The sequence below is a fragment of the Sphingobium sp. C100 genome, assembly GCF_000508185.1.
In the GTDB taxonomy this organism is placed as follows: domain Bacteria; phylum Pseudomonadota; class Alphaproteobacteria; order Sphingomonadales; family Sphingomonadaceae; genus Sphingobium.
This window is the reverse complement of record NZ_AYOY01000209.1, coordinates 1-57,671: the sequence shown is the minus strand read 5'-3', so window position 1 is coordinate 57,671 and position 57,671 is coordinate 1. Positions and strand designations below refer to the sequence as shown.

Sequence of the window (57,671 nt, the reverse complement as noted above, 5' to 3'; positions counted from 1 at the left end):
CGCCACCATCGCCAAGCCGACGAAGCTGACGCTGACCTTTTCCGAAACCTTCCTGGCGCCGATGAGCGGCGTGGACCTGGTGATGACCGGGATGCCGGGCATGGCCGATCATGCGCCGATGCCGATCAAGGGCTTCAAGACCAGCGTCGCGCCGGACGGCAAGACGATGATCGTCACCCTGCCCCGCGCCCTGCCCGCCGGCAGCTATGAGCTGAAATGGCATATTGTGGGCGCCGATCAGCATCGGATGGAAGGCGGCTACAGCTTTACGGTCAGGTAAGCCGCCATGGCCGAGGGGCTATTGGCGGGAACGCGCTGCGCGTTGATGATCGACCTTGCCTTGCTCATGGGCCTGCCGCTGTTCTGGTGGGTGATGGGCATGGCCGGGCGTCGGGCGGTGCTGGCGGCGCTGGCAATCGGCGGCGTCGCGCTGTCTGCGCTTTGGCTGCTGGCGAGCGCGGCGGTGATGACGGGCGCGCCGATCACATCCCCCGACTGGGCGAGCGCCCATATCCTGCTGACGATGACGCCGATCGGCCCGGTGCTGGCGGTGCGGGGCGCGGCGCTGCTGGCCGTGCTGATTGTGGTCGCCCTGCCGCACGGCGTCCGCTGGACGATGGCGCCGGCCGGTGCGGTGAGCGCCACATTGGCCTGGACCGGTCATGCCGGGGCGACCGAAGGCCTGGCCGGATCGCTCCACCGCGCCGCCGATGTCGCCCATATCTGGGCGGCGGCAGGATGGATCGGAGCACTGGCAGTGCTGCTGGGCGCAGTGATGCGCCTGCGCGGCGGCGATGACATGCGGCCGGTGGCCCGGATGCTCGCGCGCTTCGCGCTGATGGGGACGCTGCTGGTCGCCACGCTGGTCGTGACCGGCGCGGTCAATGCGGCGATGATCGTCGGCGTGGCGCAATGGCCTGCGCTCACGGGCAGCCTTTATGGCTGGCTGCTGGCGGCGAAGCTGGCGCTGTTTGGCGCGATGCTGGGACTGGCGGCGGCCAATCGCTGGCGGCTGACGCCCGCGCTGGAAACCTGCGTTCAGCCGCAGCGCGCGGTGGCGGCGCTGCGGCTGTCGCTGGCGGTGGAAACGAGCTTTGCTGTCGTCATTATCGGGTTGGTGGCCTGGCTCGGCACACTCGACCCCATGGCCCCGATCATTTGACGTTCAAATCACGCCGGGCGGTAGATGCAGTAGATTTTCTTCACATGGACGCGGCTGTCCCAGCTGCAACTGGCGCCCTGTTCGACCAGGAAGATGTCGCCACACGCGAATGTGGCTTCCGCGCCGACCTCATCGATGAACGTGACGCTGCCATCGAGCAGATACATGAGTTCATAATGGCCATAGCGCATGGCGCGGCGGTAGTAGGGCGTCGAGTCCCAGGTGCCGGCCATGAATTCGCCGTCCGGCGATTTCCAGTCGCCATGGTTGCGGCACTGGGGCGTCGGGCCGACCAGCAGTTCGGCAAGCGGCGCGCCAGAGGGCGCCAACGGCGCGTCGGCATCGATCGGGATGATCGCGCCGTCGCCAGCCGGGCCGCCGGTGCGGCGCATGAAGAGGAGGCGGCTGTCGGCGTCCGCGGTCCAGGCGAAGGCCGCCCCGCCGCGCAACAGGATGCTGCCCCCTTCGCCGAGGGTGAGATCAAGGTCGCCACCTGCAATGCGGACCGCGCCCGAAACGACGATGACGAATTCGTCGGCGGGCATCCCATTGACCAGCCCGGCGCCCCGCGGCAACGCGATCAGGCCGGCGCTGATCGGGCCGTCCGCCAGCGGCAGTTGCGCACGGGCGGCGAGGAAGGGGTCGCCCTCCCCTTGCGCCACGGTCGCGTCGGCGGCCCAGGCGCGCAGGTCGATGAAGCTGCGGGTCAAACTTGCGTTGGTCATGCCGGCCTTTCCTGTTGGATCGGCCGCAGCATATCCGCCGCGCGCGGCAGGATGCGCCGTTTGGCGTGGGGACCGCCGTCAGACCTGCCGCAACGCGCGGGCCGGACGGACGGAGAGTAGCGGGATCGATCCGGCAAGGCCGATGCCCAGCGTCAGCAAGGCCCCGCCCCCCAGCGTCGCCAGCACGACGGGCCAGTTGGGCGACCAGGTGAAGTCAAACACCTCGACGATCACGAACCAGGCCGCCGCGCTGCCGAGCGCCAGCGCCACCAGCGCCAGGATCGCAGCGAGCAGGCCATATTCGAGCGCCTGCCCGCCGAGCAGTTGCGTCCGGGTCGCGCCCAGCGTCTTGAGCACCACACTGTCATAGCTGCGCGCCTGGCGCGAGGCGGCTATAGCCCCCACCAGCACGGCGATGCCGGCCAGAATCGCGACCGAGGCGGCGACCAGTATGGCGCGCGACATTTGCGTGAGAATCGCCCCGACCTGATCGATCACATCCCCCACCGCGATCACCGACACGCCGGGGAAGGCGGCGAGCAGCGCGCGGGTGACGGCGGCATCATGGCGCGGGTCCATCGTTATCGTCGCTGCGACGCTGTGTGGCGCGGCTTGAAGTGTTGCGGGCGAGAAGACCAGCACATAGTTGAAGCCCATCGTGTCCCAATTGACCTTGCGCAGCGAGGCGATGCGCGCATCGATCTCGCGCCCCAGGATGGAGACGGTCAACCGGTCGCCAAGGCCAACGCCCAGCGTCTTGGCCGCTTCGGCGTCGAGCGAGACGAGGGGTGGGCCTTTATAGTCTTTCGGCCACCAGCTGCCCGCGACCAGATCGCTCCCTTGCGGCAGGGTGGCGCTGTAGGTGACGCCGCGCTCGCCGCGCAGGAACCAGGCGCCGTCGGGCAATTCCTTGAGGTCGGCGACCCGCTGGCGGCCATAAGCGGTGATCGTGCCGCGCAGCACGGGGACGATATTGAACCCGGCTTCGGGGGCTTCGCGCGCGACGATGCGGCGGAAGCGCGCCTGCTGCGGCGCGGGGATGTCGAGCACGATCTGGGCGGGCGCCTTTTTCGGCACGACATTGCGGATTTCGGCGTCGAGGCTGGTTTCTATCCCTGCCAGGGTGACGAACAGGGTAAGGGCAAGCCCGAGCGCCACGATGAGCGCGGCCGTCTGCGCGCCGGGACGGTGGAGATTGGCAAGCGCAAGGCGCAGCATGGGGTGGCGGGGTCGTGGCAGACGGCGGGCAATCTGGCGCACGGCGAGACCCAAAGCGAGGAGCAGCAGAAGCACGGCGGCGACCGCGCCAAGGACGGCGGCGGAAAAGAGCGGCTCACGCGCGGTGCCGAGCGCCAGCGCCACGAGCAACCCGCCCGCGAGCGCCATCGCGGCGAGGCTGCGCCGGTCGACGCCCGAGCGCGCTTCCACCGCGCCGCGAAAAATCGCCGCGGCCGGCTGCGTCCGCGCTTTGGCGAGCGGCGGGAAGGTGAAGAGGAAGGCGATGAGCAGGCCATAGGCGGCGCTGGTCAGCAGCGGCGCGGGGTGCAGGCGAAAACCGGGGCTGACCGGCAGCACATCGCCCGCGAGCGCGACGACCAGCGGCGGCAGCGCCGCGCCCATGATCAGACCCGCGAAAATGCCGAGGAGCGCAACCGCGCCGACCTGAAGCCGGTAGATGCGGGCAATGTCGGTGGAGGTGGCGCCCAGCACCTTGAGCGTCGCGATGCCGCCGCGCTTGGCCGCGAGATAGGAGGCGACGCCGTTGCTGACGCCAATGCCCGCGATCACCAAGGCGGCAAGGCCGATGAGGGACAGGAACTGCCCCATCCGATCGATGAAACGGTTGGCGCCGGGCGCGGCGCGGCTTTCATCCTTGAAGGTCCAGCCCTCCTTTGCCCGCGCCTTTTCCCAATCGCGCCGCACCGTCGCTGCATCATAGCGGGGATTGAGGCGGATGCGATATTTAGCGGAGTAAAGGCTGCCCGGCTGAATGAGTCCGGTGCCGCGCAGCCCCGCCATCGACACGATCGCCACCGGCCCGAGGGTGAAGCCCTCCCCCAGCCGGTCGGGTTCATCGGCGATGATGTCGCGCACGGTGAAGGTCGCATCACCATAGCGAAGTTGCGCGCCACGTCCGACCTCAAGCCGTTCGGCCAGCGCTTGCCCGATCAGAATATCGCGCGCGTCCATCGGGCGGTAAGGCGCGTGGCGGAGCGTCAGCCGGCCGTAGAGCGGATAGGCGGCATCGACGCCCTTGAGTTCGGTGAGCACGGCGGCAGGCGCGTCCCCCCTCCCCTTCCCCGGTTCCGGGTCGATCCGCTGCGCCATGGCGCGCATACGGATGGTTTCGCTCAGGCGGCCCAGTTGGCGGAAGGATTCCTTGTCGCCAAGGCCCGCTTCGCGCTGGGTCATGCCGATTTCAATGTCGCCGCCCAGGATGACGCGCCCCCGGTCCCGCAGCTCCTGCGTGATCGCGGCGGTCAGGCTGCCGATCGCGGCCAGCGTGGCGACGCCCAGGAACAGGCAGAGGAACAGGAGGCGCAGGCCGCGAAAGCCCAGATGCAGGTCGCGGCGGGCGATGCGCCAGCTTGCCCGCCAGCCAAACGCGCTCATGCGGCGCGGTCCGAAACAATCTGTCCGTCGCGCATTTCAATGATGCGCCCGCAGCGCGTCGCGAGCGCGGGATCATGGGTGATGATGACCAAGGTCGCGCCTGCCGCCTGCTGTCGGTCGAACAGCAGATCCATGATGGCAGCGCCAGTGGCCGCGTCGAGATTGCCGGTGGGTTCGTCGGCGAAGATCAGGGTCGGGCGCGGCGCGACCGCGCGGGCGATGGCGACGCGCTGCTGTTCGCCGCCCGAAAGCTGGGCGGGATAATGGTCGAGCCGATGGCCAAGGCCGACCGCGCGCAACTCCTCGGCCGCCAGGGCGAAGGCGTCGGCATGGCCGGCCAGTTCCAGCGGAACTGCGACATTTTCCTGCGCCGTCATGGTGGGGAGCAGGTGGAAGGATTGCAGCACGATGCCGATCCGGCCCCGGCGGGCGCGGGCAAGATCATCTTCGCCCAACGCGCCGAAATCGACGCCGCCCACATCGACGCTGCCGCCGCTGGCCCTTTCCAGGCCCGAAAGCACGGCCATCAGCGAGCTTTTGCCGGACCCCGAGGCGCCGAGGATGGCGACGCTTTCCCCGCGCAGGACCGAAAGATCCACGCCCTTGAGGATCGCCACCGGCGCGTCGCGCGTGCCAAGCTGAAGGGTGACATTGTGCGCGCGGATCGCGATAGTGGCGGGATCGATGGGCGAATGCATGAAGAAGGAGCGCTCCTTGGCGGGCAGGTGGTTGCAATATGGGGCGCTGGCGCTGTTTGTCCAATTGGCGAGCGGCTGTTCCGACCGGGCGCCGCCCCCGCCGCCGGCCAATGCCGCGCAGGCGGCGGACCGGGACGCCCCTGCCGCGCCGGTCTCCGATGCCAGGCTGGTGGTGGCGTTCGGCGACAGCCTGTATGCCGGCTATAATCTGGACCGGGACAAAGGGCTGGCCCCCGTGCTGGAGCAGGCGCTGAAGGCGCGCGGGGTGAAGGCCCGGGTCGTCAATGCCGGGGTGTCGGGCGACACGACCGCGGCGGGGCTGGCGCGGCTCGCCTTCACGCTCGACGGCTTGCCGCGCAAACCCGACCTGATGCTGGTGGGGCTGGGCGGCAACGACATGCTGCGCGGCCTGCCGCCGCAAGAGACGCGCGCCAATCTGGACGCGATCCTGGCCGAGGCGAAGGCGCGCGGGATCCAGGTGATGCTTACCGGGATGCTGGCGTCGCCCAATATGGGGGCGGACTATGCGGCGGCGTTCGATCCGATCTACCCGGAACTGGCGCGCAAATATGGCGCCGCCCTCTATCCCTTCATGCTGGACGGCGTGCTGGGAAAGCGAGCATTGCTGCTGCCCGACGGCATTCACCCCAATGATGCGGGTGTGACCGTGATCGTCGGGAAGCTGGCGCCGCGCGTGGCCGAGGCGCTCAAGCCGTAGCGACTGAGGCGCGTTTATTCGAGCGGCTCGCCATCCCAGATTTCGGTGTCGATCTGCGCCTGCGCGGCCTTGGGATAGCGCGGACCCGACACGGCCTCGAAGGTGAAGAGCGCATCCACCGCAGCCAGCGTATCGACAGACAGGTCCAGCGTCAGCGTCGCCAGATTTTCGTCCAGATGCGCGGGGCTGGTCGTGCCCGGTATGACGACGATGTTGGGTCGGCGTGACAGCACCCAGGCGAGACTGAGCTGCGCCATGGTGCAGCCGGCCGCTTGCGCAATCGCCCTGAAGCCGGATGCCAATTCCAGATTGCGAGTGAGGTGCGGCGGATGAAAACGGGGCATGGCGTAGCGCACATCGCCCTTGTCCACGCCGTCGGGACCGACGCTGCCCGCCAATACGCCGCGCGCGACGGGAGAGAAGGCGACGAAACCGACACCGAGTGCGACACATGCGTCGAGCACCGCGACTTCGGCATTGCGCGTCCAGGGCGAATATTCGGTCTGCATCGCCGCGATCGGATGGACCGCATAGGCCCGGCGCAAGGTCGCCGCCGACATTTCGGACAGGCCGATCGCGCCGATCTTCCCCGCTTCGACCGCACGGACCAGCGCGCCGACTGATTCCTCGATCGGCACATTGGCGTCGAGCCGGTGCAGATAATAAAGGTCGATATGATCGACGCGCAGCCGCCGCAGCGAATCCTCCAGCGTCGCGGTGATGGCTGCGGGCGAGCCGTCCAACCCGCGCTGGCCATCCCTGTCGCCCAGCACGCATTTGCTGGCGAGCACGAATTCATCACGCCGATCCATCAGGGTACGCCCCAGCAATTCCTCATTGGCGCCAAAGCCATAGAGCGCGGCGGTGTCGAAGAAATCGACACCCTGGTCGAGTGCGTGAAGCAGCAGCCGCTCCGCATCGCGCGGTTCTGGCCGGGGCAGATAGGCGTGGCTGAGGTTCATGCAACCAAGGCCGATGGGCAAGACGGTGAAGGGGCCGATGGAGCGGGGCGACAGCGAGACAGTCATGGAGCGATGATGATCCTCTATCCGGCGGGGGGGGATGGTCCCGCCATAGCGAGGCCTGCCCACGGGTTCCAGCCGCGATGCAACGCTTTTCCTATCAAAGGCTGGCGCAATGCGATTGGCCAGCCAGTGTTGCGATCACCGATAGGCAAGCGCTTCGGGAACAACAAGGATGGCGATCCGCCTGCAAAAAGGGGGAAGCGTCGGGAGATGCCATGAGCAAAGCAGGATTGACGCGAACGGGCCGCGTGGGAAAGGCCGTCCTGCTGTGCCTGGCCGGGCACGTCCTGCCCGCCGCGGCGCAGGAGGCGCCGGCCGACGACCGGCCCGTTGCGACGCCGACGATCAGCCGCAGCTTCGGCGCCACAGGCCTGATGGCGCGGTTCAACAGCAGCGAGCAATATGGCGCGGTGCAGTCGCGCACCGGTCTTTACATGGCGCATAATAATCTGAGCCTGGCGTCAGGCGCGACAACCGGTTTCAAGGATGAGGTGGCCACGATCGTGACGCCGGTGAACCTCATCATGCCGCTGCCGGCTGTGGCGCGCGGGCTGCATGTAAAGCTGGGCTATGCCAATATATTCGCGCGCGGATGGGGTGGGCACCGGACGCAGGTCGATAATGACAGCCAGACCGGCCTGGCCCAGATCCTGTGGCTGATCGGCGACAGCGCCCTGGTGGGTGGCGGCGTGATCTATGAGGTATCCAATGTTTCGCTGCGCCACAATGACGGCACGATCGCGTCGCAGGGAACCGGCGTGCGGTTCGACATGCTCTATCATTTCGCACCCCGCTGGGGCGCATCGCTGCGCCTGTCTCGCCTGGCCGGCGACGCCGCCACCAATATCCCCAATATGCGGGTCGGCGTCATCGCCAGCCGACAGCATTTCAGCCGGACCTATAGCGAGGCTTCGCTGGTCGGCACCTATCGGACCGGGCAATTCCCCTTGGTGCCCGAGGGCTGGATCATGCGCCCGTCGGTCGCCTTCGTCTGGCAGCAGTCGCGCTTCGACCCCGGCGCCACCAATCTGGGCAGCGCCATAGCGGCCCGCAAGGAACGCTATATGCTGGGCGCGGCGACCATGCGGCTGGAACAGGACGGCTTTACGCCATGGCGGGTGCGGCCCTATGGCGAGGCGGGCGTCGAGCAGGAATTGCGCAACAGCATCGCCCGGGTCGATGACGATCCGACCAGCCTCTATCTCAAGACTGGCGCGGCCATGAACCTGGGCGGCAAGGGGCGGCTGGACCTATATGTCGCGCGACGCGACAGCATGAAGGGCAGCTTTCAGTCGACCACAGTCAACCTGCTGCTGAGCATGGCCTTCTGAACAGCGGCGGCCGCTAGCCCTGCCCCCACGCCGTGAAATCGATCGGCCCGGGACAATTTATATTGGGTCAGTGCGGCTTTCCCCGACAATATAGGTTCTTTGCCGACCAGGAGGATGCCATGAAAGAATTCGACGTTCGATCGGCCAAGGAGGCCGGAGACTATCCGCGCAAGGTGCTGGACCTGTTCGATGCCTATGTCCACGGCGCGCTCGATCGCCGCGGCTTCCTGACCCAATGCGCGGTCCATGTCGGCGGGACGGTTTCGGCCACCGCCGTGCTGGCTGCGCTGAGCCCCGACTTCGCGCGCGGTCAGGTTATCGCGCCCGACGACAAGCGTGTCATGATCAGCCATGTCGACATTCCCTCGCCAAAGGGCAACGGCACGGTCCGCGCCTATGTCGCACGGCCGGCGGCGAAAGGCGAAGCCGCCCTGCCGGTCGTTATCGTGGCGCATGAAAATCGCGGCCTCAATCCGCATATCGAGGACATTGCCCGCAAGCTGGCGGTCGATGGCTTCATGGCGGTCGCGCCCGATGCGCTGACGAGCCTGGGCGGCTATCCCGGCGACGAGGACAAGGCGCGGGAAATGTTCGCCACGCTGGACCGCGATAAGGTGCGCGAGGATTTCGTGGCCGCGGCCATCCATGCGCGGACCATGCCGGGCAGCAACGGCAAGTTGGCGACGACGGGTTTCTGCTTCGGGGGCGGGATCGCCAATCTGCTGGCGACCCGGCTGCCCGACCTGCGCGCGGCGGTGCCCTTTTACGGCAGCCCGCCACCCCTGGAGGATGTGCCCGCGATCAAGGCGGAACTGCTGATCCATTATGGCGGCAATGACGCGCGCACCAATGCCGGCTGGCCCGCCTACAAGGCCGCGCTGGATAAAGCGGGCATCAGTTACCAAGCCTATATCTATGAAGGCGCCGAGCATGGTTTCAACAATGACACCACGCCGCGCTACGACAAGGCGGCCGCCGAGCTGGCCTGGGGACGGACGCTGGCGCTGTTGCATCGCACGCTGCTGTAGGCGCGGGTCCGCCGGTCAGCGCAGGAAGCTGATGCTGACCGGCTTGGGCGTATCGGCCGACCGGCCGCTATCCGTCAACCGGCCGGTGCGGCGGTCGATGGCCAAGATGTTGATCCGGTCGGAACGTTCATTGGCGACCAGCAGCCAGCGACCGCCGGGATGGAGGCTGAAACCCCAGGGCACCTCGCCGCCTGCGCCGATGCGCTGGATGATGGACAGCGTTCCCTTGGCCTGATCCACCGCCAGGACGACAAGGCGGTTTTCGGCGCGATTGCCGGCATAGACGAAGCGCCCGTCAGCGCTGACCGCGATTTCCGAGGCGCTGCTTGTACCCTGGTGATCGGGCGCGTCGATCGGCAGGGTCTGGACCAGCGTCAATCGTCCCCGGCGTGCGTCCCAGCGCAAGACCTGCACATCGGCGGTCAGTTCGTTGATGAGGTAGAGGAAGCGGCCATCCGGCGCGAAGGCGATATGGCGCGGCCCGCTGCCCGACGTCGCGACGAAATGGCGTTCCGATCCGGCCGCGTCGGGCCGGATGGCGTGACGGCGCCCGTCAAAGGGATAGATGAAGATCCGGTCGGCGCCAAGGTCCGCAACCAGGATGAAGCGCCCGGTGGGATCGACCAGGACGCTATGGGCGTGAGGCTTGGCCTGGCGGCGATGCGGCCCCGAGCCGGTGGCGGCCACCAGCGATACGCGCGGGCCGATCCGGCCATCGGCCAGGACCGGAAATGTCGCGACCGAGCCGCCGGCATAATTGGCGGCGACCAGCGTCATCGAGCGCGGGTCGAGCGTCAGATAGGTCGTACCGCCGCCGCCGGCATCGACTTGGTTGAGCCGGGTGAGAGACCCTGTCCGGCGATCAGCGCGGAAGGCGATGATGCTGCCGTTGCGGGCGCCGTCATTCCCATCCTCATTGGCGGCATAGATAATGGGCAGGCGCGGGTGCCGGATCGTCCAGGTCGGTCGCGGCACGGAAGCGACGGGACCGTTCATTGCAAGCGTGCCGGATCGCGCGTCGAAGCGTCCGGCCCGGATCTCTGCGCCATGCATCCCGACGTAAACGAGGTCGCCATCCGCAGGCGACGGCGGGACGGACGTAGCCGGGACGGATATGGCCGGCGCGCCGAACGTCAGGGGCAGCGCCATCAGCAAGACAGCCGTGCGCAGCGCCTTAATCCTATATCCTGCCATCCTGGCCATATTTTCTCCTCTTCCGGCTCCCAAGCCGGCTGTCGCACGCACGCGCAGGTGTCAGCTATAAGAAGAGGCGCCCGGTCCATCAAATCTCGCCCGTCCGCCCCTCGACCCGGAGGGGAGCCACTGATAGCGCCGCCGGGCCATGACCGTCCCGCGCCATCCTTTCGCCTATCGCGATTTCCGCTATCTGTGGACGGCGCGCATTTGCGCGATGCTGGGCCATAGCGGCCTGGTCGTGGCATTGGGCTGGGCCATTTATGACGAGGCGCGCCTGTCGATGGGCATCAGGGCGGCTGCACTGCGGCTGGGCCTGATCGGCCTGGTCCAGTTTTTGCCGATCCTGTTGCTCAGCCCGGTGACGGGGCTGGCGGCCGATCGCTTCGACCGGCGAAAGGTGGTGCGGTTCGCGCTGCTGGGCCAATGGCTTTGCCCGGCCGCGCTGACGCTGCTGGCGTGGGGGCCTGGCCAGAGCCTCTACGCCCTCTATCTGGCGGCAGCGCTGTTCTCGGCGGCGCGGGCTTTCTACATGCCCGCCATGAATGCGTTGCCAGCGGCGCTGGTGCCGCGCCAGACGCTGCCGCAGGCGATCGCCATCAGCGCGATCGCCGGGCGCATCGGCGGCATATCAGGCCCGGTGCTGGGCGGCTTCGCCTATGCGCTGGGTGCGGTCTGGGCGTTTGCGCTGTGCGCCGCGCTGTTGGCGGTCGCGATCCTGTTGCAGTTGCGGATCAGGCCGATCGTGCAGCGGCCGATCGCAGGCAACAGCCGGGCGCTGGCGCAGATGCTGGACGGGTTCCGCTATGTCATGGGCAATCGGCTGCTGCTGGGTGCGATCAGCCTCGACATGTTCGCGGTGCTGCTGGGCGGCACCAATGCGCTGCTGCCCATTTTCGCCCGCGACGTGCTGCATGTGGGGCCGGAGGGGCTGGGCGCGCTGCGCGCCGCATCATCGGCCGGCGCGCTCGTCATGGCGAGTTGGCTGTCCTGGCGACCCGTCCATGTCAATGTCGGCACGAAGATGCTGCTGGCGGTCGCCATCTATGGGATCGCGACGATCGGTTTCGGCCTGTCGCGCGCGCTGCCGCTTTCGGTCCTGTGCCTCATCATCCTGGGCGCGGCCGATATGGTGTCGGTCTATATCCGCCAGTCGCTGGTGCAGATCGCCACCCCTGACGACCGGCGCGGGCGCGTGGGCGCCATATCGGGCCTGTTCATCGCCGGGTCCAACGAACTGGGCGAGATGGAATCAGGCGTGGCCGCCGCGCTGCTCGGGCCGGTCGGCGCGGTCCTGCTCGGCGGTGCGGGCGCGATCCTGCTTGCAGGATTATGGGCACGCCTCTTTCCCGAATTGCCAGCGGCACGCCGTTTCGAACAGGTCGATCCAGGCTGACGCCTATGCCGGCTCCAGCTCGGCGATGCGGGGACGCGCGGTCAATTCATTTTCGACATGATCGCGGATCATGTCGATAAAGTCGGCATGGAGGCGCGTGGGCAACCAGTTGGCGCGCGTCGTCACCCCGATCACCGGCACCGGGGAGATCGGCCCATAGGCGATGGCCGCCAGCCCTTGCCCTTCATGATGAAGTTCATAGGAGGTCATCAGCGTCAGCCGGTCGCTGCCGGAGAGCAACGGGCGGATGACCGCCAGCGCGGAGGTTGCGATGGGCGCGTGCGCCGGTCGGCCGCTGGCGAAAAGATGGTCGAAACAGGCCCGGCGGCTGGACCCCGGCGCGCCGATCAGCCAGTCGTGATGGCCCAGATCCTCAAGCGTCACATGGTCCCGGCAGGCCAACGGATGCCCTTTACGCGCGACGATCGAATAAGGCGTGTGGGCCAGGGCCAGCGTGTCGAGATCATCGGCGTCTTCACGCGGCAGCAGGCCGACGACGAAATCGACATCGCCCGCACGCAGGCTCTTCACCATCTCCACCGCGCTTTCGTTGCGGATCACGACCTGCGCATTGGGCGCGCGGGCCATGAAATCCTCCAGCATGGAGGCAAGCAGCACGCTGCCGCCCAGGGGCATGGCGCCCACCACGATCGGCGCCGTCGTCCCACCCTGCGCCGCCGCCAGTTCCTGCACGCCCCAGTCGATTTCCTGGAGACACAATTTCAGCCTGCGACCCAGTTCGATGCCGTCGGGCGTGGGGATAGTGCCAGCCGCAGTCCGGTAGAAGAGGGATTTGCGCACATTGCTTTCCAGGTCGCGCGCGGCCCGCTGGAGCGTGGCGGGAGAAAGGTTCAACGCCTGCGCCGCAAGCGGAAAGGAGCCCTGCTCGACGATCGCGATCAGCGCCCGGACCTGGGACCGGAGCAGGCGAGCGGCAACGCCCTTTGCGCCGGCAGCGCCGCCCTCCACCCCAAACTGGGTGAGCGCGCGTTCGAACTGAGTCAGGAACCGCACCACGCGGCGGTAGAAAAGATCGCCATTGGCGTTGAGATAGCTGCCGCTCGCGCGCCGTTCGACCAGCTTTGCGCCGACCAGCTGCTCCAGCTTGCTGAGCGATTGAGTCACTGCGGGCTGTGATAAGTTACAGTCCTCCGAAGCCCCTCTTACGCTCTCCAGCCGGCCTACGCTTTCAAACAGCCTAAGTTGCCGAAAACTGATCGCCTGCACCTGCTCTTGCGACACCATTTGCTGCCTTTCCTTCCTCTTCCCGGCAAGGTGGATAGCATGACTTTTATACCTATTGAAAGTACGAAGCGGATAATGGGTGCGCCGACCCTGATTGAAAACATGCCGCGCCTCTTTCGTAAACCGTTCGGCCGCGTTGACTATTGCCCTGGCACAGCGCTTCACCATGAACGTCAAAATTCGAGCGGGAGAGCCTCATGTCAAAGGTCCAACTGAAAATCGCCGTGGCGGACCATCCGCACACAGCCGCCATCCGCGACGGGTCGATCCCGATCGAAGGCGTCGAGGCGGAGATCGTCACCGTCAAGCCACAGATCGGCGCATTTCGACGCATGGTCCGCGAACTGGAATTCGATGTGTGCGAGATTGCGCCAACGACCTACATCATCGCGCGCGCCTACGGGAAGAAGTTCAAGGCGCTGCCGATCTTCGTCGTGCGCCGCTTCCACCATTCGGGCCTGCTGGTGCGGCCGGATGCCGATATTTCCAGCCCCAAGGACCTGGAAGGCAAGAAGGCGGGGGTGCGCGCCTATTCGGTGACGACGGGCGTGTGGACGCGCCAGGTGCTGATCGATGAATATGGCGTCGACAACAGCAAGATCAACTGGTTCGTCGATGACGAGGAGCATGTGCAGGAATTGCGGCTGCCTGCCAATGTCAGCCATGTCGCGACCGGCGACAGCCTGGCCGAGATGATGGCGCGCGGCGACATAGTTGCCGGCTTTGATGCGGCGGCGGGGATCGGCCGCACCGGCGCGCCGACCGGTGGCTGGCAGGAGGTCGAGGCCGATTATCCCGACCTCTTCCCCAATGCCGAGGCATTGGAAGCGGACTATTATGCCCGCACCGGCGTCTATCCGATGCACGGCACAATCGTCGTCAAGGACAGTGTGCTGGAGGCGCATCCCTGGGTCGCCCGCTCCATCTACGACGCCTTCACCCAGGCGAAGGACGAATGGGTCGCCAAGCTCAACAGCGGCGAAGCCACGGGTGCTGGCGCCGACAAATATCGCAAGCTTCAGACGATCGTGGGCGCCGACCCGCTGCCCTATGGCATCGAAGCAAACCGTGCGACCATCGAGGCGCTGGAAAAGACCGCGTTCGACCAGGGCCTGACGCCGCGGCGGATGCGCATGGACGAGTTGTTCGTCGATCCCGAGCAGGTGCCGGCACTCACCGCCTGAACAAAGCGTGGCGCGCCGGACCAACTCCTATCCGGCGCGCCCCAAAATCAATGACGAAAGCCGCACGGCCGGACCTAAACCGGACCAGAGAGACGGAGACACTATGATCATCGATTGCCATGGGCATTTCACCACCGTGCCCCAGTCCTTCCGCGACTGGCGTTCGCGGCAGGTGGAATTTGCCCAAGACGCCGTAAACGCGCCCAAGATTTCGGACTGCATCGTCACCGACGACGACATTCGCGAAGGCGTGGGCAATGGCCAGCTCAAGCTGCAGCAAGAGCGAGGCAGCGACCTGACGCTCTTTTCCCCGATCGCGGGCCTGATGAGCCATCATCTGGGCAATGAGCGTACCAGCCTGGAATGGGCGAGCATCAGCAACGATCTGGTCCGCCGGGTATGCGACATCTATCCCGACAATTTCGTGCCGGTAGGGATGCTGCCGCAATCGCCGCTGGCGCCGCCGAGAAATTCAGTGCCCGAATTGCGCCGGATCGTCGAAGAACTGGGCTTTGTCGGCGTGAACCTGAACCCCGATCCGACCGGTGGCTATTGGACCGGCCAGCCGATGACCGACCGTTCATGGTATCCGATCTACGAGGCGCTGTGCGATCTGGACGTGCCGGCGATGATTCATGTCGCCGCCTCCTGCAATCCCAATTTCCACGGCACCGGCGCCCATTATCTAAACGCCGATACGTCTGTGTTCATGCAATTGTTGCAGGGTGACCTGTTCAAGGATTTCCCGACCCTGCGGCTGGTGATCCCGCATGGCGGCGGGGCTGTGCCTTATCATTGGGGGCGCTATCGCGGCATGAGCCTGGAGATCGCCAAGCGGCCGCTCGAAGGGCTACTCGATAATATCTTCTTCGACACCTGCGTCTATCATCATCCCGGCGTCGAGTTGCTGACCAAGGTCGTGCCCACCAGCAATGTCATGTTCGGTTCGGAAATGATCGGCGCGGTGCGGGGGCGCGACCCCGACAGCGGCGCGTATTTCGATGACACCAAACGCTATATCGACGCTTGCGAGGCGCTGAGCGATGCCGACCGCCATGCCATTTTCGAAGGCAATGCCCGCCGCGTCTATCCGCGGCTTGACGCGCATCTCAAAGCCAAGGGCCTCTAGGACATGACGGTCATCGACATTCATCCGCACATCATTTCCGATGATGCGGAGCGTTACCCCCCCGCACCCCTGTTCGGCAAGCGATCGGACTGGTCGCAGGAACGGCCCTGCACGGTCGCCTCGCTGATCACGGCGATGGATGAGGCTGGCGTCGCCAAGGCCGCGGTCGTCCATTCCTCCACCACTTATGGCTTTGACAACAGCTATGTGGTGGAGGGCTGCAACCAGTTTCCGGGCCGGCTGATCGCGGTCGGATCAGTCGATGTCGCCGCACTCGACGCGGTGTCGGTAATCCGGGACTGGGTGGACAGAGGCCTTAATGGCCTGCGCATCTTCACCGGCGGATCGACCAAGGATTTCGACCCGAGCGAGCTGGAAAATCCCGCCGCCTACCCCGCCTGGGAAATGCTGGGCGACCTTGGCGTGCCGATGTGCATCCAGACCGGGCCGGTCGGCCTGCCGCAGGTGACCGATCTGGCGAAGCGTTTTCCAAGGGTCAACATCATCCTCGATCATCTGGGACGGCCGGACGTGCTGGACGGACCGCCCTATGCCGATGCCGACAGCCTGTTCGCGCTTGCCGACCTGCCCAATATCTACCTCAAGCTGACCCCGCGCATCATGGGCGACGTCACCAAGGGGGAGGCGAGCGCCGAGACTTTCTTCCCCAAGGTCGCTTCCGTGTTCGGCGCCGACCGCATGGCCTGGGGCTCCAACTATCCGACCTCACCCGGCACGCTCGCCGAGATATTGGCGACTGCGCGCGCGCGGCTCGCCTGCCTCAGTGACGAAGACCAAAGCTGGATCTTCGCCAAGACCGCGCAGACGCTCTATCCCGCGCTGGCGGATTGAATACCAAAGGAGAGGGTTTCATGGCATCGACACCATTATCGAAGGAAGCGGCGGCCGAGCCGCCAGCCCGCGTGCCAGAACTCTCTCCCGGCGGACGTTGGCTGGTGCTGTTCCTGCTTGCGACCGGCGTGCTGATCGCGTTCGTCGACCGCACCAGCATCTCATCGGCCCTGGCGGACCCGCCCTTTATCGCTCATTTCAATTTGTCCGACCTGGACCGCGGTTGGCTCAATTCCGCTTTTTTCTGGTCCTATGGCCTGGTCCAGATCCCGATCGGCTGGGTCGTGGACCGTTATGGCGTGAAGACGCCCTACACCATCTGCTTCGTCCTTTGGTGCGTGGCGACTGCGGCGATCGGTTTGGTCGATGCCTTTGCCACGCTGCTGCTGATGCGCCTGCTCATCGGCGCGGCCGAAGCGGTCGTGATGCCGGCCAGCTATCGCTGGATCCGCAACAATTTCAGTGAGCGGCAGAATGGCACTGCCGTCGGCGTTTTCGCCATGGGCAACAAGTTCGGGCCCGCCATCGGCGCTCCGGTGGCCGCCTGGCTGATCGTCAATTATGACTGGCGCACCATGTTCATCCTGACCGGCGCGGTTGGCTTCATCTGGCTGATCCCCTGGATACTGACGGTGCGCAACGACTGGCCCAGCGCGGACGAGCGCGCTACCGCCCGGCGCAAGGCGTCATCGGTAAGCTTCGCCAGCATCATGAAAAGCCCGCTGGTCTGGGGCGCGATGATCGTCAATTTCTGCTACGGCTATTTCACCTTCTACTGCATGAGCTGGATGCCGGCCTATCTGGTGGAAGAGCGCGGCCTGTCGCTGAAGCAGTCGGGCCTCTACACTTTCTTCAGCTTCGCGGGCATCGCCATCGTCGCAGTGGTCGCGGGCTGGGCGGCGGACAAGCTGATCGAACGGGGTGGCGATCCGGTCTTCGTGCGCAAGGCGTTCGTCATCGCCGGATTCATCGGCGCCTGCACGGTGCTGTTGGGCGCCTATGCGCCGAGCCTGGACATGGCGCTGTTCTGGAACGTCTTCTCGCTCTCTTTCCTCGGCCTTGCCACCGCCAATAATCTGGCGCTGTGTCGCCTGACGCTGATCCCCAAGCCTGCCATCGGCCTGGTCACGGGTGTCCAGCAGGTCGCGACCAGCCTGGCCGGCGGCGTCGCGGCAAGCCTGTCGGGATGGCTGCTGCATGTGAGCGGGGGCTATGACCTGCCGATGCTGGTGATTTTCGTTTTCCTGATCATCGGCGCCGCTGCAACCTGGATCCTGCTGCGGCCCGAATGGGCACCCAAGGTTTCGGAATAAGCAATCGCCCCGGCCATGCTTTGGATTGGCCCGGCTATCGGGCGGCGCATAGCCTGCACCGCACGAACGAACAGAGGATGATATGGCGAAGATTGTTTTCGGAATGGCCGTGCCGCACAGCGGGATGCTGGGGCAGAAGCCGGAGGACTGGCTGAACAACGGGGATCGGGACCGCAACAATCCCGAACTCTGGTTCCAGAACCGGACCTGGACCTATCCCGAACTGGAAGCGCATCGCGGCGCGGCGTTCGAACCATTTCTGACCATCGAGGAACGCACCGCCCGCGCCGCGCGCTGTCGGACCGCGCTGGATGAAATGGCGCAGGCCTACAAGGCCGCCAATATTGATGTCGCGATCATCCTGGGCAAGGATCAGAAGGAAATCTGGCCCGACCAGTCGCCCTCCATCACAATCTATAGCGGGCAGGAGGTGCATAACGGCCCGCCCCAGCGCGCGGTTTACGCCCCCGACCATCATGTCGTTCATCAGGCCCATCCCGACCTTGCCACCTATCTCATCAAGACATTCCAGAAGCAGGGGTTCGACCTCAATGACCTGATGGCATGGCCCGAAAATGTCTGGATGGAGAAGAATCAGGGCCGCAAGGCCGACTATCCGGTCGTGCCGCACGCCTACAGCTTCATCTATCACCAGATCATGGGCGACGATGTGCCGCCCCATGTGCCGGTGCTCTTCAACCTCTTCTATCCGCCGACCCAGCCGTCGATGGCGCGCTGTGTCGAATTTGGCCGCGTGCTGCGCGACGCCATCGAAGCATGGCCGCAGGATATCCGCGTTGCGGTGATCGCGAGCGGCGGCCTGTCGCACTTCGTCAATGACGAGGAATTCGACCGCGACGTCATGGGGAAGCTTGCCGCCTATGACTATGAGGGCCTCACCGCGATCCCCGACGGCTATTACCAGTCCGGCACGTCGGAGGTGAAGATCTACTCGATCGTCATGATGGCGCTCCAGCAGACCGGTGCGGAAATGACGCTGGTCGATTATGTCCCCTGCTGGCGCACGCCGGCAGGCACCGGCGAAGGCATGGGTTTCATGTACTGGAACGCGCCCGCCTGAGCGGCGCGCTGCCCCCCTTTCATCAAGAACGGAACGCTATTCATGACCGATACGCGCCTCAACGGCGTCATCCGCGCTTTCGAAGCCGGCAAGCCCGCCTTCACCTGCTTTTCCAAGGTCGACAAGCTGACGGCGCAAGAACTGACCGATGCCCCCTATGACGGCATCGTCTTCGAAATGGAGCATAACCCCTATGATGTGGCCGGGCTGGGCGATGCGCTGCAATATATGCTCAATCGCAAGACGATCGCCGAGACAGGATCGGTCGCCCCGTCGGTGACGCCGCTGGCGCGTATCCCCGCAAATGGCGTGGAGATGAACCAGTTCCAGGCCAAGCAGGTGCTGGACCGGGGCGTCTATGGCGTCATCACGCCCCATGTCGCTACGGTGGAGCAGGCGTGGAACGCGGTCGCCTCGTGCCGCTATGCAAAGCCGACCGGCGCGGCGCTCTATGAGCCCAAGGGCGTGCGGGGCGATGGCCCGGCGACGGCAGCGCGCTACTGGGGCCTGTCCCAGCCGGATTATTATGCCAAGGCCGATGTCTGGCCGCTCGCCCCGCATGGCGAATTACTGGTCGGACTGATGATCGAAAGCCCCGAAGCGATCGACAATCTGGACGACATACTGGCCGATGTGCCGGGCATCGGCTTCTGCCTGATCGGCGAGGGCGACCTCAGCCAAGCGCTGGGTTATGCCCGCCAATATGAGCATCCAGAGGTGCTGGATGCGATGCGCAAGATCGTCGAGACATGCCATAAGCACAAGGTCGTCGTCGGTAACCCGCACACCAATGCGAAGAATGTCGAGCGACTGATCGACGAAGGCTATCGTTTCCTGATGTCCGCCCCCACCCGCAGCTATGGCGTGGTCGGCCAGGGCCGCGAACTGGCGGGATATTGAGGGCGATGAACGGCGCGGAAAGCCTCGTCGAGACGCTGGTCGACCAGGGGGTCGATATTTGTTTCGCCAATCCCGGCACGTCGGAAATGCATTTTCTGGCGGCGCTGGAAAATCCCCGAATGAAAAGCGTGCTCTGCCTGTTCGAGGGGATAGCGACAGGCGCAGCCGATGGCTGGTACAGGATGAAGGACAGGCCTGCCTCCACCCTGCTCCACCTGGGGCCGGGTCTAGCCAACGGCCTGTCCAACATCCACAATGCCAAGCGCGCATCGTCGGGGATGGTCAACATCATCGGCGAACATTCGATGGCGCATCTGCGCTACGATCCGCCGCTCCAGTCGGACATCGAGGGACTGGCCCGGCCACTGAGCCATTGGGTGCGCCGCGCCGACAGCGCGTCAACCATCGCCTGGGACGCGGCGCAGGCAGTCGCCACCGCGTCGGAGCATCCCGGCAAGATCGCGACGCTGATCCTGCCGGGCGACACGAGTTGGCAGCAGGCGCAGGGGGGCGTGACCCTGCCCAGGATTAGCCCAAGCCGCCCTGCCCCCGCGCCGGCGCGGATCGACCATATCGCGCAGATCCTTAAATCCGGCGAGCCAGCGCTCATCATCCTGGGCAACAAGGCCACGCGCGGCCGCGCCCTGGAGCTTGCAGGGAGGGTAGCCGCCGCTACCGGCGCGCGGCTGGGATCGCAATTCTTCACCGCCCGGATCGAGCGCGGCGCCGGCCGCACGCCGATCGAGCGCATTCCCTATGCGGTGCCGCAGGCGATGGCCTTTCTGGACGGCTTCAAGCATATCATCACGGTCGAAACGCGCGAGCCGGTGGCGTTCTTCGCCTATCCCGACCGACCCAGCCTGATGAAACGCGAAGGCACGATCGTCCATCCGCTGGTTGAGGAGCATGAGGATAGCGAAGCGGCGTTCGCAATGCTGCTCGACGCGTTGGGGGCGAGCACGAACCAGCCGATCGTGCAGCAGCGCATCGACACGCCGTCACCCATCGGCGCGCTCACTCCGCTGACCATTGCCCATGCACTGGCCGTGGCGTTGCCCGAAAACGCCATCCTGGTGGATGAATCACTCACCACCGGGCGTGAATCCATGGGCCATACGATGGGCGCGCTTCCCCATGACCTGATCAACAACATGGGCGGCTCGATCGGCTATGGCACACCCGTCGCCACCGGCGCGGCGCTCGCCTGCCCCGATCGGCGCGTGTTTTGCACGGTCGGCGACGGCAGCGCCATGTACACGATCCAGTCGCTGTGGACGCAGGCCCGCGAAGGGCTGAACATCACCACCATCATCTACGCCAACAACAGCTACGCCATCCTGAAGGCCGAGTATGCCAATATGGGCGCAGGCCAACCAGGCGAGCGGGCGCTGTCGATGATCGACATCGACCGGCCCCGCATCGACTGGCTGGCAATGGCCAAAAGCATGGGCGTTCCCGCGCAAGCGGTGGAGACGGCCGAGGATTTCACCAGGGCGATGCAGAATTCCGCGCGCGAGCCGGGGCCGTCGCTGATCGAAGTCAGACTGTAAGAACAAGGGGTAAGAGGACATGGCGACCACCGCCGACGACGTGCTGACATTGCGCACCAATCTGGCCGAATATCCGGTGACGAGGGCGATCCGCGACGGCCGTGTCACCTCCGACATCGTGATGCTCGATTGCTGCGGGCCGGAACCGGCGCAGAACGGGTTCAAGGACATGATCCGCCGCGACATATATGATGCAGGCGAACTCGCGATCGTCACCTATTTGCAGGCGAAATGCTATGGCAAACCCTATGTGATGCTGCCCGCGCCGGTTTCTGGCCGGTTCCAGCATCATTGCGCGGGTTTCAACCGCGATCTTGGCCACATCGACCCCAAGGACATTGAAGGCCGCAGGGTCGGCGTGCGCACCTATGCCCAGACTACTGGGCTTTGGGTGCGCGGTATATTGCAGCATGAATATGGGGTCGATCTCGACAAGGTCACCTGGATGACGGTGGGTGAAGGGCATCTGGAAGAATATAGCGATCCGGCCAATTGCGTTCGCCTGCCCAAGGGATCGAACATCGGCCAGATGATGCTGGACGGCGAATTGGCTGCCACGCTTCAGGGCGTCGATCTGCCCAAGGATCCGCGGGTCGAGCGGCTGGTCCCAGACCCCTATAATGCGGCTAGGGACTGGTTCGCCCGCGAGGGTGTCGTTCCGATCAACCATGTCTTCGTCGTCCATCAGGACATTGCGAAGAACCGACCCGACGTGGTGCGCGAAATCTACCGCATGATCGCGGACAGTCGCGCGCTGACCGAGGGTGGCGTGCCCGACCCCTTCCCACCGCTGGGCGTCGAGGCCAATCGCAAAGGACTCCAGCTCGCCATCGAATGGGCGTTCGAACAGAAAATCATCCCGCGCAAATTGTCGGTCGATGAACTCTTCGATGAGGTCACGGGAACGCTGGGGTAATATCAGGCTCGCACGCGGGCGGGAATTGATAGTCTCCCGCCCGCTTTCTTATAAGCGCGTGAATATCTTATCTCCTAATTATCGCGCACAAACTCGTTCAATGGGTTTGCGATAAAAAGCGCAACATGGGGAGGACACATTGTGCGTCGCTACAAGTTTTCAATAGCCACCTTGATGGGCGGCCTATCGGTTTGCGCACTGGCGGCAACGCCGGCTTTTGCCCAGCCCACGCAGCCGCCTGCCGCGCAGACAAGCGGTGCGGCTCCGGCCGACGGCGTGTCGGAAATCATCGTGACGGCGCAGAAGCGCGCTGAAAATGCGCAGAATGTCGCGGTCGCGATCACGGCTTTGAGCAGCCAGGACATTGCCGCATCGGGCGTCACCAGCACCGAAGATCTGCGCGCGGCAGTTCCCGCGCTCAATGTGACCACGGCCGCAGGCGGCTTTGGCCTGCCGCGCATCCGCGGCGTCGGCGCTACCGGCCAGGGCGCGGGCATCGAGAACCCGGTCGCGGTTTATGTCGATGGCGTCTATTATGGATCGGCGATCGGCGCGCTCCAGTCGCTGTTCGACGTCGAGCAAGTCGCTGTGCTCAAGGGACCGCAAGGAACCCTGTTCGGCCGTAACGCGACCGGCGGCCTCATCCAGATCACGACCAACAAACCCAGCTACGACTATACCGCGTCGGCCCGGTTCGGCTATGGCAATTATGATACGGCCAGCGCCGCCGCCTTCGTGTCCGGCGGACTGGCGCCTACTCTCGCCTTCAGCCTGTCAGGCCAATATGAAAATCGCGGCGACGGTTATGGCCAGAATGTCTTTACCGGCAACGATATCCAGACCGACCGCACCTATTCAATGCGCGCCAAACTATTGTGGGAACCAGGCGACACCACGTCGATCCTGCTGTCGGGCGACTATTTCGGCCGCGAGGCGGCGGACCCCGCTTTTGTCACCTTCAGCCGCAACAGCGCGGGCCAGGTTGTGCCCGAGGTCATCAAATCGCTAGGCGGCGACCCGCAGCGCGACATCTATTCCGACTTCGACCCGACATTGCGCGGGCGGCAGAAGGGCGTCGGCCTGACCATCGACCAGGAACTGGGTGGGATGAATTTGCGCAGCATCACGGCCTATCGCAAGACCAGCCTGCGCACCTATTTTGATCCCGACGGAACCGTGCTGCCCCGCCTGCGCATCGACAATCAAAATCGCGACAAGCAATTCACCCAGGAAATCGACCTGATTTCCGACAATGACGGTCCGTTCAATTGGGTGGTCGGCGGCTTTTACATGAAGAGCAGCGCGGGACAATATCCGGGGCGCACGACGGGCCTGACGACCTTTGGCGACAATGGCTATTCAGACGATTTCACCGATATCGGCCTGGAATCGATCGCCGGTTTCGCGGACGGCACCTATCAGCTGGATGGCGGCACGAAGATCACCGCCGGTATCCGCTATACCTATGACAAGCGCGACATCGACGCGACGCGCATCACCTATAACGGCAATAGCGGTGTTACGACCACGACCGACTATGGGCCGCAGAAGCGCAATTTCGACAAGCTGACCTGGCGCGTGTCGATCGATCACCGGTTTTCGCCCGAAGTCATGGCTTATGCGAGCTATAATCGCGGGTTTCGCAGCGGCACCTTTGTCCCGCAGATCGCCACGCCCTTCAATGTGCTGGAGCCAGAGGTCGTCGATGCCTATGAAATCGGCACCAAGACCGACCTGTTCGACCGTAAGGTGCGCCTGAACGTCGCGGGCTATTATTACGACCAGTCGGCCGTGCAGGTCATCCAGGTCATTGCCGGCGTCAACAATGTCTATAATGCGCGCAAGGGCGCCAAAATCTATGGCGTCGACGCGGATCTGACCTTCCAGGTCACCGATAATCTGCGCCTGTTCGGCGGCTTCAACTGGACCCATGCGCGGTATAATGAATTTACCGACGCGATCATCTCCGTCCCCTACCCCGTCGCGGCCGAATTCTCCCCGTCCGATTATAGCTATGTCGATAGCCAGACCGGCCAGACAGTCGCCAATACCGCCTGTCTGGGTACATTTGGCGCACCAACGGCACAGCTTGGCGGCAATTGCCTGCTGCGTGGCGACGCGTCGGGCAACCGACTGCAGAACACGCCGGAAATCACCTTCAGCCTGGGCGGCAGCCTGGATATCCCGACGAGCGCAGGCACCTTCACGCTGGCCGGTAACTATTATTATAATGACGGCTTCGTGGCGACCGCCGACGAACGGGTGAAGCAGGCAAGCTACAACACCGTGGATGCGTCCCTCACCTGGAAGGAACCGGGCGACGCATTCTATGTCCGGCTATGGGGCAAAAACCTGACCGACGCCTTCTATCGTAGCCAGATCAGCGCCACCAACAGTGGCGATAACGGCTATAGCGGCGCGCCGCGCACTTATGGCGTGACCGTCGGGTTCGATTACTGATCCCAATATTACAGAGGCAATGCTGATGTACCCGTCGTCCCAAGGGACGACGGGTATTGTCCGTTTTGCGATGCGCGAACGGAAAAATGATCGACCGGAACATCAGATTGACTGGTCAATCCCCGCATGACGCCCGACCATGCCCCAATAATCATAACTGCCGGTCCCAAAGGATCGCATAAGGAGGGATCGCATGAGCAGCAGCATCGACGGCGTCGCGCCCGAAAAGTCCGGGACAGCGATCCCGGACAAGCGGCAGGGGACGGCTCACTGGAACATATTGCTGCTGCTGAGTGTCGGCGTGCTGATCGCCTATGCCGATCGCGCGAGCATTTCTTCCGCCATCGCCAACAAGGATTTCATCGCGCACTTCCATATGTCCGATGTCAATCGCGGTCTGGTGGGTTCCGCTTTCTTCTGGGCCTATGCCTGCGCCCAGATCCCGATGGGATGGATCGTCGATCGTTATGGCGTGAAGACACCCTATGCCATCTGCTTTGCCCTATGGTGTTTCGCGACGGCCGCCGCTGGATTGATGACGGCGTTCGTCGGGTTGTTTGTCATGCGGCTCATCGTGGGCGCGACCGAGGCCGTGGTAATGCCCGCCAGCTATCGCTGGATCCGCCACAATGTACCCGAACGGCACACCGGAACGGCGATCGGCCTGTTCGCCATGGGCAACAAGGTCGGCACCGCCGTCGGCGCGCCCGTCGCCGCATGGTTGATCATCGCCTATGACTGGCGCGCGATGTTCGTCATCACCGGCCTGCTCGGCCTCATCTGGCTCGTGCCCTGGACCCTGTTCGTGCGCAATGATTTTCCCAGGAAAGAAGAAATGGCCGCGGTCATGCGCAGAGCCGCTACCGTACCGTTCCGTAACATCATCACCTCGCCGGTCGTGTGGGGCGGCATGATCGTCAATTTCTGCTACGGCTATTTCACCTTCTACTGCATGACCTGGATGCCGGCCTATCTGGTGGAAAGCCGCGGGCTTTCGCTCACCCAGTCGGGCGCCTACACCTTCTTCAGCTTCGCGGGCATCGCGATCGTCGCGGTGATCGCGGGCTGGGCGGCCGATCGCATCATCGAACGCGGCGGCGACCCGGTCGTCACGCGCAAGATATTCGTGGTAGCGGGCTTCGCGGGGGCCACGACCGTCCTGCTGGGCGCCTATAGCAGCAGCCTGGAAATGGCGTTGTTCTGGAATATCTTCTCGCTCTCCTGCCTGGGCCTGGCCAGCGCAAACAATCTCGCCCTGTCCAAGGTCACGCTGATCCCGCGACCAGCGATCGGCATGGTGGTGGGGGTGCAGCATGTCGCGGCGGGATTGTCGGGGGGCCTTGCCGCAAGCCTGTCGGGATGGCTGCTGCACATCAGCGGCAGCTACGACCTGCCCATGCAAGTCATCGTCCTCTTCCTTGTGCTGGGGGCCGCGGCCAACGTGATCCTGATGCGCCCCAAATGGTCGCCCAAGGTCATCGAGGCGCAGGACTGACCCAGGCCAGCGCGCATATCCGACCGAAAATCACCGATCCTGCACCGAAGCCTATCGCTGGCCGCAGCAATCCAATGAGCCTTACCAAACCAACCAAGGCATAGAATGGCGCTGCCCGAAGCGTCCAGAGTTACGCCGGCACATCAGACCAGCCGCCGAATGCAGCAAGAGATTGGCATCGGCGTCATTTTCACGGAGGGGATATGAAATTGTCACGTCACCATCTGGCCCTGCTGGCAGGGTCTTCGCTACTGTCGCTGAGCGGCATAGCCCAGGCACAGGATAGCGCGCCCCAAAAGCCTCGCCCCCCCGCCAACGAGGCATCCGCTCCAAGCATTGCCGACATCGTCGTCACTGGATCGCGCGTCGTCAAAAATGGCGACAGCAGCCCCTCCCCCGTGACGGTTATCCAGACGAGCGACCTTCTGTCCACCCAGCCGGGCGCAAACCTGGCAGATGCGCTCAACGTGCTGCCCGTCTTCGCCGGATCGCGCGGCGCGGGCAGCAATCCCAGCACGGGAGGCAGCGCATCGGGCGGCAATGGTTCAGCCAACCAGCTCAACCTGCGCAACATGGGCATTACCCGCACCCTGGTGCTGATGGATGGCCTGCGCATCCCGCCGACGCTGTTCAACGGCGCGGTCGACGTCGATCTGGTGCCGCAAATGCTGGTCCAGCGCGTCGATGTGGTAACAGGTGGCGTGTCGGCAGTCTATGGTTCCGACGCCGTGTCGGGCGTCGTCAACTATATCCTCAATCGCAATTTCAATGGCCTGAAGCTGGAAGCGAGTTCAGGCATTTCCGAATATGGCGACGCGCGGCAGATCGACGCAGGCATCGCGTGGGGCACGGAACTGGGCGATCGCGCGCATGTCGAGGCCAGCTACCAATATCATGACGGATCGGGCATCCTGCGCCGGTCCGACCGCCAATGGATGAACCTGGTTGGCGTCGCTGGCGCGGGTACGGAATCAAATCCGTTCCAACTCTACAGCAACTTGCGGCAGAAAGATTATCCCGCCGGCGGCATCATCACCACCGGTCCGCTTGCGGGTCAGGTCTTCAAGAGCAATGGCGTGCTCAGTCCCTTCGTCAACGGCACATCGACAGGCACGTCGGCATTACAGGTGGGCGGTGACGGCGGCAGCTGGGATTCCTCGTTGCTCCAGCCGTTGCGATCGCACCAATTGTTCGCACGGCTCGATTATGATGTCTCCGACACTGTGCGCGCCTATGTCCAGTTCGCCGGCACGTTCAAGCGCAACGAAAACTATGCCGAATATGTGCGGCTGAACAATGTAACGCTGACCAGCGACAACCCCTTTCTATCATCCGAAATCCAGTCCGCTTTGTCGGCCGGAGGCAGCACCTTCCGTTACCGCAACACCTTCAGCGAAGGCGAGGACCGGCGGCAACATGCGATCTCCAATTCCGATCAATGGGTGGCCACCGCCGGGTTGGCCGGCAAGCTGGGGTCGTTCGATTGGGGGGTGGATTATGTCCATGGCCGCGCGAAGCTGAAGACCACGGTCGAAAACAACTTGAACCAGCAGCATCTCGCCGCTGCGCTGGACGCCGTCATCAGTCCGGCGACGGGACAGATTGTCTGCCAGGCCTCACTCGCCAATCCCGCCGCTTATGGCGACTGCGTGCCATTGAACCCGTTCGGGCCGACCGCCGCCGGCGCCGCATCGCTCGATTATATATATGGCACGACCCATTATAACGCGGTGACAGTCATGGACGATATTTCGGGTCATGTTGCCGGATCGCCCTTCGACACCTGGGCCGGGCCGCTCAACGTCGCGCTATCCGCCGAGTGGCGCAAAATATCGTTCGAAGCAGAGTCCGACGCGACGTCAGACGATCTGGTCGACTGCACCGGGCTGCGGTACAATTGCAGCGCCAACCAGACCCAATATTATCTGACCCTTCCCGCACAGGACAAGGTCAGCCAGACGGTCTGGGAAGTGGCAGGGGAAGTCGATATTCCGCTGCTCAAGGATTCTTTCATCGCCAAGTCGCTCAACCTCAATGGTGCGGTGCGCTTCACCCGCTATAATACCAGCGGCGATTATGTAACGTGGAAGCTGGGCGGCGACTGGCATCTGACCGACAATCTGCGTTTCCGCGGCACATGGTCCCGCGACATCCGCGCGCCCACCCTCTATGAACTGTTCGCCGAACGCTTCATCGTCAATGTCGTGGGCACCGATCTGCTGACCGGCGAAAGCCCGACGATCCCCTCCATCAACGGCGGCAATCCTGAACTGAAAGCGGAAATCGGCAAGACCCTGACCGGCGGCGTGGTGTGGAAACCCGTTCCCAAGCTCAGCCTGGCACTCGATGGCTACCAGATCGAGGTCAGCGACGCGATCCTGGCGGTCAATGGCGGCGACGTCGCGTTTCAGGCGGCCTGTTACACCAGCGGCGGCACATCGCCCTACTGCGACCTGCAACGGCGACCGGGCAGCTTCACCGACACGTCAGCGACCAATGCCTGGACCGCAGTCTATAACGGCCTGTTCAATATCTCCGAGATCAAGACCTGGGGCGCGGATCTGGAGATCAACTATAACGACCATCTGTTCGGGCGGCCGTTCAACCTGCGCCTGCTGGGCGCCTATCAGCCGCATCTCTGGTTCCGGCAGCCCAATGTCGCAAGCCGCGATCAGGCCGGCGCCGCCTTTGGGCCGATCGGCTTTGCAGCGACGCCGACGGTGCGCCTGACCGGCTTCCTGCGCTTCAAGCCGACAGACAATGTGTCGATCGACATCATGGAACGCTGGCGCAACGCGATGAAGATTTCCAACGAAGGCGTCTGGGCGCCCGGAAGCAATCATCTGGACGCCTTTGCGACGACCAGCGTCAACATTGCGTGGGACGTCAAATCGCGTTGGGGCGACGCGCAATTTTATGTGAACGTCCAGAACCTGTTCGACGCCGAACCGCCGATCGGCGCATTCACTGGCAATGGCACGCGCGCGGGCCTGCGTGACGGCTATGCGGTCGGCGATGATCCGCGCGGTCGCTACTGGACCGCAGGCGTTAAGTTGAAGATGTGACCTCCAGGCGGAGGGTGCGCCCGCATCCTCCGCCCTCTTGCGACGAGTAGAAATTCCCATGACCAAGCCCCAACCTGGCAAATTCAACCTGGACGCAGCCCTTGGCGGTTATGCGCTCAACAAGATGTGTCATAGTCTCAATCGCGCCGAAAACAGGGTAGCCTTCGCAAGCGACGAACGCGGCTATTGCGCGCGCTATGGGCTGGGCGAGGAGGAGATCGCGGCGGTGGTTGCGCGCGACAAGCCGCGCCTCTTCGAATTGGGCGGCAACATGTATTTCCTGGCCAAACTGGACCGAGTGAAGAAAGTGGAGGAAATTTAATGGCCCGGATCGTGGGTGGGCTTGGCACGTCGCACGTGCCGATGATCGGGCGGACAATCGCCGCGGCCAAGCAGAAGGACGTGCCCTTCGCGCCCTTTTTCGAAGCCTATGTGCCCGTGCATGAATGGTTGCGCAAAATGCGGCCCGACGTTGCGATCGTCCTCTACAACGATCATGGCCTCAATTTCGCGCTCGATAACATGCCGACCTTCGCGATCGGAGCGGCGCACCATTATGACAATGCCGACGAAGGTTGGGGGCAACCCGAGCCCCGGCGCTTTCGCGGCGCGCCCGAATTGTCCTGGCACATCATCCAGTCGCTGGTCGCCGATGAGTTCGACATGAGCGTGTGCCGCGAAATGCTGTTCGATCATGCCGGCATCACCGCACTAGACCTGCTCTTTCCAGATCATGACGTGCCGGTGACGACCATTCCGGTCGTCATCAACGCGGTGCAGCCGCCCCTCCCCACCGCGCTGCGCTGCTACAAGTTGGGACAGGCGATCGGGAAGGCTGTCGCCTCTTTCGCGGGGGACAGCCGCGTGCTGATCGTGGGCAGCGGCGGCCTGTCGCATGAATTGGGCGTCTTCGGGAAGATCAACGAACCTTTCGACCGGCTGACCATGGACAGGATAGAGCATGATCCGATCGCGCTGACCCGCTATAGCAATGACGAGATCGTCGACCTGGCAGGTGCGCAGGGGCTGGAACTCATGACCTGGCTGGCGATGCGCGGCGCGGTCGAAGGGCCGGTGAACGTCATCAACAGCGTTTATCATGCGCCCATTTCCCATACCGGCGGCGCCATGATGCTGATCGCGCCGGCGGCGGAATGAAGTTCGGCGCTGCCGCCGCTGCCCGGTCATGACCCGCCAGGGCGGCGGCGCCACGGACCAGGATCCGGAGCCTGGGATGGACGGGAGCACACAGGATGATCGGCGGGGGCGATTGGTGCGGGGGTGGGTCATTCCATCGATCGTCGGAACCGCCCTGCTGATGGCGAGCCTGAGCGCCAGTTCGGTGATGACCGCGCTCCCCGCCATGGCCCGTGAGATGGGCGTCGCACCGTTGCGGCTCAGCATCGTCATAACCGCCTATCTGCTGGCGATGGTCGTTTTCCTCCCCGTCTCGGGATGGCTCGCGGACCACTTCGGCGCCAAGCGCGTCCTGATGGCAGCGATCCTCATTTTCGCCACGTCCTCAGCCGCCTGCGGCCTGGCACAGACATTGACGCAATTGATCGCTGCACGCCTGGTGCAGGGTTGTGCCGGCGCGATGGTTGCACCGGTCGGACGGCTGATCCTGTTGCGCAGCACCCCAAGGCATGAGCTGGTCGGCGCTCTGTCGGCGCTTACCATGCCTTCGCAGTTCGGTCCGCTGGCAGGGCCATTGCTGGGCGGCGCGGTCGTCACCTTAATGAGCTGGCACTGGATTTTCTTTCTGAACTTGCCCGTCGCCGCAGTGGCCCTGATACTGGTCCGCGCCTTCGTGCCCGACATACCGCGGCAAAGCGTGACGCCCATAGACTGGCGTGGCAGCCTGATGATGGGAAGCGCCATGGCTTCTCTCATCTATGCGCTCGACAGCGTGATGCAGGATGAAGTGCCCCCTGCCCGGCTCGCCGGCTGCCTCGCGACGACGGTGGTCGCCCTGTTGCTCTATTGGCGTCATGCCCGGCGCCGCACCGACGCGATCATCGACCTTTCGCTGTTCAGGGTCGCGAGCTTTCGGGCGGCGGTGGTCGGCGGCGCCTTTTTCCGGCTGATCCCCGGCGCGACCCCTTTCCTTCTGGCGATGATGTTCCAGCTGGCCTTTGGCCTTTCTGCGCTACAGACGGGCCTGCTGACCTTTGTGACGGCGGTCGGATCGTTGCTGATGAAGACCGTGGCGCCGCCGATCCTTCATCATTTCGGTTTCCGCCCTGTGCTGATCGTCAATGGCGCGATTACCTGCGCTATCTTCATGACCTATGGGCTTTTCTCGCCCGCCACCCCGCACGCGCTGGTGATGCTGGCGCTGGGTGTGGGTGGATTTTTCCGCGCCCTGCAATTTACGAGCACATCCGGCCTCGCCTTTGCAGACATGCGCGATGACCAGATGGGCCGGGCAACGACGACATCGGCGATGGTGCAGCAGTTGATGCAATCAGTCTCGACCGCAATGGCGGCGGCCAGCGTCTACCTGTTCGTGACGGCAAGGGGGCTGACGGCGCCCGATGGCCCGGCCGTCGGATGGTCCTTCATGCTGATCGGCGCGCTTTCGCTGCTCTCGCTCCTCTGGTTCATCCGTCTCTCGCCCGACGCCGGGCATGGCATGACAGCGCGGAGCGCCCAATGAACGGAAGGATGCAATGAAAGGGAGAAGAAAGAGAATGAAGGACATGTTGCAGGCTACGCTGCTCGGCCTGGCGAGCTTGGCCATGGCGACGGCCGCGCCGCCGGCGCAGGCCCAAGCCTCCACGCCGTTGAGGGTGGGAGCGGCCCGAATCGACATCACGCCGCCGCTCGATCACCTCCCCGCCCCGTTCACGACGATCGACTCGCGCGTCTTCCTGCGGGCGGTGTCGATTGAGAGCGAGGGCAGTAGGGCCATATTGATCATCGCGGACGTGCCCACGATCAGCGCGCCGGTCGCGCAGGACATCATCGCGCGCGTGGCCGCAGAGGCGAAGGTGCCACGCGAACGCATATTGCTGGGCACTACCCATACACACAATGTCATCCGGGTGGATCCCAATGCGGTTGGCATCATCCTGCCCGGATCGCCCGAATATGTCGCGCAGGTGACGAAGGCCGCTTTGGCCGCTGTCCATCAGGCCCTGGCGCAGATGCAACCCGCCAAGCTGGGCGTGGGCAAAGGAACGGCACATCTGGTTGGCAATCGCAACATGTGGTCGCCGGCCCATGGGCGCTATATCTCGGATGTCGATCGCACGGGAACCGAGCCCATCGATCACAGCCTGGGCGTGGTCAAATTCGAAACATTGGACGGCAGGCCGATCGCCTATCTGTTGAACTACGCCTTCGAACCGGTGATCGCCATGGCCATGAAATCGGCCATCAGCGGTGACGTACCGGGCGTCGCGGCGCGCCTGATCGAGGAGCGTAGCGGCGGCGCGCCAGCGCTGTTCACGATTGGCGCAGCGGGTGTTCCGCTTTATCGCGCGGAGGATACGCCAGAGCCGCAGCGAGCCGACCATGCCCGACAGCTCATGCAAAGCTATGGCACGATTCTGGCGGAGGAAGCGCTGGCGGTCAGTCGCGACCTTGCGATGCGGAGTGACGGCATCGTGATCGGCGGCGCTGCAAAGGCGCTGGTCTGTCCGGGCAAGGCGACCAGCCCCTTCAACCTGCCAGACCGCTGCGCCTATACGGCAGATTCAAAGCTGCCTGCGTGCAACTTTAAGGACCGGGACACGGAGCCGGTGAAGCTGGAAATGGGCGTGATCCGCATCGGCGACCTGGCCTTGGTGCAGACCGACGCAAATATCACGCCGGCGCTGGGCGAGAAGCTGCACCGCAGATCGCCGCTTACCCAGACATGGATCGTCGCATTGACGTTCGGACCGTTGCGCTTTGTGGTCGACGACGCCGCCTATGGTTATGACAGCTATGAAGCGACAGCCACGACCGCGAAGAAAGGCTGCGCTGAACAAGGCTATCTGAACGGTGTCCGCGACATGATGACACAGCTGGACGGGCAATAGTACCCCTTCGCGCAGAAATGGCCCCGGTTCGCTCCGGGGCCATATATCCCGCGCGAGCCCCCCTGCCCTATGTGGCGTCGAACAGATATAGCGGCATGGAATCCTCCCACTTGCTGTCGGTCAGCAGCCGTTTGTCAGATCCGTCGGCATTCATGACGTAGATCTGGCCATATTGCTGGAACGTCTGGTCGTAGAGGGCAGCTTCATCGCGGAAGCCATGTTGTGAGCCACTCCACATGATCCGTCCGTCAGGCGACCAGACCGCATGGCCGTCACTGGAGGGATGGTCCGTGCAGCGGAACAGGCCAGAACCATCCGGCTTGATCGTATAGATGTCGAAATTCCCGTCCTCGCGCTTGCGGGTGAAGACGATGCGCTTGCCGTCCGGGGACCAGCCGGGAAGATTGTCGAGTCCGGTGGTCAACACGCGGGTCTTGCGCGTGTCGAGATTGAGGACGCGTAGCCCCTTCTCACTTTCGCTCCACACGCGGAAAACGATTTCCTTGCCGTCGGCCGAATAACTGGGGAAGCCGGAATGGAGCGAGCCGTCGGTCAGTTGCTCAGCGCCGGTGCCGTCGCGACGCACGCGCCAGAGCGCCGCCGTCATCGTGCTGCGCTCATTGAACCAATAGCCCAGGCCAAAGGCGATCCATTCACCATCGGGCGACCAGCAGGGCTGGAATGCGCCAGCCAGGCCCATCTGCACCTTTCTTTCATCCAATCCGCGCCCGCTCGATTCAAATATCTTGCGCTTTTCCGAACCATCGGGGCGCATGATCCAGACTGAGCTGTTGCCAAGCTGCTTTTCGGTGAAGACGATCCAGCCGTCGCGCGAAAGCAGCGGGAAGACGTCGACATGACGATAGTCATAGTCCTTGTCCCAACTGAAGAGCGGCTTATAGAGCGGCCGGATCGGCTTGAAAGACACTTTTTCGTAGATGACCGACTTGCCATCGGGCGTCCAACTCGGCGAACGGATGAAGCTCTGTTTTTGCGCAGGCCGGTCGGACGTGTAGGCCAACCCTTCATTCGGGCCATATTTGACCAGATAGCCGATCTCGCTCTTGCTGAGGAATTGGGGTTGCAGCTTCAGGTCTACCCCGCTGCTATGTTCCACCCGTTCGCCCGTAGCGACATCAATCGATATGATCTGCGACGGCGTTTTGCCGACATAATTGGGCCGGCGGGCGCCCCAGGTCGCCTCCACCGTCATTTCGTAAAAGACGATCCGCTTGCCGTCCGGCGACCATTTGGGTGAGCCGAGGCAATAGCCGGGCTTCGACGCGACCTTGCGGAAGCCGGTGCCGTCGGGGCGGATGATGTAGATGGACAGTTCCTGCGTATGTTCCCAGCCATGGCCCTTGTCATGCCCGGTCCATCGCGTGTTGCGATCACTGGAAAAAGCCAGCCATTTACCATCCGGCGACCAGGCCGGCCGGAAATAGCAATCAGGATAGAGATCCTCGCCATGCACATCGCCCACGCCGGTCAACTGCCGGGTGCGGCCGGTGAACAGGTCCTGTAGCCAGATATTGGCCCGATAACCGTCGCGCGTAGAGACGAAGGCGAGCGTACGCCCATCGGGGGACAGCATGGCGGCATCGTCCAAGCTGTCGGTCGTGATGATCGGTGCAATTCCTGTGCCGTCGGGGCGTGCCCGGAAGATGTCAGACTGACCATCTCCGCGCCGTTCCGACGTGAAAAGCAGCCACTGGCCGTCGGGCGTAAGCGAACCATTATATTCGAACATGGTGTCGGCCAGCAGATTGCGTTCGTTGCTGCCATCCAGGTTGGCGATCATCAACTTGGAGATAGAGGGCGCAATGCGATTCATCAGCATCACCCCCTTGCGCCCCAGCGGAACATCAGTCGCCCGCGCTGCGCCGGCCGCTAAGGCGCCCATGGATAACCCTATGAAATTTCTACGATTCATTATCCTGCTCCGAAAAAATGCGGCTTTTGACCCGGATCGCTTCTGCTGGCGATCGCCCTCATCATCCCATCCATTTGCTGACTGGCACGGCCGACTGTTCCAGTGGCTGCGCAATCACATCGATCAGGGTCGGCCCCTGATGCGCCACTGCCTGCCGCACGACACCCTCGAGTTCGAGCGGGTCGGCTACCGTCCAGGCTTTGATGCCGTAAGCCTCTGCGATGCGTGCATGGTCGGTCCGGTTGAAGTCGACCGAGTAATAGCGTTCACCATAGCCGTCCTTCTGGCTCGCCTTGATCCAGCCGAAGGAGGCGTTGGAAAAGACGATCAAGGTGATGGGCAGCCCCTTGCGCACGATCGTTTCCAGTTCCCCGACCGCGAAACCGAAGCTGCCGTCTCCCATCACCGCCACCACCTTGCGGTCAGGCGCACCGATCTGTGCGCCGACCGATGCGGGAAGCGAGAAGCCAAGCGCCCCATGTGCACGGTTGGTGATGAGCCGGCGACCGGTGATATTGAACCGGAAATGGCCCGCGAAATAAGGACAGGGCGTGCCTGGATCGGCAACGATGATCGCGTCTTCTGGAAGTGCCGCCTGAAGTGCCGCCAGCACACGCTCGGGCCGGATCGGCAGTTCGGTCGAGAGCGCCAGCCGGTCAAAGGCTGCCAGCTTTGCGGTCTTGAGCATGGCCAGTCGTTCAGCCGCGCCGCTATGCCTTCGTGCGCCGGCAAGCCGTCGCTCAATTTCGATCCGCAGCGCCGACAGACAAAGCAGCGCATCGCCGACGATACCTGCTTCCACGCGATAATTGCCCGCCACGACCATCGGGTCGATGTCGATATGGACGATCGGCATATGGCAGGCGGGTACAGTGCCATGTTCGGTGGTGGTCGATCCGGCACGGCACCCCACAAAGATCACCAAATCCGCGCCCGCAATAGCCTCCCGCGTTTCATCGGTGCCGCCATTGGCGCCGACAACTCCCACGGCGAGCGGATGATCGTCGCCGATCACCCCCTGACCGCTGACTGTCGATGCGACGGGAGCATCAAGCAGTTCGGCGAGTTCAATCAATGGCTGCGATGCACCGGAAAGGATGACGCCCCCACCGCAGACAAAGGCAGGCCGTCCGGCCCCCAGGATCACGTCCGCTGCGGCATTGACCAGATCCGGGTCTGGACCAGTACGATAGGCAGGAAAGAAGGCATGGCGTGGATCGGCCCAGATGTCCGGCATCGCAACCTGCTGCTTTTGCAGATCATGGGGTAGGCCAATATGCGCCGCGCCCGGCCGCCCCGTGGTGGCCGCACGAAAGGCGGTGCGGAAAAGATGCGGGATCTGTTCAACATGATCCGCCACCGCATTCCATTTGGTAAGCGGCGCGAACAGTGCGCGCTGGTCAAGTTCGGTCAGCGGATAGCGCCCGCGCGCTGTTACCGGCACGTCGGAGGTGATGGCGAGCAGCGCGACCGAGGATTCATTCGCCTCAATGACGCCCGGTAAGATATAGGTCGCCCCTCCCCCGCTTGGCCCCTCACATACCCCGACCCTGCCGGTGACCCGCGCATAGGCATCCGCCATATAGGCGGCACTGCGCTCATCCCGCACGAGGATATGCTCCATCCCGTGATCGAGCCGGGCGAGAGCATCGTAAAATGGCAGGCTTGTGTCCCCGCACAGCCCGAAGATGTGACGCACGCCATGCGCTTGGAGCATTCGGACGGCAGCTTCCGCGCCATTTTTCGGCGCGACGGAGGCAGGGGCTTGCGCTGCGAGGTCAGGGGCGGAGCCAAACTGGGTCATTACCTCGACCATAAGGAGCGCATCCCGCCCTCGGCTATCGAAAATCAGACGACAGCGATCAATGGAACGCATCGACCGCTCGCTGTTGCCGCCCGCTAGCGTGCCCGTGGGCAAGCCGGCCGAATGAATGGTCGGGATATGCTGGAGCCGGGCAGATCGAACGGAAGAGCGCCACCACGCATATTTTCTATACGCCGATTATCGTTTAATAGTACACACTAATCCACGGCAATATGGACATAAATGTCATTATATGTTTAAATCGTCTTTATGGACGATTCTGTATATCAGACACTCCTTTCCTATGCGACCGCCCAGTCCAGCCTGGAGCGGCTCGAAGAGCGACGCAAACTCAGTCCCGTTCGCGCCGCTTTTCGTGTTCGTGCGCAAATTGCCGAACGGCAGGCTTTGGCGCGGCTGGATCATATGCCATTGCAAGAGGCGGATGTCCGTGTCGATGGACGAGGTACGGTCTCCACCACGGCCTTCGACCTGAGCCGCAGCCGACAAACGGTCGATACTCCCATAACGCTGGACGCGCTGATTCAAGACAGTCTTGCTGTTCTGGAATGGCTGGGCGTCCCGCCGACGCACGCCTCTGCTTTTCCTTATGCGGACCCTCTGGAGATGCAGCCGCGCGTTAAGGCGTGGCAAAGCGATATCGCTCAGTTCCTCCCCTCCCCTCCCCTGCTGGGCAGCGCGCATATGGCCCGGCTGTGGCGTGTACACGCGCCGCTTGGACGAGGCGACTTGGTCGCCAGTGTACTGATTGGCGACCGCTGGGGTCCGGGCCGTTGGACCGGGTCAAGCGGCGGACTGATCGCCATGGGCCTGGAGCGCATTCAACGTCCCTGGCAACGAGCGCATGGAGAGGCGTTGGAGCAATTCTGGCTCGCTGCGATCACACAGGGCACGCAGCTTCAGCTCGATCTTGAACTTCGGTTACGCGCCTTCGCGGCACGCGCGACGCAGTTTATCGAAGCCCGACGGCGTCCCGGACGGCTCAAGGATGTCCTGTACCTCGCCATGGCACGCCCCCGCATCACCAGCGGCAATGTGGCAAAAGCACTTGGCCTCACCGTTGCAGGCGCCATCAAGTTGCTGACGATCGCGACCGAGGCCGGCCTGCTTATCGAACGCACTGGGCAGGCAAGCTATCGCAGCTATGCGATCCCCGTCGCCGCTCCTTCGGACATCATGCTCCGCATGCACGATGATCCGCTATCGTCCGATGATGCACCTTTTCCTTGGTCGGACGGAGACACTGGGGAGTCACTTTAGGCATTTCGGCGTGAATGCCTTGCGCGCAGGATCGGCACCTAGCGAGGGTCAATGCACGCCGAGCCCAGCCTTGCTGGTCGAATCAGCACGCGTCGATCACCCAAGGCGGATTGTGCAAAATCTGGCGTCAAGATTAGCGAACGGGCTGAGGGACGGGGCCGCAAGTTTGACGCAGCTCCGCTAAGCGCCCTTGGGGCAGGGGGCAGATATGCGAATGGCTCAACGAAGACATCCGGCAAATAATTGCAGGCCCCTCGCCGCCGAGGCTGGCACCGTGCTTTTTCGATTCTGATAACACGACAAAACGACACGCCTCGCGTCCCGCCGCCGTGCTCAAGCATATATCTATCAGGAAATATGCATCATTCTGCGGCGCTCTATTGTTGAGCGGGCTAGACGGACCTTTCCATCGTGTTTTCGGAATCATGCAGCCCGACTGATATTGAGCCCCGGTGGGGGCACGCGGATTGGACGGGGGCCACCGGGAAGCACAGGATTGGGGCCTGGAACGGCATTCCTCTTCCTTCCCCGGACAGGCGTCGCCACGTTCAGACTCCAAATCGACTCAAACGCGACGCGATTCCAAAAACACGTTGAAGGATGAGAGCCCAGATGATCGGGCAGAGGCAAATTCTCTTTCCCGCCGGAGCCGCGCAGTCAACAGCGACAGCGGCCAGCTACGTTCGATTTAACGCAATGAGCTAAAGCCGATATTTGTTGCGACGATGATGCTCTTTGACGAAGCCATAGAAGCGCTTGGAATAGTTGCGCGGCAGTTCGTCTGGATTCGAACCGAGGAAGGCGTCGAACCGCCGCATCAACTCGTCATAATCCCAGCCGGGGAAGTCCGTTCGGATGGCGGCATAAACGTCACCGTCCAACACCTTGTTGGCGCGGGGGGGCGAAGCAGGGGCGGGGGACCGGCGTGGATTTAGAGGGCTGCGGCCTGCCGTATCCGGCTCAGGCTCACGCGCCACGCGAAGACCTCGCGAGAGGTTCGCGATGAGGCCCTGCGCCAGCCGCGGGTCGATCATGTCATCGGCCGTGTGATCGGTTCGCTGCGAGCGATCTGATGCAGCAAGAGAGGGGAGGGGGGCCGGGCGAAGGCGCCGGGTCTTGTCTTCCAGATGGCGTCGCATCACCATCTTCAGCTTGGGCTTTGCACTGTCGCCATCAATGACTTCCAGGCTGATGTCTGGCAGATCGTTGAAGCGCGCCAGATCGAGCAGCTTTCGTTTGAACACGGGAAAGCTGCTCTCGCTTCCACTTTTCTGGTGGAGCGTTTCGAAACCGATAGTAAAGCCGTCCGCGCCATGGCCGCCGGCATGTTTGCGCGATGCCCGGTAGAGCCATTTGCCCAGGCCGCTGGTGATTTCGAAATAGAGCGGAGAAATTGATAGCACGTTGCGCTTGTCCATCACGCCATCGAAAAACCATTTCGACAAGGTGATTTCCATGCCCAGCGACCGCTGTGTCCGCTCGTCCACCAGGTGGGTATAGCTGTCGATCCAGGAGAAAGTCGTCTCGCGGCTTTTCTTGCTGGCGCGAATATTGGTCTTGATCGTGGTGGCTTGGAGACGGTCCAGCGCGCTGACCAATCGCTCATAGGCACGTCCGCTCGTGCCCCAGCAGATGCGCTTGAGAAGATCGCCGGGTTGCAATCGGATCACGGGCGAGATGTCATTGGCGCCACGCTCGCGCAATTCATTCAGGTGCGAAGCCAGATAGATCATTATGTCAGCGTCCCAGATCGTCGCCATGCCATAGGCCGAATTAGGGAGCACTTGAACAGTCACCGAACGATCGGGACTGACATATTCGATGGGCTTGATGCGCTTGCGTTTGGACAGGCTGAAAAAGGGGCGCTGCATCGTCTCCTGATAATCGCGGAGCGATATGTCGCTGAAATCGGGCAGGGTGAAGAACATTTCAAACTGAACCTTACGCTCTTTGAGCGTAGTTTTCAGTTCCGTCCCATCGCCTGCCGTCGTCATTCCATCCCCGCTTCCCCCCGGAGGGAAATATGCATCAAGTCACTGAAATTAAAGGAATAAACCTCCATTCTCAGCTTTTGCAAACCGTGCTCAGCGACGCCGGCCCGTGCTGATCTTCGCTTGCTCTATGACCGGGCGCAGGGCTTCCAATATCTCGTCGATCGACAAACCACTTGGAGAAAGGGAAATCGTCAGCATCTTCTGCTGGTCCTTCTCGACCTGGCCGACGGAAGTACCCCCCGCCGCAGCAATCGTCGCCTTCTGCACGCGCCCCTTGGACACCGTCGCCTGAACCAGGCGTGTCATCACCTCTGGACCCGTGATAGGCTGTTCATCGCCCGATCGGCGGAAGCTCTGTTCGGACGCGATCTGGTCGGCCGCCGCCTCCAATTTGGCACGAGTTGTGGCATCGCGTAGCAGCGGCAGCAGTTTCTCTGCATATTTTGCTTGAAGATCCATCGGCGAATGGAAGGCGCTCACCAGAAACGGAGGAATTTCTGTCAGCGCAATATAACGCGACAATTGCGACTTGGAGATTTTGAGGCGCTCCGCCATGCGAAGCTGGACACCCCCATAATAGCTGTCCACGGCGGCCTTGTAATTGAGACCGCGCTCCAGATCCGAAATATCCTCGCGCTCGCGATTCTCGATGTCAGCGAGCCGGAACGCGGCCTCATCGTCCAGATCCTCGATGATCGCGATCAGGTCGATGTCCGGGTAATGATTGGCATTGAGCCAGGAAATCGCCCAATGTCGCCGCGTCCCTGTGACCAATTCATAGGGCAGCGGACCATTGGGCGTGCGCCGCACAACTGCAGGCACGCGATTGCCGCCTTCGGCCAGAACCGAATCGATCAGGCTGCGCAGTCGATGCTCATCGAGCATGGAATAATCGCGGGCATTGCCCGGCCAGATCGAACATTCCGCTGGTTTGAGACGAATGGTCGGACGCTTTACGAGGCGCGCCGCTTCACCAAAAGCTTCGAGCCGCCTGTTGGTAAAGTTCGCCTTGGGTGGAGCTATGGTTTCAGACGCTGGTTTGGCAACCGGTTCATTGGGGACCGATGCCAGCGCTTCGCTGATAAGAGACCGCCGGCTCATGCCGCGACACTCACGTCAGAGGTCAGGCTGGTGGAGGGCCATTGCTGGCGAATCTGCTGCTCGACTTCGGAAAACACGGCGTCAAGATTGTCGCGGCAACGCATATAGGTCTGATGCGATGCGGAGGGCTTGGATTCATAAATGGATCGGAAGGCCTGGGTGGCATTCTTGATCTCTTCGGACGCCAATATGGGTTGTCCCAGAAGGAGCCCGGCATAGGTTGCCTGCATGATGCGCCACATGTCGTTTTCGCCCGGCTTGCTGGGCGAAAATGCCGAGCAGACCACGCGGATGAAGCCATAGCTTACGGGCGTGCCATTTTGTTCGAGGATTTCGATATTGTCGGCGATCGTATCCATGAAATGGATCGTCGACAGATAATCGAGCTGCCGTGCCGGCACCGGGATCAGCAAGCCGGTCGCGGCCGCCATGACGTTGAGGCCAAGAAACCCCATGGCTGGCGGCGGATCGAGCAGAATGACGTCGAAATCCTTGGTCACGCTCGAAATGCCGATGCGCAGCGCCTGAAGACTCTCGCGCACAGCCTGGCCGCCTTCGCGCAAGGTCGAGGTGAGATCCCATTCCGCATCCTGTAACCCCAAGCTGGACGGCACGATCTTGATCGTGGGCCAGGGGGTGTCGCGGATCGTTTCTGCAAAGTCGCTGAACGTGCTGCGCGGAGACAGGAACGCGCCCAATGTCTGCTCGTCATCGATCAGCGTTTCGGGTTGAATGTCGAACATGGTCGTCGTGGAGGCCTGCGGATCGCAGTCGATTACCAGCACATTATAGCCATGAAGCGCGAGATAATCGGCCAGATGCTTGGTGATCGTGCTTTTGCCCACGCCGCCCTTGAAATTCTGGACCGCCAGCACGACGGCGTCTTCGTCAGGTTGCTTGCCGGGATGGATACCCAATGCGCTGCGGATATGGGTCAGGTCTTCCAGCGTGTAATAGCGTCGGCCATTGGGCTGAGTCTTGGGCTGTGGCAGCCGTCCCTTGGCCTCTGCCTTCGCCAGCGCTTCGGGTGTGCGGCCGATCAATTCAGCAGCGACGGTTGGCCCGAAATTGATGTCCAACGTCTTGCGGCTGTCCGGTCGGAACACGATCGTCTTGATGTGATCGCGCATCTGCTGGCAGGCTGTAGTGACGTTACGCAGCGTGTTGACGGTTAACGACATGACGCCCCTCATGGTCGAATCGTGACAGGTAAATTGGTTTGCGTTTAATGCGCCTAATTGCCGCTCAAAGTCAAACCAGCTCGTGAAAATGGCGGAGAGAGCAATGAAGGGATGGGCCTTTGCCCCAAAGGGCAACCCGGCGCTTGGATAAGTTGCGAAGGCCTAGGTGACAGCCTGCAAAGCCAATGGACGCGATGCGCGGGCTTTCGGCAAGATAGGATGCCAACCGCTTGGGCACGTGTCAGCGTTTAGTGATTTATTCTGAGATTATAGGAGTTAGTGAGCTGGTGCGGAACGATTCTCTGGCGGAATTTCAGCGATTTTACCGATTAGGGTCAAAATGATGACACGTTGAATCCGTATTGAAAACACGTTTGGCAGGTTTCGAAAACACGCTTGAAGCGAAGTGAAAACACGTTGGCGAGGACCATTTTGAGGCCCCCTCCATCTTGTGCATCGCGGCCAATCAGCCGCGCGCCTCCTCGCCCCAATAAAGCCGCATAGGATTATCGACCAACAATTTGCGCTGAAGCATCTCGGTCGGCGCGATGCGCGGGATCATATCGACCAGATGGCCATCGTCGGGAATCGCGTCCTGCATATTAGGGTGCGGCCAGTCCGTGCCCCACAGCACGCGGTCCTGATAATCGGCGACCAATGGTGCGATGGCGTGCGCGAAGGCGTTCCACGGATCGCCAGTCGGATCGAGGCGGTCGGGGCAGGTCGCCTTGAACCAGATGTCGTCCCGGCTGTCGAGGAAGCGGCGGAAAGCCTGGAGGTCGGGGCCATCCGGGCCTTTGGTGACATCGGGCCGGCCCATATGGTCGATCACCAGCGGGACCGGGATCGCATCCATGAAGGGACGCAGGTCTTCAAGGATGTCAGCTTCGAAATAGATGACCACATGCCAGCCAGCGGGCAGGCGTCCGGCCACTTCGAGGAACTTGTCCTTGGGGGCATCATCGACGAGGCGCTTGAGGAAATTGAAGCGGATGCCGCGGATGCCGCCCAAGTGAAGGGCGGCAAGATCGGTCTCTGAAATGGCAGGATCGACCACGGCGACCCCGCGCGCCTTTCCATTCGACTGGGCGATGGCGTCTAGTGTCGCGGCATTATCGGTTCCGTGGCAACTCGCCTGAACGATGACGTTGCGGGCAAAGCCCAGATGATCCCGCAGCGCGAACAACATGTCCGGGCCGGCGTCCTCGGGCAGATATTTGGCTTTCGCGCTGAAGGGAAATTGCGCCATCGGACCGAACACATGGCAGTGCGCGTCGATCGCGCCTGCCGGCGGAACATAGCGGGGTTTGGTCGGGTTGCCGTGCCAGCTGACAATGCGATCCGTCATGCGAAAACCTCTCCATCCATTATCTTGCGCGCGGTGCGCAGCATCGCGGCGCTGACGACCGCGCCATTTTCGTCCAGCTCCATGACGCAGGTCGTTTCACCGGTCGGATGCTCGACCGAAAGCGTCTTCCGGCTGCCCGACGGGATCGACGCGACCTCGGCGGCAGGCGACCGCGCGATCAGGCAGGCGGTGGCGACGCTGACAGCGCCCAATACGCCGATCGAGGCATGGGCGCGATGCGGGATGAAGCTGCGAACGGTCACGGCGCCACCGTTGCGAGGCGGGGCGACCAGCATCATCTTGGGCACGGACTTGTCCTTCACGTTGCCCAGGTTCATCCGCTCGCCCACGGCCAGACGGATCGCTTCGATACGGGCCTTGAGATCATTGTCCTTGTCCAGGGTATCGCGGTCCTCATAGCCGGTGATGCCGACATCCTGCGCCTTCATTACGACGCAGGGCATTCCGTTGTCGATCAAGGTGACGCGCACGCCCTCCACCTCGTCAAAGACATTGCCGGTCGGCAGCAACGCGCCACAGGAAGAGCCGGCAGTGTCACGAAATTCCAGCGGGATCGGCGCGGCCGTTCCGGGCACCCCGTCGATCCTGGCATCGCCATTGTAACAGACCTTGCCGCCCGGCGTTTCCACAGTGGCGATGGCGATCTGGCCGGTATTTTCCATGAAGATGGCAACGCGGGTTTGCTCGGGCTGCGCGGCGACGAGCCCGCGTTCTAACGCAAACGGGCCGACACCGGCGAGGATGTTACCGCAATTCTGCGCGCTGCTGACTATTGCCTGATCGACGAAGACCTGAAGGAAGAGATAATCGACATCGACACCATCCCGCTGCGACTTTTTTATAACCGCGACCTTGCTGGTGAGCGGGTCGGCGCCGCCCATGCCGTCGATCTGGCGCGGATCTGGCGACCCCATGATCCGTAGCAGGAAGGCGTCGCGGGCGGCGGTGTCGGTGGGAAGGTCATGCGCCAGAAAATAGCCGCCCTTGGATGTTCCGCCGCGCATCCACATGACACGGGACTGGGTGAAGGCTGTCATCGGATGCTCCAACGAGAAGGGGGAGGGGCGAGGGACATGAAGCCTAGATGTATTTCAGGCCCATTTCTGCCAGGCGCGGGCGCATATTATAGATGTCTAGGCCCAACTCCCCGGCGGCCAGCCGGACGCGCTTGGCTTCCTCCGCGGCTTCCCGGGCCTGCGCCTTTTCCAGCACGGTGGCGGCGTTGGCGCGGCGAACGACACAAACGCCGTCATCGTCGGCGATCACCACATCGCCCGGATTTACCAGCGCATTGGCGCAGACCACCGGGATATTGACGCTACCCAGCGTATTTTTGACCGTGCCCTGCGCATGGACCGCTTTGGACCAGACGGGAAAGTTCATCTGCTTCAGGTCGCGCACGTCGCGCACGCCCGCGTCGATGATCAGGCCGCGACAGCCGCGCGCGATGGCGGATGTGGCCAGCAAGTCGCCGAAATAGCCATCGGTGCACGGGCTGGTGGGCGCGAGGAGGAGGACGTCGCCTTCCTGCAATTGTTCGATCGCGACATGGATCATCCAGTTGTCGCCCGGCGCGGCCGAAATAGTCACTGCGCTGCCGGCGATACGTGCGCCGCTATAAATCGGCCGCATATAGGGGGCGAGCAAGCCGGTCCGGCCCTGCGCTTCATGAACGGTGGCAACCCCGCATCCAGCGAGACCATCTATGATGGAAAGGTCGGCTCTCTTAATATTCTGCACGACGACGCCGGACATGGAACTGCTCCTTCTCCAAGATGGACAGCGACATGGACAGCTTGAGGACGATGCACAAATCCGATCTGGCGCATTCCCATAAAAATTTGATAATCATTCTTCATGCAGGCCGACCAGTTCAATATTCGTCACCTGGCCGCCATGGCCGCTATTGTCGATCAGGGCAGCGTCAGCCTGGCGGCGCGGACGGTCAATCTGACCCAGCCGGCCGTAACGCAGGGGATCGCCAAGCTGGAGGCTCAGTTGGGCTTGCGGCTGTTCGACCGGCAACCCGCCGGCATGACGGCGCTGGAGTCGGCGCTGCGTCTCAAGCCGCGCGTCGATGTCGCGCTTCGCCTGATCGGCAGCAATCGCGTGACAGCCGCGCAGGTGCGGGCCTTCGCCGCTCTGGCGCGGGCGGGCAGTTATGCGGCGGCAGCGGCCGCAACGGGCGTGGCCGAGCCGTCGCTCCACCGCGCTGTCGGCGATCTGGGTCTGGCCGTAGGCAGCCGACTGGTCGATCGGCGTGGCAGAGGAGTGATGCTGACCAGGGCGGGCCTTGCCCTGGCGCAGCGGTTGCGGCTGGCGCTGGCGGAATTGCGGCAAGGACTGGAGGATCTGGCCGACCTCAAGGGGGAGGAGGGCGGACGCATTCTGGTTGGCGCGATGCCATTGTCGCGCGCGCGGTTGCTGCCCGACGCGATCGTCCGCTTTCGCAACGACTTCCCCCATGTGGCCATCAGTGTTCATGAAGGCTCCCACGCCGAACTGGTCGGTCCGCTGCGGGATGGGGAGATCGACATGATGATCGGGGCGCTGCGCGATCCGGCCATGGCGCTGGACCTTCATCACCGGCCCTTGTTCGAGGATCGACCGACCATCCTGACCCGACGCGGCCATCCGCTGGAGACAGGCTGGGACGCCGACGCGCTTCGTCGGTTTCCGTGGATATTGCCGCCCGACGGAACCCCGTTGCGCCAATTGTGGCGCGCCATGTTCGCGGAACTGGGGGGGGTGCTGCCCGCCGTCCCGATCGAGTGTGGATCGGTCATGACCGTGAGGCAATTGCTGGTGGCGGGCGACTATCTGACCCTGTTGTCTCACGATCAGCTGGCGCTGGAACTCCAGGCCGGAATGCTGACCGATATTGGTCCCGCGCCCGGCGCGATCAGCCGGACGATCGGCCTGACGACACGCGCCGACTGGCGGCCGACCCGGTTACAGCAACAGTTCATGGACGCCGTGGCGATAGCGGCCGGGACAATGAATTCGTAAATTCTTATGCCTTCGTGGCGGATTCGATTGGCCGCTGACCGGGCGATGCGTCATCCCTTGATGCCATGGAGCAGGAAGTTGGTCTGATCGGGTTCGGTGAAGCTGGGTCCACCTTTGCCCGGTCCGGGGCCTGGGCCGCAGCAGCTCATGTGTTCGACCGCAAGACGGACGACCCGGCAACGCGCGACGAGATGTTGGCGGCCTATGCCGATGCGGAGGTGACGCCAGCCCAGTTTCTGAAGGACGCGCTGAACGAGACATCGCTGGTGCTTTCGCTGGTGACGGCGGACCAGGCGTTGGCGGTCGCGGAAGCGGCGGCGGCGCTGATCGCGCCTGGCACATTCTATTGCGACCTCAACAGCGTCGCGCCGCAAACCAAGCAGGCGGCGGCCGAGGCGATCGAGGCGGTGGGGGGCCGTTATATCGACGTTGCGGTGATGGCGCCGGTCGATCCGGCACGGCTCAATGTGCCCTTGCTGCTGAGCGGTGCTGGGGCGGGTGATGCGGAGGGGCGCCTTCATGCCCTTGGCTTCACCAACATCCGGGCCGTGGGCGCGGATGTCGGCCGGGCCTCGTCCATCAAGATGATCCGATCGGTCATAGTGAAGGGCATTGAGGCACTGACGGCCGAATGTGTGCTGGCGGCCGCAGCGGCCGATGTGCTGGACGAGGTGCTCAGCTCGCTCGATGCCAGCGAGAAGAGCCGCGCTTGGGAAGCGCGCGCGGATTATAATCTCGACCGGATGCTGGTGCATGGCACCCGCCGCGCGGCCGAGATGGAAGAAGTGGTCAGGACACTCGAAGCATTGGGCACGGGCGCCGACATGACGCGCGGCACGGTGCAGCGGCAGCGCGCCATCGGCGCGCTGGGCGTGCGCCTGCCGCCGGAAGGGCTGGGGGACAAGGTTGCGCGGATTTCAACGCCGTGGCTCAGCGTGGTTGAAATTTAGCATGACGGGCGGAGCCTAGCGCTTTCGCCCGAGACCTCGGCCTTCGTCAGCTTGACGGACGGAGGCGGGCTGGGCGGCGCGACTGAATATTTGGAGAAGCAAGCGGATGAGCCTGATTATCGATTGCCATGGCCATTATACTGTCCTGCCCAAGGGACATGATGCATGGCGCGAGGCGCAGAAGGCGGCGTTCAAGGCCGCCACACCGTGCCCTCCTTATCCAGAAATCAGTGATGCCGAGATTCGCGATACGATCGAGGCGAACCAGTTGCGCCTGATCAAGGAGCGGGGCGCAGACCTCACCATTTTCTCGCCCCGCGCATCGGCGATGGCGCCGCATGTCGGCGACGAGGCGGTGGCCAAGGAATGGGCGATCCGCTGCAACGACCTGATCGCGCGGGTGGTGGCGATGTTCCCCGAAACCTTTGCCGGGGTGTGCATGTTGCCGCAGTCGCCCAAGGCCGACATGCGCAATTCGATCGCGGAGCTGGAGCGCTGCGTTAGCGAGCTGGGTTTTATCGGCTGCAACCTCAATCCCGATCCGGGCGGCGGCCATTTCACCCATCCGCCGCTCACGGATCACTACTGGTATCCCTTCTACGAGAAGATGGTCGAGCTGGACGTGCCGGCGATGATCCATGTGTCGGGCAGCTGCAACCCGGCGATGCACGCGACCGGCGGCTATTATATCGCTGCCGACACCATCGCCTTCATGCAGTTGCTGGAAGGCGACCTGTTCAGCGACTTCCCGACGCTGCGCTTCATCATCCCGCATGGCGGCGGCGCGGTGCCCTATCATTGGGGCCGCTATCGGGGTCTGGCCGACATGCTGAAGAAACCCGATCTCTCCACGCATCTGATGAACAATATCTTCTTCGACACCTGCGTCTACCACCAGCCGGGCGTCAATCTGCTGGCTGATGTGATCGAGAACAAGAATATCCTGTTCGGATCGGAAATGGTGGGCGCGGTGCGCGGGATCGATCCGACTACGGGCTTCTATTTCGATGATACCAAGCGTTATGTCGATGCGCTGGACATCAGCGCAGATGCGCGCGCCGCGATCTTCGAGGGCAATGCCCGGCGTGTCTTTCCACGGCTCGACACCCAGCTGAAGGCGCGCGGGCTGTGACCACCTGGCTGCGAAACGCCTGGTATGTGGCCGCCTGGGACAGCGAGGTGGACGCGGCGCCCCTCGCGCGCACCATCTGTGGCACGCCGATGATGTTTTACCGCAAGCTTGATCGCTCGGTCGTGGCGATGCGCGATGCGTGTCCGCACAGGCTGTTGCCGCTGTCGATGGGATTGCGCGAAGGGGATTCGATCCGCTGTAAATATCATGGCCTCAAATTAGGACCGGACGGCGTCGCGCAGGAAATGCCGATGAAGAGCAAGGCGGTGAATCGCCGCGTCTGCGCCGACACCTACGCCGTGGTCGAGCGGCACCGGTTCGTGTGGGTCTGGATCGGCGACAATGACCGGGCCGACCCTGCGTTGATCCCTGATCTGTGGCCATGTTCGCGCGACGGCTGGACGTTCGATGGCGGCTATTATCCGGTGGCCTGCGACTATCGGCTGATGATCGATAATCTGATGGACCTCACGCACGAAACCTATGTCCATTCCAGCTCGATCGGTCAGGTCGAGATTTTGGAGGCGCCGATCGAAACCCATGTCGCGAACGGCCATGTTTTCGTCACCCGCTGGATGGAAGGCGTCGATGCGCCCCCATTTTGGCGTGGCGCGCTCAAAAAGGATGGGCCGGTCGATCGCTGGCAAATCTGTCAGTTCATGCTGCCCGCGTCGGTCATGATCGACGTGGGGGTCGCGCCGGTCGAAGCGGGCGCGACGCTGGCGGAGCATGACCAGGGGGTGCGTGGCATGGTGATCGATTTCATGACGCCTGAAAGCGAGACCTCGCACCATTATTTCTGGGGTATGGCGCGCAATTTCGACATTGAGGATGCTGGCTTCACCGCCCGGTTCAAGGCGCAACAGGGCGGCGTCTTTGCCGAGGACAAGGAGATTTTGGAAGCGCAGCAAAGCGCGATCCTGAACAATCCCGACATGAAGCTGTCCGCCTATCGCATTGACGAGGGCGGCGTGCGTTCGCGTCAGCTCATCGCCCGGGCCATCGCCGCGGGCCGTCAGATGGAGGAACAGGCATGAGCGACCCCTTCGACATTCATGATTATCTCGCCGAGTTCGAGGATATTCCCGGCACGCGTGTCTATACGGCGGCGCGCGCGCGGCAGGGCTATCATATGAACCAGTTCGCGATGAGCCTGATGAAGGCGGAAAATCGCGAACGGTTCAAGGCGGACGAGCGCGCTTATCTGGACGAATGGCCGCTGACGCAGGACCAGAAGCAGGCGTTGCTGGATCGCGACTATAATCGCTGCCTCGACCTGGGCGGGAATGTCTATTTCCTCTCGAAGCTGTTTTCGACCGACGGGATTCCGTTCGCCGAGGCGGTCAGCACCATGACCGACATGAGCTTCCCCGAATATCGCGAGATGATGATGAAAGGCGGCCGTTCGCCCGAAGGGCTGCGGTCGATCCGGGAGAAACGATAATGGCGAGGATTACCGCTGGCGTGGCATCGAGCCATGTGCCCCTGTTGGGTGTGGCGTCGGATTTCGGCAAGGACAGGGACGACTATTTCGGGCCGATCTTTGCAGGCTATGACTGGACGCGCGCATGGGAGAAGGCCGAGAAGCCCGACGTCGTGGTGCTTGTCTATAATGATCATGCCTCCGCCTTCGACATGAAGATCATCCCGACCTTCGCGATCGGTTGTGGCGAACGCTACAAGTCGGCCGACGAAGGCTGGGGGCCGCGCGCGGTGCCGGATGTGGAGGGGCATCCCGACCTAGCCTGGCATATGGCGCAAAGCCTGATCCTGGACGAGTTCGACATGACCATCATCAACGAGATGGACGTCGACCATGGTCTGACCGTCCCGCTCAGCATGATGTTCGGCAAGCCGGATGCCTGGCCGTGCAAAATCATACCGCTCGCCGTCAATGTCGTCACCTATCCGCCGCCGTCGGGCAATCGCTGCTGGGCGCTCGGCGAAGCGATCAAGAAGGCGGTCGAAAGCTTTCCCGAAAACCTCAACGTGCAGATTTGGGGCACGGGCGGGATGAGCCACCAGCTACAGGGCGCACGCGCGGGGCTGATCAACAAGGCGTGGGACAATATGTTCCTGAACGGGCTGATCGGCGACAGCGACCATCTGCGCCGTATCCCGCACATCGAATATCTGCGCGAAACGGGCAGCGAAGGCATCGAAATGGTGATGTGGCTCATCATGCGCGGGGCGATGGGCCGAAAGACCCGCGCGCTGCACCGCCATTATCATGTGCCCTGTTCCAACACCGCGATCGGCCATCTGGTGCTGCGTCCCGACAATGGCGAGGGGCTGGACATGACCGGCAGCGGCACGGCGACGGAGATCGCCGCCGAGTGACCCGCCCATTTCCCAAAATCACGGAGTGAATATAATGCGTATTGCCCTGGCTGGCGCCGGCGCCTTTGGCGAAAAGCATCTTGATGGCCTCAAAAATATCGACGGCGTGACCGTCACGTCGATCATCGGGCGCGAATTGGCGCCTACCAAGACGGTGGCGGAGAAATATGGCATCGGCCATGTCACCACAGACCTTGCCGAAACGCTCAGCCGCGATGATGTCGATGCGGTGATCCTGTGCACGCCAACGCAAATGCACGCGGAACAGGCGATCGCCTGCATGGACGCGGGCAAGCATGTCGAGGTCGAAATTCCGCTGGCAGACAGCTGGGCCGACGCGCAGGCGGTGCTGGCCAAGCAGAAGGAAACCGGCCTGACCTGCATGGTCGGTCATACCCGTCGCTTCAACCCTTCGCACCAGTTCGTCCACAACCGCATCAAGGCGGGTGAGTTCAACGTCCAGCAAATGGACGTGCAGACCTATTTCTTCCGTCGCAAGAATATCAATGCGAAGGGCGAGCCACGCAGCTGGACCGACCATCTGCTGTGGCACCATGCCGCGCACACGATCGACCTGTTCGCCTATCAGGCCGGCCGGATCGTCGATGCCCATGCGATGCAGGGACCGATCCACCCGGAACTCGGCATCGCCATGGACATGTCGATCCAGCTCAAAAGCGAGACGGGCGCGATCTGCACCCTGTCCTTGAGCTTCAACAATGACGGGCCGCTGGGCACCTTCTTCCGCTATATCGGCGACAGCGCCACCTATATTGCGCGCTACGACGATCTGGTGAACGGCAAGGAAGAGCCGATCGACGTCAGCCAGGTTGCCGTATCGATGAACGGCATCGAATTGCAGGACCGCGAATTCATCAGCGCCATCCGCGAGGGCCGCGACCCCAATTCGAGTGTCGCCAAGGTGTTCGATTGTTATCGTGTGCTGGGCGAACTGGAAACGCAGCTTAGCTGAAATACCATCCCTTCGGGGTCGCACAGAGGGTGCGGCGGAGCCATCCGTCGCGCCCTTTTTGCGTCACGCCTTCAGCAGCGGATGTAGCTGGCGCAGATCGTCGAGCAGCGATTCGATCAGGGCGACGTCACGATACGTGCCGGTGGGCGTGACTGCCCAGTTGCAATGGGGATGGGTCTCGCGGTCATAGAGCCGAACAGGCCCGATGGCCTTGCGCCAATGATGTTTGCTGCGTCCCTGGTCGCGAACCAGCCTCGCCACCAGCAGGTCGATCATCATGTCACAGGTCATCGGGGTCATGGTCGTCCTTTGCCGACCATTGGCCGGGCAGGTCAAGATAGGCTTCCAGTTCGCGCCAGTGGCGGTCCCAGCCCGGTCCGCGTCGTTCCAGCGGCACATGGCGTTCCACCATGGCCCGGGCCTGCGCCATAATATTGGGGCGAGGCCCGCGCAGCCGATCGAGAATGAGCCGGATGGAGAGCGCCTCCTCGTCCGTCATGGCAGCGCGCGTTTGCGCGCGGCGCGGTAGGCGCGGGGTGGCTCGCCAACATGGCGCGCGAAAAACCGCGAAAAATAGGCAGGATCTTCAAAGCCGATGGCATAGCCGATGTCGGCGATGGAAAGCTGGGAGTAGAGCAGCAGGCGGCGCGCCTCAAGCAGGGCGCGATCGTCCAGCATCTGCGCCGGGGAGCTGCCCGCGACTCGCGCGCAGGCCTGGCGCAGCGCTGTAAGGCTGGTGCCGAGCGCGCGGGCGTGGACCGACACCGGTTCGCGCGCGCGGAACCGCTGCTCGATCCGCTCGCGCAAACGGGCGACCAACGCCGCCTGTCGCGCGACGCCTGGCCGCCCCGCCTCCGCCGGCGTGGCATGGCGGAGCGTCAGAACCATGAGCAGCAGCAAAGCGGATTCGACTGCGGCGCGCTGTCCCGGCCCGGACCAGCCCAGCTCCCGCGCCATGCCAATGATGATCTCTTCGGCGGCCGCACGCTCTTCCTGCGGCAACATCACGAGCAGCGGAGCGGTGAAGAGCGGGGCAAGGTCGGGATCGCGGGCCAGGAGATGATGAAGATAGCTGTCGGCTATGGTGGTCACATGGCCCCGCGATTCCCTGTGCCAGCCAAAGCCATGGACGACGCCGGCCGGGATCAGCAGCAGGCAGGGCGCTTCAAAGCTGACCCGAGCCGCTTCGGCCTGCATCGCGCCTCCGCCCTGCGCGATCAGGATGATATGGTTGAGATCCCGATGGACATGCGGGCGGATCGTCCATTCGCTGGGGCGGGATCGATCGTCCAGGCTTTCCACATGGACAAAGCCTTCGGCCACGCTGCGCTGTGGCTCGCCATAAAGATAGAAGCTGGGAACGGGCGCGGTCGACATGATGGATCGTCCATCTATGGACGGCTCGGTGCTGTGCCGCAAGGCGTCATGGCTACGCGGCGCATGAAGCTATTGCTCGTTGGCCCGGATAGATGCTGAAGAGAGACGGAGGCTCCCGCCGGGACTGCACAGTTGAACCTGTTCCTGGCTGTTGGCGTTCTCTCTGCGCTCTTGGCTTGCCCGCGCCGATGTGGAAGACGGGGCTTGGCCGTTAATACCGATGCCGGATGACAGGAAGATGCGCTTGCCGATCAACAAAATGATCATCGTTGGACTGGGCGCAGCCATGTTGGTGCTGTTGCCGGGTGCACCGCTCCTTGCAGCCGATCCCGCGCCGTTCGAATTGTCCGGGCCATCGCTGCGCGTGAGCGTGTCGCGTGGCGATCAGAGCCTGCCCATCGCGCAGGTGCCGAGCCTGTCGGAGGGTGACATATTGTCGGTCGAGGCCGATCTGCCCAAGGACCAGGGCGTGCGCTTCATCCTCGTGTCCGCCTTTCTGCGCGGTGCGGCCAATCCGCCGCCCAAGGACTGGATCAGCTTCGCCGAGACATGGAAGACCAAGCCAAAGGACAAGCAGTTGATGCTGACCGTGCCGAAGGGTGCGCGGCAGATGGTGCTGTTCCTCGTTCCCGACACGGGTGGGGCCGAAGGCACGCTGACTGATGCGGTGCGGGGCAAGCCGGGCGAATTCGTGCGGGCGACGCAGGATCTCAACCAGGCCTCGCTCGACCGGTCACGGCTGGACAGTTTCATGAGCGCGATCCAGGCGCAGGAAAACACCCATCCCGAATATCTGCGCACCGTCGCGCCAACCCTGGCGCACAGCCTGTCGATGAAACTGAACGAGGATTGCCTGTCCAAGGTGATCGAGATGCAGGCGGCCTGCCTGCTCGACAATCGCGACGCGCTGGTGCTGGCCGATGTGCACAGCAGTTCCATGGCGGAGACGCTGACCGGGGCGCCGACCGATCTGGCGCTGCAACTCAGCGCGACGCGCGAGGCGGGTTATGGCTATTACAGCGCCTATATAGGTGTCGCCCGTGACATCGCCCGGATTTTCGGCGCGTTCAGCAATCCCGAATTCGACTATCTGCCGACGCTCAGCCTGCGCAAGGGAGAGGGCGTGTCCCTGCTCCTCAATACCGCGCCTTCCTTCCAGAAACCAAAATCGGTGATGGTGGTGGCGATGCCTGCGATCGAAGCGGACCGCCCGCCGCAATTGCGCAGCGGTGCGGATGGACCAATTTGCGCGACACGGCCAGGCGCCGTGTTGCCGGTGGAGGGCGCGCCGCTCATCTATTCCACAGCCTATGCGCGCGATATGCGGCTGTCGCTCAAGGCGGGATCGGGCGAAGCGATCGAATTGCCGCTCGAAGCCCGCGCCGATCGGGGCGGCTACATCATTGCCGGCGGGACCGATCTGCCCGCCGCGTTCAAGGGGACGGTGCAGGGGCATCTCTATGGCCGCTGGGGTTTCGACCGGTTCGATGGACCGGATTTCACGCTGCAATTGCCCGATGAGGGTGGCTGGACCGTCCAGGGCGATCCACCCACGCTGGTAGTCGGCCGCGACAATGACCTCATAATCAAGGGTGGCGCTCCCGCCTGCGTGGAAAGCGTGACGATGCGCAAGGGCGATGGCGCAGCGCAGCCGGTCGCATGGAAGGTGCAGGGCCAGGATTCACTGGCCTTGACCCTGCCGCTGACCGATCGCAGGCCCGGTCCGCTGGGCGTCGAGGTCAAATATCGAGGTATCGCCCAACCGTCGGTCCTGTCGCTGCGCAGCTATGCCCAGGCCAGTCGGCTCGATGCCTTGGCGATCCATGCGGGCGACCATTGGGCGGTGCTGTCGGGCCAGCGCCTGGATCAGGTGGAAAGCGTCGATCTGGACGGGTTGCTGATGCGGCCCGACGGCCTGGCGCGCGACGGGAAGGTCGATCGATTGCGGCTCTTGGCGTCGCAGGATGGCAAGGCGCTGGAACAAGGGCGCGGGCTTACTGCGCGGGTGAAGTTGCGGGACGGCCGCAAGGTCGATCTGGACCTGACGGTCGCGCCCGCGCGGCCGCAGGTGCGCCTGCTCGGCAAGACGATCACCGCAGGAAAGCCGCCCGCCGGGGGTACGGCGCTGGCCCTTGATGGCGATGATCTGCTGCCCGACGATGGTCAGCTCGTCTTCTCCATCCAGGCGGACGAAGGCACGCGGCTGACGGCCGAGGACGTGATCGAGGTGGCCTCCTTTGACGGGACTGTGTCGGCGCGGCTGACGGCATCGAACGGCCTTCGGCTGGAAGGGCCGCAAGTGATGGTGGCGAGGCTGGACCCCAAGGCTTTGGGACCGTCACTGTTCGGACCGTTGCGGTTCCGGTTGCTGCGCGGGGACGAAGCAAGCGATTGGCAGCCGCTTGTGACGCTGGCGCGCCTCCCACAGATCGAGGCGGTCGCCTGCGCCGACAAGGCGGAGGGCTGCACCATTCGCGGGCGCGACTTGTTCCTGATTGACGCCGTCGGGGCGACCCCCGCACTCGATAGCGCGGCGCAGGTGGCGCATGGCTATACCGGGTCGGCGCTCAAGGCACCTGTTCCCCAGGACGGCAAGCTCTACCTGCGTTTGCGCGACGCGCCCGACAGCGTCGTCATGTTGCCGGTTGCGTAATCGTCCATCAACGATATGGCCCAAAGGCATGAAAATCGGCCCTATTGAGCAAGGCAGGTCTTTCCCGATCCGATAAGGCCTGGTGGATTGTCCAGAAAATCGGTTGGTCTCGCCATGTCGTGACCGGCCCACCCCCGCCATGATCTCCAACAAATTCCCTATGTTGGAGAGGATATCATGAAGACTGAGGTCGCCATCATCGGGGCGGGGCCGGCCGGCTTGCTGCTCGGTCATCTGCTCCGCGCTGAAGGCATTGAAGCCGTGATTGTTGAAAGGGCGTCCCCCGACTATGTGCTTGGCCGGATTCGGGCCGGCGTGCTGGAACGCACCACGACCGATCTGATGGATCGCCTGGGCCTGGGCGCGCGCCTGCACGCCGAAGGCCTGCCCCATGACGGTTTTCACCTGGCGGATGGCGAACGCTTGATTCGGATCGACATTGCCGCGCTGACAGGTCGGCAGGTGATGGTCTATGGCCAGACCGAGTTGACCCGCGACTTGATGGAGGCCGCGCCCGAACGGGGGCTGGAGATCATCTATGAAGCGGCCGATGTGGCGCTTCATGATGTCGATGGCGACAGACCCTATCTGACCTATAGCAAGGGTGGATCGGCGCATCGCATCGATGCCGCATTCCTGTGCGGATGCGACGGGTTTCATGGTCCGTCGCGCCAAGCGATCCCGAAGTCGATGGCCGCCGCCTATGAGAAAATCTATCCCTTCGGCTGGCTCGGCATCCTGGCCGATGTCCCGCCCTGCAATCATGAACTCATCTATGCGAACCATGAACGGGGTTTCGCGCTGGCTTCGATGCGCTCGGAAAGGCGCAGTCGCTATTATGTCCAAGTGTCGCTGGAGGATAAGGTGGAGGACTGGCCCGATGATCGACTGTGGGATGAATTGGCCGCCCGCCTTGGACCGGCTGCCGCTTCCCATATGGTGCGGGGGCCGGCGCTGGAAAAGTCGATCGCGCCGCTACGATCCTTCGTGTCCGAACCGATGCGGCATGGCCGCCTCATGCTGGCGGGCGATAGCGCGCATATCGTGCCTCCCACCGGCGCCAAGGGGCTGAACCTGGCGGCTTCGGATGTGCATTATCTCTCGCAAGCGCTGATCGGCTATTTCAAGCGGCGAGATCGCGATGCGATTGCCGGCTATTCCGACAAGGCGCTGGCGCGTGTCTGGAAGTCGGAGCGCTTTTCCTGGCAGCTTACCCGGCTGATGCATCGTTTCCCGGATGGGGATGCGTTCGACCGGCGGATGCAGGTGGCGGAGCTGGATTATATCGCGTCGTCAGTCGCGGCGCAGACGAGTATCGCTGAAAACTATGTCGGTCTGCCCCTGTAAGGGCTGCACTGGCGTGAAGGGGCGGGCGGGGCCAATGTTTCCGGCCCGAAGGATAGAAATTTCGGACGCCCCGATTTTTTCAGTTGACCGACTCGATGGGTCACCTTAGATGCCACTCC

Annotated in this window: 48 protein-coding genes (1 of these 48 running past the window's edge); 31 read left to right on the top strand and 17 right to left on the bottom strand. The window is 63.2% G+C overall.

The genetic code is table 11. The annotated features are described in order from the left end of the window. Together copC and copD are read left to right on the top strand one after the other, a co-directional pair. Positions 1-280, top strand: the 3' portion of a protein-coding gene (gene copC, locus C100_RS46440; protein WP_024022042.1) for a copper homeostasis periplasmic binding protein CopC. The gene continues 101 nt to the left of window position 1, outside the view; the window shows 280 of its 381 coding nt (coding positions 102-381); its start codon lies off the left edge, out of view; its stop codon occupies positions 278-280. Positions 281-286: 6 nt separating this feature from the next. Further along, complete coding sequence (copD, locus tag C100_RS46435; protein ID WP_024022041.1) at positions 287-1,162, top strand: copper homeostasis membrane protein CopD; 876 nt, start codon at positions 287-289, stop codon at positions 1,160-1,162. A gap of 8 nt (positions 1,163-1,170) precedes the next feature. On the opposite strand, the gene C100_RS46430 is transcribed toward copD, so the two are convergent. The 3 genes from C100_RS46430 to C100_RS46420 form a co-directional block, all read right to left on the bottom strand. After that, a complete protein-coding gene (locus C100_RS46430) occupies positions 1,171-1,887 on the bottom strand; it encodes a cupin domain-containing protein (RefSeq protein WP_024022040.1) in 717 nt (238 codons plus the stop codon). A 78-nt stretch (positions 1,888-1,965) separates the two neighbouring features. After that, a complete protein-coding gene (locus C100_RS46425; RefSeq protein WP_024022039.1) occupies positions 1,966-4,500 on the bottom strand; it encodes an ABC transporter permease in 2,535 nt (844 codons plus the stop codon). Next, positions 4,497-5,198 carry an ABC transporter ATP-binding protein gene (locus C100_RS46420; RefSeq protein WP_024022038.1) on the bottom strand — a complete coding sequence of 234 codons (702 nt, stop codon included), beginning with the start codon at positions 5,196-5,198 and terminating at the stop codon, positions 4,497-4,499. The genes C100_RS46425 and C100_RS46420 overlap by 4 nt, the downstream gene beginning before the upstream one ends. Between C100_RS46420 and C100_RS46415 the strand changes: the two genes are divergently transcribed. After that, positions 5,197-5,916: an arylesterase gene (locus C100_RS46415; RefSeq protein ID WP_024022037.1), complete on the top strand. Its 720-nt coding sequence runs from the start codon at positions 5,197-5,199 to the stop codon at positions 5,914-5,916. The genes C100_RS46420 and C100_RS46415 overlap by 2 nt on opposite strands. Before the next feature lie 14 nt (positions 5,917-5,930). On the opposite strand, the gene C100_RS46410 is transcribed toward C100_RS46415, so the two are convergent. Then, on the bottom strand, positions 5,931-6,944 hold the full coding sequence (locus C100_RS46410) for an aldo/keto reductase (RefSeq protein WP_024022036.1): 1,014 nt from the start codon (positions 6,942-6,944) through the stop codon (positions 5,931-5,933). Positions 6,945-7,156: 212 nt separating this feature from the next. Here C100_RS46410 and C100_RS46405 point away from each other — a divergent pair, with 212 nt between their 5' ends. Together C100_RS46405 and C100_RS46400 are read left to right on the top strand one after the other, a co-directional pair. Continuing rightward, positions 7,157-8,272 (top strand): autotransporter outer membrane beta-barrel domain-containing protein, encoded by a 1,116-nt coding sequence (locus C100_RS46405; protein ID WP_024022035.1) that lies wholly within the window; start codon positions 7,157-7,159, stop codon positions 8,270-8,272. 119 nt (positions 8,273-8,391) lie between these two features. After that, positions 8,392-9,300 (top strand): dienelactone hydrolase family protein, encoded by a 909-nt coding sequence (locus C100_RS46400; protein WP_024022034.1) that lies wholly within the window; start codon positions 8,392-8,394, stop codon positions 9,298-9,300. A 15-nt stretch (positions 9,301-9,315) separates the two neighbouring features. Here C100_RS46400 and C100_RS46395 read toward each other — a convergent pair whose 3' ends face one another. Continuing rightward, positions 9,316-10,503: a lactonase family protein gene (locus C100_RS46395; protein ID WP_031310349.1), complete on the bottom strand. Its 1,188-nt coding sequence runs from the start codon at positions 10,501-10,503 to the stop codon at positions 9,316-9,318. A gap of 139 nt (positions 10,504-10,642) precedes the next feature. Here C100_RS46395 and C100_RS46390 point away from each other — a divergent pair, with 139 nt between their 5' ends. Continuing rightward, positions 10,643-11,890, top strand: a complete 1,248-nt coding sequence (locus tag C100_RS46390; protein ID WP_024022032.1) for an MFS transporter — start codon at positions 10,643-10,645, stop codon at positions 11,888-11,890. A gap of 3 nt (positions 11,891-11,893) precedes the next feature. Here the strand turns inward: C100_RS46390 and C100_RS46385 are convergent, their stop codons facing one another. Continuing rightward, entirely contained in the window at positions 11,894-13,135 is a 1,242-nt protein-coding gene (locus C100_RS46385; protein ID WP_161633941.1) for a LysR family transcriptional regulator, read from the bottom strand. 197 nt (positions 13,136-13,332) lie between these two features. Here C100_RS46385 and C100_RS46380 point away from each other — a divergent pair, with 197 nt between their 5' ends. The 15 genes from C100_RS46380 to C100_RS46310 all read left to right on the top strand — a co-directional run bounded on the left by C100_RS46380 (position 13,333) and on the right by C100_RS46310 (position 33,108). Next, positions 13,333-14,319, top strand: coding sequence for a PhnD/SsuA/transferrin family substrate-binding protein (locus C100_RS46380; protein WP_024022030.1), 987 nt, complete (start codon positions 13,333-13,335; stop codon positions 14,317-14,319). Between the two features lie 103 nt (positions 14,320-14,422). Continuing rightward, entirely contained in the window at positions 14,423-15,448 is a 1,026-nt protein-coding gene (locus C100_RS46375) for an amidohydrolase family protein (protein ID WP_024022029.1), read from the top strand. 3 nt (positions 15,449-15,451) lie between these two features. Then, on the top strand, positions 15,452-16,300 hold the full coding sequence (locus C100_RS46370) for an amidohydrolase family protein (protein WP_024022028.1): 849 nt from the start codon (positions 15,452-15,454) through the stop codon (positions 16,298-16,300). A gap of 20 nt (positions 16,301-16,320) precedes the next feature. After that, a complete protein-coding gene (locus tag C100_RS46365) occupies positions 16,321-17,613 on the top strand; it encodes an MFS transporter (protein WP_024022027.1) in 1,293 nt (430 codons plus the stop codon). An 82-nt stretch (positions 17,614-17,695) separates the two neighbouring features. After that, positions 17,696-18,694, top strand: a complete 999-nt coding sequence (locus C100_RS46360) for a protocatechuate 4,5-dioxygenase subunit beta (RefSeq protein WP_024022026.1) — start codon at positions 17,696-17,698, stop codon at positions 18,692-18,694. A gap of 42 nt (positions 18,695-18,736) precedes the next feature. Beyond that, the gene (locus tag C100_RS46355) at positions 18,737-19,594 is read left to right on the top strand and encodes an HpcH/HpaI aldolase family protein (protein WP_024022025.1); all 858 of its coding nucleotides are present in this window, start codon (positions 18,737-18,739) and stop codon (positions 19,592-19,594) included. 5 nt (positions 19,595-19,599) lie between these two features. Beyond that, the gene (locus C100_RS46350) at positions 19,600-21,144 is read left to right on the top strand and encodes an acetolactate synthase large subunit (protein WP_024022024.1); all 1,545 of its coding nucleotides are present in this window, start codon (positions 19,600-19,602) and stop codon (positions 21,142-21,144) included. 19 nt (positions 21,145-21,163) lie between these two features. Further along, positions 21,164-22,060 carry a phosphate ABC transporter substrate-binding protein gene (locus tag C100_RS46345; RefSeq protein WP_024022023.1) on the top strand — a complete coding sequence of 299 codons (897 nt, stop codon included), beginning with the start codon at positions 21,164-21,166 and terminating at the stop codon, positions 22,058-22,060. 141 nt (positions 22,061-22,201) lie between these two features. Beyond that, positions 22,202-24,520, top strand: coding sequence for a TonB-dependent receptor (locus tag C100_RS46340; protein WP_037531440.1), 2,319 nt, complete (start codon positions 22,202-22,204; stop codon positions 24,518-24,520). Between the two features lie 193 nt (positions 24,521-24,713). Next, positions 24,714-26,015, top strand: coding sequence for an MFS transporter (locus C100_RS46335; protein WP_024022021.1), 1,302 nt, complete (start codon positions 24,714-24,716; stop codon positions 26,013-26,015). A 203-nt stretch (positions 26,016-26,218) separates the two neighbouring features. Further along, positions 26,219-29,080: a TonB-dependent receptor plug domain-containing protein gene (locus C100_RS46330; protein ID WP_024022020.1), complete on the top strand. Its 2,862-nt coding sequence runs from the start codon at positions 26,219-26,221 to the stop codon at positions 29,078-29,080. A gap of 58 nt (positions 29,081-29,138) precedes the next feature. After that, a complete protein-coding gene (locus tag C100_RS46325; RefSeq protein WP_024022019.1) occupies positions 29,139-29,402 on the top strand; it encodes a protocatechuate 4,5-dioxygenase subunit alpha in 264 nt (87 codons plus the stop codon). Beyond that, the gene (locus tag C100_RS46320; RefSeq protein ID WP_024022018.1) at positions 29,402-30,238 is read left to right on the top strand and encodes a class III extradiol dioxygenase family protein; all 837 of its coding nucleotides are present in this window, start codon (positions 29,402-29,404) and stop codon (positions 30,236-30,238) included. The genes C100_RS46325 and C100_RS46320 overlap by 1 nt, the downstream gene beginning before the upstream one ends. A 76-nt stretch (positions 30,239-30,314) precedes the next feature. Continuing rightward, positions 30,315-31,739, top strand: a complete 1,425-nt coding sequence (locus C100_RS46315; protein ID WP_161633940.1) for an MFS transporter — start codon at positions 30,315-30,317, stop codon at positions 31,737-31,739. A gap of 34 nt (positions 31,740-31,773) precedes the next feature. Further along, the gene (locus C100_RS46310) at positions 31,774-33,108 is read left to right on the top strand and encodes a neutral/alkaline non-lysosomal ceramidase N-terminal domain-containing protein (protein WP_024022016.1); all 1,335 of its coding nucleotides are present in this window, start codon (positions 31,774-31,776) and stop codon (positions 33,106-33,108) included. A gap of 67 nt (positions 33,109-33,175) precedes the next feature. Here C100_RS46310 and C100_RS46305 read toward each other — a convergent pair whose 3' ends face one another. Both C100_RS46305 and C100_RS46300 read right to left on the bottom strand, forming a co-directional pair. Further along, positions 33,176-34,942 carry a hypothetical protein gene (locus C100_RS46305; protein ID WP_235219156.1) on the bottom strand — a complete coding sequence of 589 codons (1,767 nt, stop codon included), beginning with the start codon at positions 34,940-34,942 and terminating at the stop codon, positions 33,176-33,178. Positions 34,943-35,102: 160 nt separating this feature from the next. Next, the gene (locus tag C100_RS46300) at positions 35,103-36,845 is read right to left on the bottom strand and encodes a thiamine pyrophosphate-binding protein (RefSeq protein ID WP_084625539.1); all 1,743 of its coding nucleotides are present in this window, start codon (positions 36,843-36,845) and stop codon (positions 35,103-35,105) included. A gap of 270 nt (positions 36,846-37,115) precedes the next feature. Here C100_RS46300 and C100_RS48485 point away from each other — a divergent pair, with 270 nt between their 5' ends. Next, positions 37,116-38,126 (top strand): hypothetical protein, encoded by a 1,011-nt coding sequence (locus C100_RS48485; RefSeq protein ID WP_024022013.1) that lies wholly within the window; start codon positions 37,116-37,118, stop codon positions 38,124-38,126. A 701-nt stretch (positions 38,127-38,827) separates the two neighbouring features. Here C100_RS48485 and C100_RS46290 read toward each other — a convergent pair. From C100_RS46290 to ligK, 6 genes are all read right to left on the bottom strand, one after another. Beyond that, positions 38,828-40,120, bottom strand: a complete 1,293-nt coding sequence (locus tag C100_RS46290; RefSeq protein WP_024022012.1) for a replication initiator protein A — start codon at positions 40,118-40,120, stop codon at positions 38,828-38,830. A gap of 90 nt (positions 40,121-40,210) precedes the next feature. Beyond that, positions 40,211-41,221, bottom strand: a complete 1,011-nt coding sequence (locus tag C100_RS46285; RefSeq protein WP_024022011.1) for a ParB/RepB/Spo0J family partition protein — start codon at positions 41,219-41,221, stop codon at positions 40,211-40,213. Continuing rightward, a complete protein-coding gene (locus C100_RS46280) occupies positions 41,218-42,402 on the bottom strand; it encodes an AAA family ATPase (RefSeq protein WP_024022010.1) in 1,185 nt (394 codons plus the stop codon). Before C100_RS46280 ends, C100_RS46285 begins: the two co-directional genes overlap by 4 nt. Positions 42,403-42,868: 466 nt before the next feature. Continuing rightward, on the bottom strand, positions 42,869-43,750 hold the full coding sequence (locus tag C100_RS46275) for an amidohydrolase family protein (protein ID WP_024022009.1): 882 nt from the start codon (positions 43,748-43,750) through the stop codon (positions 42,869-42,871). Next, entirely contained in the window at positions 43,747-44,808 is a 1,062-nt protein-coding gene (locus C100_RS46270; protein WP_037531437.1) for a 4-oxalomesaconate tautomerase, read from the bottom strand. The genes C100_RS46275 and C100_RS46270 overlap by 4 nt, the downstream gene beginning before the upstream one ends. Before the next feature lie 43 nt (positions 44,809-44,851). Further along, on the bottom strand, positions 44,852-45,526 hold the full coding sequence (gene ligK / locus C100_RS46265) for a 4-carboxy-4-hydroxy-2-oxoadipate aldolase/oxaloacetate decarboxylase (protein ID WP_024022007.1): 675 nt from the start codon (positions 45,524-45,526) through the stop codon (positions 44,852-44,854). 102 nt (positions 45,527-45,628) lie between these two features. Here ligK and C100_RS46260 point away from each other — a divergent pair, with 102 nt between their 5' ends. The 7 genes from C100_RS46260 to C100_RS46230 all read left to right on the top strand — a co-directional run bounded on the left by C100_RS46260 (position 45,629) and on the right by C100_RS46230 (position 52,175). Beyond that, positions 45,629-46,780, top strand: coding sequence for a LysR substrate-binding domain-containing protein (locus C100_RS46260; protein WP_024022006.1), 1,152 nt, complete (start codon positions 45,629-45,631; stop codon positions 46,778-46,780). 65 nt (positions 46,781-46,845) lie between these two features. Continuing rightward, positions 46,846-47,730 carry an NAD(P)-dependent oxidoreductase gene (locus C100_RS46255; RefSeq protein WP_024022005.1) on the top strand — a complete coding sequence of 295 codons (885 nt, stop codon included), beginning with the start codon at positions 46,846-46,848 and terminating at the stop codon, positions 47,728-47,730. Positions 47,731-47,836: 106 nt separating this feature from the next. After that, positions 47,837-48,862 carry an amidohydrolase family protein gene (locus tag C100_RS46250; RefSeq protein ID WP_024022004.1) on the top strand — a complete coding sequence of 342 codons (1,026 nt, stop codon included), beginning with the start codon at positions 47,837-47,839 and terminating at the stop codon, positions 48,860-48,862. Next, positions 48,859-49,899, top strand: a complete 1,041-nt coding sequence (locus C100_RS46245; protein WP_024022003.1) for an aromatic ring-hydroxylating dioxygenase subunit alpha — start codon at positions 48,859-48,861, stop codon at positions 49,897-49,899. Before C100_RS46250 ends, C100_RS46245 begins: the two co-directional genes overlap by 4 nt. Continuing rightward, positions 49,896-50,306, top strand: coding sequence for a protocatechuate 4,5-dioxygenase subunit alpha (ligA, locus tag C100_RS46240; protein ID WP_024022002.1), 411 nt, complete (start codon positions 49,896-49,898; stop codon positions 50,304-50,306). Before C100_RS46245 ends, ligA begins: the two co-directional genes overlap by 4 nt. Beyond that, entirely contained in the window at positions 50,306-51,202 is an 897-nt protein-coding gene (locus tag C100_RS46235) for a class III extradiol dioxygenase subunit beta (protein WP_024022001.1), read from the top strand. Before ligA ends, C100_RS46235 begins: the two co-directional genes overlap by 1 nt. A 34-nt stretch (positions 51,203-51,236) precedes the next feature. Next, positions 51,237-52,175 carry a Gfo/Idh/MocA family oxidoreductase gene (locus C100_RS46230; protein WP_024022000.1) on the top strand — a complete coding sequence of 313 codons (939 nt, stop codon included), beginning with the start codon at positions 51,237-51,239 and terminating at the stop codon, positions 52,173-52,175. A 63-nt stretch (positions 52,176-52,238) separates the two neighbouring features. Here the strand turns inward: C100_RS46230 and C100_RS46225 are convergent, their stop codons facing one another. From C100_RS46225 to C100_RS46215, 3 genes are read right to left on the bottom strand one after another with little or no spacing between them, the layout of a single operon-like run. Further along, positions 52,239-52,466: a hypothetical protein gene (locus C100_RS46225; RefSeq protein WP_031310338.1), complete on the bottom strand. Its 228-nt coding sequence runs from the start codon at positions 52,464-52,466 to the stop codon at positions 52,239-52,241. Further along, positions 52,456-52,674 carry a hypothetical protein gene (locus C100_RS46220; protein ID WP_024021998.1) on the bottom strand — a complete coding sequence of 73 codons (219 nt, stop codon included), beginning with the start codon at positions 52,672-52,674 and terminating at the stop codon, positions 52,456-52,458. Before C100_RS46220 ends, C100_RS46225 begins: the two co-directional genes overlap by 11 nt. Continuing rightward, positions 52,671-53,552, bottom strand: a complete 882-nt coding sequence (locus tag C100_RS46215) for a helix-turn-helix domain-containing protein (protein ID WP_024021997.1) — start codon at positions 53,550-53,552, stop codon at positions 52,671-52,673. Before C100_RS46215 ends, C100_RS46220 begins: the two co-directional genes overlap by 4 nt. Positions 53,553-53,790: 238 nt before the next feature. On the opposite strand from C100_RS46215, the gene C100_RS46210 reads away from it, so the two are divergent. Both C100_RS46210 and pobA read left to right on the top strand, forming a co-directional pair. Continuing rightward, the gene (locus C100_RS46210; RefSeq protein ID WP_235219154.1) at positions 53,791-56,205 is read left to right on the top strand and encodes a hypothetical protein; all 2,415 of its coding nucleotides are present in this window, start codon (positions 53,791-53,793) and stop codon (positions 56,203-56,205) included. Between the two features lie 177 nt (positions 56,206-56,382). Continuing rightward, positions 56,383-57,552 carry a 4-hydroxybenzoate 3-monooxygenase gene (gene pobA / locus C100_RS46205; protein ID WP_024021995.1) on the top strand — a complete coding sequence of 390 codons (1,170 nt, stop codon included), beginning with the start codon at positions 56,383-56,385 and terminating at the stop codon, positions 57,550-57,552. Positions 57,553-57,671 lie beyond the last annotated feature (119 nt).

What these genes read in the sequence shown, in the direction of transcription:
- copD (WP_024022041.1), top strand. Translation starts at nt 287, where the DNA reads ATGGCCGAGGGGCTATTGGCGGGAACGCGCTGCGCGTTGATGATCGAC.
- C100_RS46430 (WP_024022040.1), bottom strand. Translation starts at nt 1,887, where the DNA reads ATGACCAACGCAAGTTTGACCCGCAGCTTCATCGACCTGCGCGCCTGG.
- C100_RS46425 (WP_024022039.1), bottom strand. Translation starts at nt 4,500, where the DNA reads ATGAGCGCGTTTGGCTGGCGGGCAAGCTGGCGCATCGCCCGCCGCGAC.
- C100_RS46415 (WP_024022037.1), top strand. Translation starts at nt 5,197, where the DNA reads ATGAAGAAGGAGCGCTCCTTGGCGGGCAGGTGGTTGCAATATGGGGCG.
- C100_RS46420 (WP_024022038.1), bottom strand. Translation starts at nt 5,198, where the DNA reads ATGCATTCGCCCATCGATCCCGCCACTATCGCGATCCGCGCGCACAAT.
- C100_RS46410 (WP_024022036.1), bottom strand. Translation starts at nt 6,944, where the DNA reads ATGACTGTCTCGCTGTCGCCCCGCTCCATCGGCCCCTTCACCGTCTTG.
- C100_RS46405 (WP_024022035.1), top strand. Translation starts at nt 7,157, where the DNA reads ATGAGCAAAGCAGGATTGACGCGAACGGGCCGCGTGGGAAAGGCCGTC.
- C100_RS46400 (WP_024022034.1), top strand. Translation starts at nt 8,392, where the DNA reads ATGAAAGAATTCGACGTTCGATCGGCCAAGGAGGCCGGAGACTATCCG.
- C100_RS46395 (WP_031310349.1), bottom strand. Translation starts at nt 10,503, where the DNA reads ATGGCCAGGATGGCAGGATATAGGATTAAGGCGCTGCGCACGGCTGTC.
- C100_RS46390 (WP_024022032.1), top strand. Translation starts at nt 10,643, where the DNA reads ATGACCGTCCCGCGCCATCCTTTCGCCTATCGCGATTTCCGCTATCTG.
- C100_RS46385 (WP_161633941.1), bottom strand. Translation starts at nt 13,135, where the DNA reads ATGGTGTCGCAAGAGCAGGTGCAGGCGATCAGTTTTCGGCAACTTAGG.
- C100_RS46380 (WP_024022030.1), top strand. Translation starts at nt 13,333, where the DNA reads ATGTCAAAGGTCCAACTGAAAATCGCCGTGGCGGACCATCCGCACACA.
- C100_RS46375 (WP_024022029.1), top strand. Translation starts at nt 14,423, where the DNA reads ATGATCATCGATTGCCATGGGCATTTCACCACCGTGCCCCAGTCCTTC.
- C100_RS46370 (WP_024022028.1), top strand. Translation starts at nt 15,452, where the DNA reads ATGACGGTCATCGACATTCATCCGCACATCATTTCCGATGATGCGGAG.
- C100_RS46365 (WP_024022027.1), top strand. Translation starts at nt 16,321, where the DNA reads ATGGCATCGACACCATTATCGAAGGAAGCGGCGGCCGAGCCGCCAGCC.
- C100_RS46360 (WP_024022026.1), top strand. Translation starts at nt 17,696, where the DNA reads ATGGCGAAGATTGTTTTCGGAATGGCCGTGCCGCACAGCGGGATGCTG.
- C100_RS46355 (WP_024022025.1), top strand. Translation starts at nt 18,737, where the DNA reads ATGACCGATACGCGCCTCAACGGCGTCATCCGCGCTTTCGAAGCCGGC.
- C100_RS46350 (WP_024022024.1), top strand. Translation starts at nt 19,600, where the DNA reads ATGAACGGCGCGGAAAGCCTCGTCGAGACGCTGGTCGACCAGGGGGTC.
- C100_RS46345 (WP_024022023.1), top strand. Translation starts at nt 21,164, where the DNA reads ATGGCGACCACCGCCGACGACGTGCTGACATTGCGCACCAATCTGGCC.
- C100_RS46335 (WP_024022021.1), top strand. Translation starts at nt 24,714, where the DNA reads ATGAGCAGCAGCATCGACGGCGTCGCGCCCGAAAAGTCCGGGACAGCG.
- C100_RS46330 (WP_024022020.1), top strand. Translation starts at nt 26,219, where the DNA reads ATGAAATTGTCACGTCACCATCTGGCCCTGCTGGCAGGGTCTTCGCTA.
- C100_RS46325 (WP_024022019.1), top strand. Translation starts at nt 29,139, where the DNA reads ATGACCAAGCCCCAACCTGGCAAATTCAACCTGGACGCAGCCCTTGGC.
- C100_RS46320 (WP_024022018.1), top strand. Translation starts at nt 29,402, where the DNA reads ATGGCCCGGATCGTGGGTGGGCTTGGCACGTCGCACGTGCCGATGATC.
- C100_RS46315 (WP_161633940.1), top strand. Translation starts at nt 30,315, where the DNA reads ATGGACGGGAGCACACAGGATGATCGGCGGGGGCGATTGGTGCGGGGG.
- C100_RS46310 (WP_024022016.1), top strand. Translation starts at nt 31,774, where the DNA reads ATGAAGGACATGTTGCAGGCTACGCTGCTCGGCCTGGCGAGCTTGGCC.
- C100_RS46305 (WP_235219156.1), bottom strand. Translation starts at nt 34,942, where the DNA reads ATGAATCGCATTGCGCCCTCTATCTCCAAGTTGATGATCGCCAACCTG.
- C100_RS46300 (WP_084625539.1), bottom strand. Translation starts at nt 36,845, where the DNA reads ATGACCCAGTTTGGCTCCGCCCCTGACCTCGCAGCGCAAGCCCCTGCC.
- C100_RS48485 (WP_024022013.1), top strand. Translation starts at nt 37,116, where the DNA reads ATGGACGATTCTGTATATCAGACACTCCTTTCCTATGCGACCGCCCAG.
- C100_RS46290 (WP_024022012.1), bottom strand. Translation starts at nt 40,120, where the DNA reads ATGACGACGGCAGGCGATGGGACGGAACTGAAAACTACGCTCAAAGAG.
- C100_RS46285 (WP_024022011.1), bottom strand. Translation starts at nt 41,221, where the DNA reads ATGAGCCGGCGGTCTCTTATCAGCGAAGCGCTGGCATCGGTCCCCAAT.
- C100_RS46280 (WP_024022010.1), bottom strand. Translation starts at nt 42,402, where the DNA reads ATGTCGTTAACCGTCAACACGCTGCGTAACGTCACTACAGCCTGCCAG.
- C100_RS46275 (WP_024022009.1), bottom strand. Translation starts at nt 43,750, where the DNA reads ATGACGGATCGCATTGTCAGCTGGCACGGCAACCCGACCAAACCCCGC.
- C100_RS46270 (WP_037531437.1), bottom strand. Translation starts at nt 44,808, where the DNA reads ATGACAGCCTTCACCCAGTCCCGTGTCATGTGGATGCGCGGCGGAACA.
- ligK (WP_024022007.1), bottom strand. Translation starts at nt 45,526, where the DNA reads ATGTCCGGCGTCGTCGTGCAGAATATTAAGAGAGCCGACCTTTCCATC.
- C100_RS46260 (WP_024022006.1), top strand. Translation starts at nt 45,629, where the DNA reads ATGCAGGCCGACCAGTTCAATATTCGTCACCTGGCCGCCATGGCCGCT.
- C100_RS46255 (WP_024022005.1), top strand. Translation starts at nt 46,846, where the DNA reads ATGGAGCAGGAAGTTGGTCTGATCGGGTTCGGTGAAGCTGGGTCCACC.
- C100_RS46250 (WP_024022004.1), top strand. Translation starts at nt 47,837, where the DNA reads ATGAGCCTGATTATCGATTGCCATGGCCATTATACTGTCCTGCCCAAG.
- ligA (WP_024022002.1), top strand. Translation starts at nt 49,896, where the DNA reads ATGAGCGACCCCTTCGACATTCATGATTATCTCGCCGAGTTCGAGGAT.
- C100_RS46235 (WP_024022001.1), top strand. Translation starts at nt 50,306, where the DNA reads ATGGCGAGGATTACCGCTGGCGTGGCATCGAGCCATGTGCCCCTGTTG.
- C100_RS46230 (WP_024022000.1), top strand. Translation starts at nt 51,237, where the DNA reads ATGCGTATTGCCCTGGCTGGCGCCGGCGCCTTTGGCGAAAAGCATCTT.
- C100_RS46225 (WP_031310338.1), bottom strand. Translation starts at nt 52,466, where the DNA reads ATGACCTGTGACATGATGATCGACCTGCTGGTGGCGAGGCTGGTTCGC.
- C100_RS46220 (WP_024021998.1), bottom strand. Translation starts at nt 52,674, where the DNA reads ATGACGGACGAGGAGGCGCTCTCCATCCGGCTCATTCTCGATCGGCTG.
- C100_RS46215 (WP_024021997.1), bottom strand. Translation starts at nt 53,552, where the DNA reads ATGTCGACCGCGCCCGTTCCCAGCTTCTATCTTTATGGCGAGCCACAG.
- C100_RS46210 (WP_235219154.1), top strand. Translation starts at nt 53,791, where the DNA reads ATGCGCTTGCCGATCAACAAAATGATCATCGTTGGACTGGGCGCAGCC.
- pobA (WP_024021995.1), top strand. Translation starts at nt 56,383, where the DNA reads ATGAAGACTGAGGTCGCCATCATCGGGGCGGGGCCGGCCGGCTTGCTG.